The sequence below is a fragment of the Olivibacter sp. 47 genome, from assembly GCF_030372825.1.
GTDB classification, from domain to species: Bacteria; Bacteroidota; Bacteroidia; order Sphingobacteriales; family Sphingobacteriaceae; genus Olivibacter; species Olivibacter oleidegradans.
In genome coordinates, this window is sequence record NZ_JAUCNR010000001.1 from 2562819 (window position 1) to 2620489 (window position 57671).

At 39.1% G+C, this 57671-nt stretch carries 56 protein-coding genes and 1 pseudogene (2 of these 57 cut by a window edge); 37 read left to right on the forward strand and 20 right to left on the reverse strand.

What is annotated here, in order from left to right:
* On the reverse strand, positions 1 to 1693 hold the 5' portion of the coding sequence (locus QT327_RS11040) for a S9 family peptidase (protein ID WP_130857357.1). It extends 1124 nt beyond the left edge of the window; the window shows 1693 of its 2817 coding nt (coding positions 1–1693); its start codon is at positions 1691 to 1693; its stop codon lies off the left edge, out of view.
* A 206-nt stretch (positions 1694 to 1899) separates the two neighbouring features.
* Here QT327_RS11040 and QT327_RS11045 point away from each other — a divergent pair, with 206 nt between their 5' ends.
* Positions 1900 to 2226, forward strand: coding sequence for a HesB/IscA family protein (locus QT327_RS11045; protein WP_013666284.1), 327 nt, complete (start codon positions 1900 to 1902; stop codon positions 2224 to 2226).
* A 16-nt stretch (positions 2227 to 2242) separates the two neighbouring features.
* Here the strand turns inward: QT327_RS11045 and QT327_RS11050 are convergent.
* Positions 2243 to 3438 (reverse strand): annotated as a pseudogene (locus QT327_RS11050) (cysteine desulfurase family protein).
* Positions 3439 to 3727: 289 nt separating this feature from the next.
* Here QT327_RS11050 and QT327_RS11055 point away from each other — a divergent pair.
* The 13 genes from QT327_RS11055 to QT327_RS11115 all read left to right on the forward strand — a co-directional run bounded on the left by QT327_RS11055 (position 3728) and on the right by QT327_RS11115 (position 18552).
* On the forward strand, positions 3728 to 6430 hold the full coding sequence (locus tag QT327_RS11055; protein WP_289552907.1) for an alpha-L-rhamnosidase-related protein: 2703 nt from the start codon (positions 3728 to 3730) through the stop codon (positions 6428 to 6430).
* A 4-nt stretch (positions 6431 to 6434) separates the two neighbouring features.
* Positions 6435 to 8219, forward strand: coding sequence for a chloride channel protein (locus tag QT327_RS11060; protein WP_013666288.1), 1785 nt, complete (start codon positions 6435 to 6437; stop codon positions 8217 to 8219).
* A gap of 98 nt (positions 8220 to 8317) precedes the next feature.
* The gene (locus tag QT327_RS11065; RefSeq protein ID WP_242627319.1) at positions 8318 to 8908 is read left to right on the forward strand and encodes an LEA/WHy family protein; all 591 of its coding nucleotides are present in this window, start codon (positions 8318 to 8320) and stop codon (positions 8906 to 8908) included.
* A gap of 42 nt (positions 8909 to 8950) precedes the next feature.
* A complete protein-coding gene (locus tag QT327_RS11070; RefSeq protein ID WP_289552908.1) occupies positions 8951 to 9466 on the forward strand; it encodes a hypothetical protein in 516 nt (171 codons plus the stop codon).
* Positions 9459 to 9842 (forward strand): helix-turn-helix domain-containing protein, encoded by a 384-nt coding sequence (locus QT327_RS11075; RefSeq protein WP_289552909.1) that lies wholly within the window; start codon positions 9459 to 9461, stop codon positions 9840 to 9842. The genes QT327_RS11070 and QT327_RS11075 overlap by 8 nt, the downstream gene beginning before the upstream one ends.
* Before the next feature lie 496 nt (positions 9843 to 10338).
* Positions 10339 to 10788: a MarR family winged helix-turn-helix transcriptional regulator gene (locus QT327_RS11080; protein ID WP_013666291.1), complete on the forward strand. Its 450-nt coding sequence runs from the start codon at positions 10339 to 10341 to the stop codon at positions 10786 to 10788.
* Positions 10789 to 10835: 47 nt separating this feature from the next.
* Positions 10836 to 12041, forward strand: coding sequence for a serine palmitoyltransferase (gene spt / locus QT327_RS11085; RefSeq protein WP_013666292.1), 1206 nt, complete (start codon positions 10836 to 10838; stop codon positions 12039 to 12041).
* 32 nt (positions 12042 to 12073) lie between these two features.
* A complete protein-coding gene (locus tag QT327_RS11090) occupies positions 12074 to 13192 on the forward strand; it encodes a hypothetical protein (RefSeq protein ID WP_130857362.1) in 1119 nt (372 codons plus the stop codon).
* Between the two features lie 221 nt (positions 13193 to 13413).
* Positions 13414 to 15990 carry a DUF5686 and carboxypeptidase-like regulatory domain-containing protein gene (locus QT327_RS11095; protein ID WP_130857363.1) on the forward strand — a complete coding sequence of 859 codons (2577 nt, stop codon included), beginning with the start codon at positions 13414 to 13416 and terminating at the stop codon, positions 15988 to 15990.
* An 87-nt stretch (positions 15991 to 16077) separates the two neighbouring features.
* The gene (locus QT327_RS11100; protein WP_013666295.1) at positions 16078 to 16710 is read left to right on the forward strand and encodes a sterol desaturase family protein; all 633 of its coding nucleotides are present in this window, start codon (positions 16078 to 16080) and stop codon (positions 16708 to 16710) included.
* A gap of 75 nt (positions 16711 to 16785) precedes the next feature.
* Positions 16786 to 17541 carry a CDP-alcohol phosphatidyltransferase family protein gene (locus tag QT327_RS11105; protein ID WP_341273590.1) on the forward strand — a complete coding sequence of 252 codons (756 nt, stop codon included), beginning with the start codon at positions 16786 to 16788 and terminating at the stop codon, positions 17539 to 17541.
* A complete protein-coding gene (locus tag QT327_RS11110; protein WP_289552912.1) occupies positions 17525 to 17956 on the forward strand; it encodes a GtrA family protein in 432 nt (143 codons plus the stop codon). Before QT327_RS11105 ends, QT327_RS11110 begins: the two co-directional genes overlap by 17 nt.
* A gap of 8 nt (positions 17957 to 17964) precedes the next feature.
* Positions 17965 to 18552 (forward strand): DUF4833 domain-containing protein, encoded by a 588-nt coding sequence (locus tag QT327_RS11115; RefSeq protein WP_130857365.1) that lies wholly within the window; start codon positions 17965 to 17967, stop codon positions 18550 to 18552.
* A gap of 33 nt (positions 18553 to 18585) precedes the next feature.
* On the opposite strand, the gene QT327_RS11120 is transcribed toward QT327_RS11115, so the two are convergent.
* From QT327_RS11120 to QT327_RS11130, 3 genes are all read right to left on the reverse strand, one after another.
* Positions 18586 to 19860 carry a DUF6600 domain-containing protein gene (locus tag QT327_RS11120; RefSeq protein ID WP_130857366.1) on the reverse strand — a complete coding sequence of 425 codons (1275 nt, stop codon included), beginning with the start codon at positions 19858 to 19860 and terminating at the stop codon, positions 18586 to 18588.
* 98 nt (positions 19861 to 19958) lie between these two features.
* On the reverse strand, positions 19959 to 21722 hold the full coding sequence (locus tag QT327_RS11125) for a GMC oxidoreductase (protein WP_289552913.1): 1764 nt from the start codon (positions 21720 to 21722) through the stop codon (positions 19959 to 19961).
* Positions 21723 to 21733: 11 nt separating this feature from the next.
* Positions 21734 to 22276 carry a gluconate 2-dehydrogenase subunit 3 family protein gene (locus QT327_RS11130; RefSeq protein WP_013666301.1) on the reverse strand — a complete coding sequence of 181 codons (543 nt, stop codon included), beginning with the start codon at positions 22274 to 22276 and terminating at the stop codon, positions 21734 to 21736.
* Positions 22277 to 22527: 251 nt separating this feature from the next.
* Here QT327_RS11130 and QT327_RS11135 point away from each other — a divergent pair, with 251 nt between their 5' ends.
* The 13 genes from QT327_RS11135 (at position 22528) to QT327_RS11195 (ending at position 33838) form a co-directional block, all read left to right on the forward strand.
* Positions 22528 to 23112, forward strand: a complete 585-nt coding sequence (locus tag QT327_RS11135; protein ID WP_130857368.1) for a DUF4230 domain-containing protein — start codon at positions 22528 to 22530, stop codon at positions 23110 to 23112.
* 66 nt (positions 23113 to 23178) lie between these two features.
* Positions 23179 to 23652, forward strand: coding sequence for a free L-methionine (R)-S-oxide reductase MsrC (msrC, locus tag QT327_RS11140; RefSeq protein ID WP_289552914.1), 474 nt, complete (start codon positions 23179 to 23181; stop codon positions 23650 to 23652).
* Positions 23653 to 23705: 53 nt separating this feature from the next.
* Positions 23706 to 24521 (forward strand): TspO-related membrane protein, encoded by an 816-nt coding sequence (locus QT327_RS11145; RefSeq protein WP_130857370.1) that lies wholly within the window; start codon positions 23706 to 23708, stop codon positions 24519 to 24521.
* A 75-nt stretch (positions 24522 to 24596) separates the two neighbouring features.
* Positions 24597 to 25499: a histone deacetylase family protein gene (locus tag QT327_RS11150; RefSeq protein ID WP_130857371.1), complete on the forward strand. Its 903-nt coding sequence runs from the start codon at positions 24597 to 24599 to the stop codon at positions 25497 to 25499.
* Between the two features lie 11 nt (positions 25500 to 25510).
* The gene (locus tag QT327_RS11155) at positions 25511 to 26326 is read left to right on the forward strand and encodes an alpha/beta hydrolase (protein ID WP_013666305.1); all 816 of its coding nucleotides are present in this window, start codon (positions 25511 to 25513) and stop codon (positions 26324 to 26326) included.
* 32 nt (positions 26327 to 26358) lie between these two features.
* Positions 26359 to 27414, forward strand: a complete 1056-nt coding sequence (locus tag QT327_RS11160) for a nucleoid-associated protein (protein WP_289552917.1) — start codon at positions 26359 to 26361, stop codon at positions 27412 to 27414.
* A 16-nt stretch (positions 27415 to 27430) separates the two neighbouring features.
* Positions 27431 to 28510: a DUF3810 domain-containing protein gene (locus tag QT327_RS11165; RefSeq protein ID WP_013666307.1), complete on the forward strand. Its 1080-nt coding sequence runs from the start codon at positions 27431 to 27433 to the stop codon at positions 28508 to 28510.
* A 168-nt stretch (positions 28511 to 28678) separates the two neighbouring features.
* Positions 28679 to 28927 carry a type B 50S ribosomal protein L31 gene (locus QT327_RS11170; protein WP_013666308.1) on the forward strand — a complete coding sequence of 83 codons (249 nt, stop codon included), beginning with the start codon at positions 28679 to 28681 and terminating at the stop codon, positions 28925 to 28927.
* Between the two features lie 198 nt (positions 28928 to 29125).
* A complete protein-coding gene (locus tag QT327_RS11175; RefSeq protein WP_289554426.1) occupies positions 29126 to 30223 on the forward strand; it encodes a putative sugar nucleotidyl transferase in 1098 nt (365 codons plus the stop codon).
* A 6-nt stretch (positions 30224 to 30229) separates the two neighbouring features.
* The gene (gene tpiA / locus QT327_RS11180; protein ID WP_013666310.1) at positions 30230 to 30994 is read left to right on the forward strand and encodes a triose-phosphate isomerase; all 765 of its coding nucleotides are present in this window, start codon (positions 30230 to 30232) and stop codon (positions 30992 to 30994) included.
* A gap of 61 nt (positions 30995 to 31055) precedes the next feature.
* Entirely contained in the window at positions 31056 to 31907 is an 852-nt protein-coding gene (gene prmA, locus QT327_RS11185; protein WP_289552918.1) for a 50S ribosomal protein L11 methyltransferase, read from the forward strand.
* 1 nt (position 31908) lies between these two features.
* Positions 31909 to 33312, forward strand: coding sequence for a UDP-N-acetylmuramate--L-alanine ligase (locus QT327_RS11190; protein ID WP_289552919.1), 1404 nt, complete (start codon positions 31909 to 31911; stop codon positions 33310 to 33312).
* A gap of 187 nt (positions 33313 to 33499) precedes the next feature.
* Positions 33500 to 33838 (forward strand): helix-turn-helix domain-containing protein, encoded by a 339-nt coding sequence (locus tag QT327_RS11195; protein WP_013666313.1) that lies wholly within the window; start codon positions 33500 to 33502, stop codon positions 33836 to 33838.
* 16 nt (positions 33839 to 33854) lie between these two features.
* Here the strand turns inward: QT327_RS11195 and QT327_RS11200 are convergent, their stop codons facing one another.
* The 4 genes from QT327_RS11200 to mqnC all read right to left on the reverse strand — a co-directional run bounded on the left by QT327_RS11200 (position 33855) and on the right by mqnC (position 37058).
* Positions 33855 to 34964, reverse strand: a complete 1110-nt coding sequence (locus QT327_RS11200) for a hypothetical protein (protein WP_013666314.1) — start codon at positions 34962 to 34964, stop codon at positions 33855 to 33857.
* An 80-nt stretch (positions 34965 to 35044) separates the two neighbouring features.
* Positions 35045 to 35239: a hypothetical protein gene (locus QT327_RS11205; protein WP_013666315.1), complete on the reverse strand. Its 195-nt coding sequence runs from the start codon at positions 35237 to 35239 to the stop codon at positions 35045 to 35047.
* A gap of 115 nt (positions 35240 to 35354) precedes the next feature.
* Positions 35355 to 35915, reverse strand: coding sequence for an SMC-Scp complex subunit ScpB (gene scpB / locus QT327_RS11210; protein ID WP_013666316.1), 561 nt, complete (start codon positions 35913 to 35915; stop codon positions 35355 to 35357).
* Positions 35916 to 35933: 18 nt separating this feature from the next.
* A complete protein-coding gene (gene mqnC, locus QT327_RS11215; RefSeq protein ID WP_041387426.1) occupies positions 35934 to 37058 on the reverse strand; it encodes a cyclic dehypoxanthinyl futalosine synthase in 1125 nt (374 codons plus the stop codon).
* A gap of 411 nt (positions 37059 to 37469) precedes the next feature.
* Here mqnC and mtaB point away from each other — a divergent pair, with 411 nt between their 5' ends.
* Genes mtaB through QT327_RS11235 form a run of 4 tightly spaced genes read left to right on the forward strand, consistent with a single transcriptional unit; the run spans position 37470 to position 40606 of the window.
* A complete protein-coding gene (gene mtaB / locus QT327_RS11220; RefSeq protein ID WP_130857376.1) occupies positions 37470 to 38789 on the forward strand; it encodes a tRNA (N(6)-L-threonylcarbamoyladenosine(37)-C(2))-methylthiotransferase MtaB in 1320 nt (439 codons plus the stop codon).
* Positions 38790 to 38798: 9 nt separating this feature from the next.
* Positions 38799 to 39401 (forward strand): NlpC/P60 family protein, encoded by a 603-nt coding sequence (locus QT327_RS11225; RefSeq protein WP_289552924.1) that lies wholly within the window; start codon positions 38799 to 38801, stop codon positions 39399 to 39401.
* The gene (locus tag QT327_RS11230) at positions 39402 to 39587 is read left to right on the forward strand and encodes a hypothetical protein (protein WP_289552925.1); all 186 of its coding nucleotides are present in this window, start codon (positions 39402 to 39404) and stop codon (positions 39585 to 39587) included.
* 26 nt (positions 39588 to 39613) lie between these two features.
* Complete coding sequence (locus tag QT327_RS11235) at positions 39614 to 40606, forward strand: 3'-5' exonuclease (RefSeq protein ID WP_013666320.1); 993 nt, start codon at positions 39614 to 39616, stop codon at positions 40604 to 40606.
* Between the two features lie 88 nt (positions 40607 to 40694).
* On the opposite strand, the gene dnaB is transcribed toward QT327_RS11235, so the two are convergent.
* Entirely contained in the window at positions 40695 to 42287 is a 1593-nt protein-coding gene (gene dnaB, locus QT327_RS11240) for a replicative DNA helicase (protein ID WP_289552927.1), read from the reverse strand.
* A gap of 359 nt (positions 42288 to 42646) precedes the next feature.
* Here dnaB and rlmB point away from each other — a divergent pair, with 359 nt between their 5' ends.
* Positions 42647 to 43414 carry a 23S rRNA (guanosine(2251)-2'-O)-methyltransferase RlmB gene (gene rlmB, locus QT327_RS11245; protein WP_130857378.1) on the forward strand — a complete coding sequence of 256 codons (768 nt, stop codon included), beginning with the start codon at positions 42647 to 42649 and terminating at the stop codon, positions 43412 to 43414.
* 3 nt (positions 43415 to 43417) lie between these two features.
* Here the strand turns inward: rlmB and QT327_RS11250 are convergent, their stop codons facing one another.
* The 4 genes from QT327_RS11250 to QT327_RS11265 form a co-directional block, all read right to left on the reverse strand.
* Positions 43418 to 44683: a nucleoside permease gene (locus QT327_RS11250; RefSeq protein ID WP_130857379.1), complete on the reverse strand. Its 1266-nt coding sequence runs from the start codon at positions 44681 to 44683 to the stop codon at positions 43418 to 43420.
* Positions 44684 to 44723: 40 nt separating this feature from the next.
* Positions 44724 to 45329, reverse strand: coding sequence for a bifunctional nuclease family protein (locus QT327_RS11255; protein ID WP_041387430.1), 606 nt, complete (start codon positions 45327 to 45329; stop codon positions 44724 to 44726).
* A gap of 162 nt (positions 45330 to 45491) precedes the next feature.
* Positions 45492 to 46466 carry an electron transfer flavoprotein subunit alpha/FixB family protein gene (locus QT327_RS11260; protein WP_130857380.1) on the reverse strand — a complete coding sequence of 325 codons (975 nt, stop codon included), beginning with the start codon at positions 46464 to 46466 and terminating at the stop codon, positions 45492 to 45494.
* Between the two features lie 64 nt (positions 46467 to 46530).
* Positions 46531 to 47268 (reverse strand): electron transfer flavoprotein subunit beta/FixA family protein, encoded by a 738-nt coding sequence (locus QT327_RS11265; protein WP_289552928.1) that lies wholly within the window; start codon positions 47266 to 47268, stop codon positions 46531 to 46533.
* Positions 47269 to 47429: 161 nt separating this feature from the next.
* Here QT327_RS11265 and QT327_RS11270 point away from each other — a divergent pair, with 161 nt between their 5' ends.
* Complete coding sequence (locus QT327_RS11270; protein WP_130857381.1) at positions 47430 to 47771, forward strand: tetratricopeptide repeat protein; 342 nt, start codon at positions 47430 to 47432, stop codon at positions 47769 to 47771.
* A gap of 86 nt (positions 47772 to 47857) precedes the next feature.
* A complete protein-coding gene (gene mutS / locus QT327_RS11275; RefSeq protein WP_041388326.1) occupies positions 47858 to 50467 on the forward strand; it encodes a DNA mismatch repair protein MutS in 2610 nt (869 codons plus the stop codon).
* On the opposite strand, the gene QT327_RS11280 is transcribed toward mutS, so the two are convergent.
* The 3 genes from QT327_RS11280 to QT327_RS11290 form a co-directional block, all read right to left on the reverse strand.
* Positions 50464 to 51159 carry a class I SAM-dependent methyltransferase gene (locus QT327_RS11280; protein ID WP_013666329.1) on the reverse strand — a complete coding sequence of 232 codons (696 nt, stop codon included), beginning with the start codon at positions 51157 to 51159 and terminating at the stop codon, positions 50464 to 50466. The two genes, mutS and QT327_RS11280, sit on opposite strands and share 4 nt — an antisense overlap.
* A gap of 21 nt (positions 51160 to 51180) precedes the next feature.
* Positions 51181 to 52365, reverse strand: a complete 1185-nt coding sequence (gene pncB / locus QT327_RS11285) for a nicotinate phosphoribosyltransferase (RefSeq protein WP_289552931.1) — start codon at positions 52363 to 52365, stop codon at positions 51181 to 51183.
* 121 nt (positions 52366 to 52486) lie between these two features.
* Positions 52487 to 53239 carry an SGNH/GDSL hydrolase family protein gene (locus QT327_RS11290; protein ID WP_013666331.1) on the reverse strand — a complete coding sequence of 251 codons (753 nt, stop codon included), beginning with the start codon at positions 53237 to 53239 and terminating at the stop codon, positions 52487 to 52489.
* Between the two features lie 270 nt (positions 53240 to 53509).
* On the opposite strand from QT327_RS11290, the gene QT327_RS11295 reads away from it, so the two are divergent.
* From QT327_RS11295 to QT327_RS11305, 3 genes are read left to right on the forward strand one after another with little or no spacing between them, the layout of a single operon-like run.
* Positions 53510 to 54274 carry an MlaE family ABC transporter permease gene (locus QT327_RS11295; protein ID WP_013666332.1) on the forward strand — a complete coding sequence of 255 codons (765 nt, stop codon included), beginning with the start codon at positions 53510 to 53512 and terminating at the stop codon, positions 54272 to 54274.
* 2 nt (positions 54275 to 54276) lie between these two features.
* Entirely contained in the window at positions 54277 to 55050 is a 774-nt protein-coding gene (locus tag QT327_RS11300; protein ID WP_013666333.1) for an ABC transporter ATP-binding protein, read from the forward strand.
* Between the two features lie 3 nt (positions 55051 to 55053).
* Positions 55054 to 56058 carry an MlaD family protein gene (locus tag QT327_RS11305; RefSeq protein WP_013666334.1) on the forward strand — a complete coding sequence of 335 codons (1005 nt, stop codon included), beginning with the start codon at positions 55054 to 55056 and terminating at the stop codon, positions 56056 to 56058.
* A 30-nt stretch (positions 56059 to 56088) separates the two neighbouring features.
* Here the strand turns inward: QT327_RS11305 and QT327_RS11310 are convergent, their stop codons facing one another.
* The 3 genes in view from QT327_RS11310 to mltG are tightly spaced (at most 2 nt apart) and all read right to left on the reverse strand, a layout consistent with a single transcriptional unit that may run on beyond the window.
* Positions 56089 to 57078, reverse strand: coding sequence for a YihY/virulence factor BrkB family protein (locus tag QT327_RS11310; RefSeq protein WP_130857382.1), 990 nt, complete (start codon positions 57076 to 57078; stop codon positions 56089 to 56091).
* The gene (locus QT327_RS11315; RefSeq protein WP_130857383.1) at positions 57075 to 57491 is read right to left on the reverse strand and encodes an acyl-CoA thioesterase; all 417 of its coding nucleotides are present in this window, start codon (positions 57489 to 57491) and stop codon (positions 57075 to 57077) included. The genes QT327_RS11310 and QT327_RS11315 overlap by 4 nt, the downstream gene beginning before the upstream one ends.
* Positions 57492 to 57493: 2 nt before the next feature.
* Positions 57494 to 57671, reverse strand: partial view of an endolytic transglycosylase MltG gene (mltG, locus tag QT327_RS11320; protein ID WP_130857384.1) — the 3' end only. Its footprint extends 881 nt past the window's final position; only the last 178 of its 1059 coding nucleotides appear in the window; the start codon falls outside the window, past its right edge; the stop codon is at positions 57494 to 57496.

Genomic DNA, 57671 nt, shown 5'->3' on the forward strand with positions numbered 1-57671 from the left:
CTTCCTTTGTATTGATGATAATAGATTTATCGTGTTTTCTTGCTCCGGTTTTTGGAACAATATCTTCATATCTAAACGTAGTTTTCGTGCTTCTTCCTGCACCATTTGTCAATAGTCGTCTATCATCTCCCTGCGGATCGAAGCTCCAGATGTCATACTTATCGTAAATCAATACCTCTTTATCTTCTGCTGTCCAGCCGGCGATACCATAAGGTCGGGCAAAAGTAGGTGAGTCATTATCTTCGTCTGCAAAGCTTACCGGTAAATCGGTATTCAATATCTTCAAAAAACGCGTACCCACATCGTATGCGTTCCATTGCTGGGTGGCCATATCGTACCAAACGACATATTTTCCCAGCGGCGATAAATGGGCTTGTCCGTATATATCGGATGCGATTTTTACCTTGCTTCCGTCTACTGTAGAGATTAAATAAAAATCCTGCTTCGTATTGCCCTCCCATTGCGCAGCAATCCTTTTTCCGGCGTTGGTACTTCCAAAGGCATAAATATTGTCGGCGTCATCCGTTAAATCTATATCGGGGATGTCTAAAGACGCAAGGGGTATTACAATATTGTTTCTTTTTGGATAGATTACACTCAAATAGCTTTTAGCTAAATCTTTCTTTAGATTTACCAATTGCTGCGGTTGCAGGTAATCATCTTTCCAGTTCCAAATGTCCACGTTGGCTACTTCAAAATCGACAATTGTGGTATCTTTTACTCGGGGGATTGGCGCAATACCAAAGAAGAGCTTCTCGCCGTTATTGCTAAAGCGTAAATTGCCATCTCCGCTGACATTCCAGTTGGTGGGCATCCCAGCACTATTGATACTGGCAATTACATTGGCAGTATCCCGCTCAGATGTGTAATAATAAAGACTGTATGGTTTCTGAAGCGCTTTTTCAGGACTTTTTTCTGCAGCAAAGGCTAGTTGCGTACCGCTTTGGTCAAAGGTTATTTGCCGATAAGTCCCCCGTCCTTTGCTTATTTGTTTGAGCTTTTTCTCTTTGATCTCGTAAAGAAATAGACCGGCATTATTTACCGGAGCTTCTTTTTTTTCTGATCGAACAAAAACTAAGAAATTAGCAATGTTATCAAAAAAATAATCAGTTACTTGTTCAAAAATTTCTTCCTGCCCGGTAACCATGTTGCGCAAATGCAATATTCCTGCTTCGTCAGCCTTTTTGTCTTTGCTTTTATTGTCTTTCTCTGCGCTATCTGCTTTTAAAGCTTCTTTTTCTTCCAAATACGCTATATATTCAGATGACTCATCCGCTAATTTAAAAGATTTCACATTACCGGTTTTGTAGATGCTTTTGTCAAGAAGGGAGATAATTGCCAACGAATCTTTAGGCATTTCTTTTTCCTTTTTCTTCTTTATTTTAGCTTGTCTCGTTTCGGCAAACGATGGTTTGATCGCTGCAACCGCATATTGCGAATTATTAGTGAATACCCCATTTTCGCCCCTTGGCACATTCAAAATTACTTCTCCTGATGGGGTTGTGATAAAAAGATGAGCATCTCCTTCTTGAGGAGTAACACTATATAAGACATACTGTCCGTCAAGGCTTACTTTTGGTGATTTTATACTTTGCCAGCTATCATAGACACTATGGTCTAACGGTCTTTTCTGGGCGAATGAGCAAAGACAGATAAAGTTTAGGATAATTGTTAAATACACTCTATACACCATGTTGGATTGATTTGTCGGTAAATATCCGAAAAATATAAAATTCCATCGAGAAATCACCATTATTTTACATTGCCGATGATCGTATTAGTTTATTAACAAAGGCTTAGCTGATGTCTAATCCCTGTCATTTTCCGTTCGCCTTGGGCAATCGGTTTTTTATTTTATGGGGGATTCGCGATATTTGATGAAATATTTATTTTAATGATATGATAACTGTTACAGATAAGGCAAAAGATAGGATCAATGAGATTCTTCGTGAGGAAAAGTATGATGCATCATATTTTGTGCGGGTTGCTGTGGAAAGTGGTGGTTGTTCAGGACTTACCTATAAGCTTGATTTTGATAATGAGGAACGCACGGGCGATCAAGCTTTCGAGGATAAGGGCGTTAAAATTGTATTGGATATTAAGTCTTTTCTTTATCTGGCCGGTACAAAGTTGGACTATAGCGATGGGTTAACAGGTAAAGGTTTTAATTTTATTAATCCGAATGCCTCGCGCACCTGTGCTTGTGGTGAGAGCTTTTCAGTCTAATTGATAATATATTTTCTTATATTAAACCTGCTTCATGCATATTCCAAATCGGCGAAGCAGTTCTCAATTTGCTTACAGTGCTTCGTACAGAGTCGATCGTATAATCGATCTGTTGTTTTGTTGTGAATCTTCCCAAGCTGAAACGGAGAGCACTTTCCGCTTCTTCTTTCTTCAGTCCCATGGACAGGAGTACATGAGAAGGTTCTCTACTTCCGCTGGCACAAGCGGCGCCTGCCGACAATGCGAGCTGCGGTAGTTGCGCCATGATTTCGGTGCCTTTTATATAGCGAAAGCAGATATTAGAGACATGGGGCAACCGGTTCAAGCTATCACCATTTATTGATGTTTCCGGTAGTGTAAGCAAGGAAGTTTCCAAGTAATCCCGAAGTTGTTTTAATTTTTCAGATTCCTCTCTTTGGGTGCGGTCTGCCATTTCGGCTGCGGCACCCAATCCAACGATGCCTGGAACATTTAAGGTGCCCGCACGGAGATTGTTCTCCTGCTTTCCGCCCTGGAGAAGAGCCCCTACTTGGATCGGGTTATTTCGCCGCTTAATATACAAAGCCCCGACCCCTTTAGGGCCGTAGATTTTGTGTGCACTTAGTGCCAACATATCTATACCTTGATCCACAACGTTAACCGGCACTTTGCCCACTGCTTGCGTGGCGTCGCAAAAAAATAGAATGTTATGTTTTCTTGCAATGGTACCAATCTGTTCTATCGGGTGAATTACGCCTGTTTCATTGTTGCAAACATTAGGCATATTAAGATCGTATCTCGTCTTATGGCTTGATGCAGCTCATCTATTGAAATGTTACCAAGATGATCGGTTTTCAACTTCGTAATTTCGGCACCTTGATTGCTTAAAAAAGTACAGGTATCTAAAACGGCAGGATGTTCCGTGGAACATGTAATAATATGCTTACCAATGTGTTGATAATAATATAAGATTCCCTTAAGCGCCTGATTAATTGCTTCCGTAGCGCCCGATGTGAAAACGATTTCTTTAGGAGATGCGTGGATCAGCTTTGCAACCTGTTCTCGGGCAATTTCAACCGCTTCGGCAGATCTTCTTCCTAGGCGATGATATATGCTGGAGGCATTCCCGTAGGTTTCACTGAAATAAGGCAGCATTAACTGTAGGACAGAGGGGTCAACCGGTGTGGTTGCGCAATAGTCAAGGTAGATGAAATCCGAGCTTATATTAAACATAAGTAAGGTACTGTAATCGAATATTCTTAAAACTTTTTTTATAAGGACTTGTATTGATAGAAGCTCTTTGATTTGTAGAGCAGATTTTCAATACGAGCGCTTGCTAGTCTCAATAATGCTATTCAACGCTACATTGAAATCAATGCTAAACAAAGTTAACAAATTTTGATGGGTTTGATTGTACATGAATTTTACTTAGGTTTGCAGCAAATTTTTGAGATCTGCTTACCTACGCTGGCATTCTTCGTTAGAGCCATCATCTCTTGGGTAATCAAGCTATTATAATAAAATGAATAGAAGATCTAAGTATCTTACCTTTATTGTTGCCACCGTATCTGCCTTACTATCATGTGGTAAAAATTTCAATAAAAACGAAATTTTCCAATCGGAGGCTTTTGCACTGTATGGAGATCGAGTTGTCCAGGGTTCGTTTGAAGCGAAGGCGATATCTCCGACAGAACTGGTAAGTAACTACAAAAGCCTGTACTACGATACGCTTAGTCCGCGCATAAATTTTAAGTTTAGTATAAACGGAAAAGATAATGAGCTTCCTTCGGGGATTTATCATTCCGTTGTTGTTCTACCTGAAGAAACAGGAGAGAAGATTGTTTCAGTTAAATTTGGTAAACCCTATAAGGATGAAACGAGTATACCTCCACGAACCTACCTTGCTCCGGGGACAAAAGTGAAAATCAAGCTCGACCTAACGGAAATTTTTGCAGCATTTGAAAAAGAGGGATTTTATACAAATTTTAACGGGCTAAAAATTTATGAAGAAGATTTCAACCGCGTTTATGTTGCTGGCAATATCAAACCTCTTCTATGGGATTTTGATAATTTGGTCAATCATCCTGAATTGGAAATGAAAGACCATGACGGAGATCATATCTATGAAATCACTTTGACCTTTAACCACTCTAATAGAAAAAGTAATCAGAATACTTGGAAATTAACTCGAGATATCAGCTCATTTCCGATTTACTCATCGCCTTACCCACTGTTAGATGCGCTCCATAATATGGCGATAGAAGAGCTTCTGGAGAAAGTGCAAGGAGATAGCACTTTGCAACTGAAAAAGAAGGGGAGCACAAATAATTGGAATCATGTTAATTATAGCATCATTCTTTCATTGGCAGCAATTGCACCGGAACTGGCAAAGAAGAATTTAATGCAACAGATTCATGATGGGCAGTTAGCACAAAGTGAGGGAACGGGCGGTGCATACCCTATTTCAACAGACCGAGCTTTGTGGGTAATTGCGGCTTGGGAAGTTTACAAAGTCACCGGTGATATAAGCTGGTTGAAAAATTGCTATCGAATTGCAAAAAATATCGTTGAAGAAGACCGTTTGTTGGTTTTCGACGCCAATAGCGGACTTATGCACGGCGAGTCTAGTTTTTTAAACCAGCGCGAGCAGAGTTATCCGAAATGGATGCAACCGACCGATATTTATGAGTCTATGGCCATAAGCACGAATGCAATACACTACGGCGCTTTAAGTAGTCTTTCTGCTATGGCTAGACAGATGTCGAAAAACAAAGAGGGTAGTAAATATAAAATTTGGGCGGACAGCTTAAAAACCAATATAAATAGGCACCTTTGGATAGATGATAAATCGCGTTATGCACAATACCTGTATGGCAGCGTAAACAAACTCCCTTCGGAACGATCGGATGCATTAGGGAATGCCTTGGCTATTTTATTCAATGTTGCTGATGTTGAACGACAGAAAGTCCTGGTGGAAAATATGCCTATTCTGCCATTTGGGGCAGCTTGCATTTATCCGCAGACAACTTTTATCCCAACTTATCAGAATAATGCTATTTGGCCATTTGTACAAAGTTATGTCGCTATGGCTGCTGCGAAGGTATACAATGAACAATCCGCCTTAGCCAGTTTAGCGGCTATATATAGAGCGGCAGCGATGTATCTTACGAATAAGGCAAACTTCAGAGCTGATAACGGGAATTATGAACCGACTTTAGCCAACGAGGACGGAGCCTTAAGTAGTCTAGCGGGAAATCTGGGATTGATCTATCAAGTCTTCTTCGGATTTCAATTTGAACCCGACGGACTTCGATTACGTCCGTATATACCTAAAAAGCTACGGGGAGAAAGAAAGCTAACAGGATTTAAATATCGGAATGCAAGCTTAGATATTACATTAAGTGGTTACGGTAATGTCATTACGTCTATCAAACTTGATGACGATGAATTAAAAGAAGCCTTTCTTCCAGGAAATATCAAAGGAAAACATAAGCTAACAATTGTATTGGGAGACAATCAAATACCGCAGGGAAAAATTCATACAACACCCAATTACTTTGCAATAGATATGCCTGCCCTTCGTTATGATAACGGTAAGCTAAAATGGCGTATCGTTGAAGATGCTGTCAATTATAAAGTGCTCAAAAACGGAAGAGTACAAACATTAATTGATCAAAACGAGATTAACATCAACCAAAACGAGTTTGCAGAATATCAAATAATCGCAGTCGATTCCGCAGGTGTTGAATCATTTGCAAGCGCTCCCTATACCGTATATTCACCTGAAGCAGCACAAATAATTGAAATAGAAAGTTTTGGAAAAATATCAAAAGAAAAAAAGGTAAAGGGATATTCGGGTAAAGGCTTCATCGATTTGGCGCTCCCTGCAAACGATTCGTTAACCTTTATCGTTAATGTTGCGGATACCGGCCTTTACGCTATTGACTTTCGTTATGCGAATGGAAATGGAGACATAGGAACAGGTGAAGCGTGTGCGCTAGCAAGTCTGGAGAGTGTAAAACAGTCGTTAGGAGGGGTGGTTTTCCCCCAAAGGGGAGGTGGAGAGTGGTCTGATTGGGGTTTTAGCAATAAAGTGATTGCCAGGTTAAATAAAGGAGAACAGCCGCTAAAACTTATTGTGCCAAGCAATGACGCTGCTAATGTTAAAAGAATACATAAAAGAAGTGCATTCATTGACTATATTAGAGTAATAAAAACAAAGTAGTATTTTGGAAGCAAGGAAGGGTATTATTTACAAAATCAACCAATGGCGTATTCAAAAAATTTCCAATCGGAATTTTTTGGTGATTTTAGCGGTCGTTGTCGGCCTAATTGGTGGTTTAGCCGCCTCTGGTTTGAAAGCGCTCACTCACGGAATTGCTGCATTTCTACAGAATGATGTACAGTCGGAATATAAATACTATCTATACCTGTTTTTCCCCCTCATTGGGATATTACTAACCGTTATTTACGTTCGTCGCTTTATTCGTAGAGGAAAATTTGAGCATGGCATTACACCGATCCTGTATGCCATTTCCAGAAAATCGAGTCGGATTGAAAACCATAATGTGTACTCTCAAATCATCACATCTGCTCTTACCGTGGGATTTGGCGGATCGGCAGGATTGGAGGCTCCTATTGCTTATAGTGGTTCGGCCATTGGATCCAATGTTGCACGGTTTTTTGGACTTAATTATCGTGAAGTAACGATGTTGTTGGCCTGCGGTGCTGCAGCAGGTATAGCCGGGGCTTTTAACAGTCCTGTTGCAGGTATGGTGTTCGCAATAGAAATTCTATTGCCTGAGTTTTCAATTCCCGCCTTTATCCCCTTACTTATGGCTGCCGCAACAGCATCGGTAGTATCGAGAGTGTTATATAGTGAGCCATTATTTTACTTGGTATCCGATGAGTGGGTTCTGCCTGCCTTATTTTTTTATGTAGTTTTAGGCGGGCTGGTTGGATTGTTTTCCATTTATTTTACCAAAGTTGATGGTTGGGTTAAAACTTGGTTCTCCGCTGTAAAGAATCCCTATCATAAAGTTTGGTTGGGAGGACTTAGTTTAGGGGTGTTAATATTTGTCTTCCCCGCTTTATATGGAGAAGGATACATCGCCATTCAGCAGCTTTTACTTGGTAAAGCCAATTCATTGCTGGCCAACAGTATCTTTTCTGATTATAAGCATGTGGGCTGGATGGTAATTGTTTATAGTCTTATAACTGTTTTTGCTAAATCTTTCGGTACACTTATTACGCTAAATAGTGGAGGAAATGGCGGAACTTTTGGACCTAGTTTGGTTATGGGAGGACTTCTGGGTTTTGTTTTTGCCCACGGTATCAATCTTACGGGGTTAACTTATCTTACAGAGGCCAATTTTATTGTTGCCGGTATGGCCGCCGCCTTAAGTGGCATTATGCATGCACCGTTGACGGCTATCTTCTTGATCGCTGAAATAACGGGAGGCTATACATTAATGGTACCTCTTATGATTGTATCGGCTATTTCTTATTTTATTAATCGTGCCACAGTTAAGTATTCGATCTATACAAAAAATTTAGCCATACACGGTGATTGGCTTTCTCATGAAGATAAAGATAAAACGGTTTTGAGAATGATGAAACTACGCTATGTCTTGGAAACGAACTTCACTGTATTACATCCCGATGAAAAACCGGTAGATCGGCGGTCAGATATCATTCATACCAAAAGAAATATTTTTCCTGTAGTAGATGAAAATCGGAAATTACTGGGCGTCATATACAGCGAACGCTTATTTAGCATCCTGATGGGAGAGGAGGTAACGGATAAAACGATGAAAGAGCTGGCTCAAGCTCCTCTAGATGTGGTAAGAATGAACGCCAATATGTATGATGTTATGAGGAAAATGGACCGGGAGGATATTTGGATCCTACCTGTCTTGGATGATAATGATCGTTATATGGGATTTGTTTCTAAATCTGCTATTTTTAATAAGTACAGAGCTTTGCTGGTGAGGCAAGGAGCCTATTTAGATTAGCCCTTTAAGTCTTTCTACGATCCCGTTTAACAAATATTAACCTTAATTGTCATCCCAATAACTTACTTTTGCTGTTAGGTGACACAAGAAATTTTATAATGAACAAGTTATTTTTAGCGATACTGCTTCCAATATTCGTTTCATGTGGTATTAATCAACAGGCCAAGCAAATTAAGGCTTTGGAAAAATGTAAATATGAAGTGAAAAGCGTAGATAGTGTCTTTCTGGCAGGTGCAGATATAGTTAAAATGCTTCAGTCGGGAAATATTGATACCCGCAGTATGGGCGGCGTGGCGATGGGTATGTTACGGAAAGAAATACCTTTGAAGGGAATATTGCATTTGAAAATCACTAATCCTACCACTAATTTAGCCGGGATTAATCAGTTTCAATATCAACTCCTTATGAAGGACAAAGAATTAGCTACCGGACTGGTTAATCAACAAATAAAAGTGAAACCCGGTGAATCAGTGGAGGTTCCGGTTTTAATTGATGCCAATGTTTATGGCTTGCTTTCCAACGGATCGGTATTGCAGGAAATATCAGATTTCATTTCAGGGAAAAATGCCAAGCAAGAAAGCGTGTTAACCATAAAATTAAAACCAACTATTGCTATTGGGAATAAAACAATAAATTATCCCGGTTGGATAACGTTCGATAGAAAAGTTACCCGCAGCTTGTTGTTGTAGTTTTTTTCGGAAAAGACGAGATGCCTAACTTACGCTGTATATATGAAAAAGAAATCACCTCAGATCACTTCGCACCATCTTTCTGAAGATGATTCTAGAGAATTTATTGTTTTTCATATCAATAAACGCCTGTTAAGTTCAAAGGAGTTTAAGCCTTATGATATTTTTAATCCTTTTAAGTCTGATTTCTTTGCTGTATTAATGGTCCATGAAGGATCTATAGATATTAATTTGAACTTGCAGCACTTTCGATTGGAAAAAAACAATCTGTTGGCATTTGCTCCCAATATGATCAAACGGTTGATTTCTATTAGTGATGACTGCAAATTTTATGCTATTCTGTATAAATCGTCTTTTTTGGTTAATGCAAATATTAGAGAGTTCCATCAGGATGTATACGACCTATCCGTTTCAGGTATGCCCTTATATAACCTGGCATTACATGAGATCAAAATCCTAAATAACTTAATTGAAGTTATGTTATTGCGCAATCATGCGGAAGATGCGAATATGAACGATGCCGTCGTGAAGCACAGTTTTTTTAACCTTTATGTATGAGTATGCTTTTTTGTACAGGAAATACATAAGAGAGAAGAACCGAAAGGTGTCACGAAAGGAAGACATTATGCTTCGCTTTACCAAGTTGGTAGCCGATAACTTTAAGGAAGAACGAAGTGTTGATTTTTATGCAAAAAAGCTTTTTATAACACCCAAGTACCTATCGGAAGTTACTAAAGATGTTTCGGGCAAAACTGCCAGCGCTATTATCGCGGAAATGGTAATCATGGAAGCGAAGAGCTTATTGAGCATACCCTCTCTAACTGTCATAGAAGTAGCTGATTTTCTGAATTTCAGTGATATGTCTTTTTTCGGAAAATATTTTAAAAGGTACACAGGTGTCAATCCAACAAGCTACAGGAAGACGATCGCTTAATGTAGAATACTCATGTTAATGTCAAATTTGTTGGTAACGCAACGATTATTTTTGTTGATAACTTTTTCCTATCTCTATACTCTTTATCTTAGTCTTTTATATTGCTTTGGTCTGTAATTGGTTGAAAATAAGCGAATAATAGTGTGTATTATATTAACGTTTAAGGAATATTTCGTTGATATAAAATAAATTTTTATGCAGTTTCGAAGATTTTGTTAATTTTATATTAACAAAACAATGTACATAACCTAATCTTACAGCGAAATAAAATACAGAATTTTAGACGTGTTGCTGTATGAAGAATAGCTGTAAAATATTGGTTTAACCTAAAAATAGGCAGGATTTTTAAATAAATTTCATCTTTAAGATTGAGATGAGAGCAGATTTTATACAGAAAAAATGACCAATTTTGGCGACATATGTACCTTTTTTAAATTTAATATTGAATTGATATTTGTGGCGTTATTAGTTGACATACAAACGATTTTTATAATAGATGAATCAGGTGAAAAATAATGATGATTTAGCCATATTCCACCTCGATAACCTGAGTAAGTTGTTGCGAAACAAAGCCAATCAATATTTGTCAGCTCAAGGAATCGAAGTGAGGATAGAACAGCTGCCTGTTTTGTTTAGTATACCGGAGGAGGGGCTTCCGCAGCAGCAAATTGCAGATGAGATCGGGAGAGATAAATCGTCGGTACTTCGGACTATTTCCAATTTAGAAAAGGAAGATTTGGTCCGAGTAACTACAGATGTAGCTGATAAAAGAAAAAATTGCGTCATGCTTACACCCAAGGGGCGTGCTTTGGCAAGACTTATCAAAGACAAAATAGTGAATCTTGAAAAAGTTTTGTTCAATAGCTTGAAGAGCCCGGAGCATGATCGATTTATGCAGGTAATTAAATCGATTGGGAATAACCTGCAAAATATACATATAATATAACTGTGTTAAAAAGTAGATGAACCCTCGGGTTTTAAATTTTCAATTAAATGAGCAGAAATTTTGACAAGCGTATAGCAGATTTTAAAGATGCGGCGGTGATAAAAGAGAAAGGCCTCTATCCTTATTTCAGACCGATCGAGTCTGGACAGGACACGGAAGTCGTCATCAACGGGAAGAAAGTACTCATGTTTGGCTCAAATTCTTATTTGGGATTAACCAACCACCCAAAAATTATTGAAGCTGCTCAAAAGGCTACCGCAAAATATGGCACGGGCTGTGCCGGCTCACGTTTTTTGAACGGAACGCTTGATATTCATGAGGAATTAGAAGCGAAACTTGCTGCTTACGTAGGTAAAGAAGGGGCTGTTTTATTTAGTACTGGATTTCAGGCTAATCTTGGCGCTCTTTCGTGTTTAACCGGAAGAAACGATTATTTGATTTTAGATGATTGTAATCATGCCTCTATTATAGATGGAAGCCGTTTATCATTCTCTAAAGTTATTAAGTATAAACATAATAACATGTCCGATTTACGCAATAAATTAAGCCAATTACCTGAAGAGGCTGTTAAATTAATTGCTGTTGACGGTGTGTTTAGTATGGAGGGCGATTTCGTCAAGCTTCCCGAATTGATTTCCATTGCAAAAGAATTCGATGCAGCAGTAATGGTAGATGATGCACATGGTTTAGGCGTAATCGGTGAAGCGGGCGCCGGAACGGCTTCGCATTTTGGCCTGACAGATGATGTCGATGTCATTATGGGAACTTTCAGTAAGTCGCTAGCGTCATTAGGTGGTTTTTTAGCAAGTGATGCGAACACGATAGAGTATTTGAAGCATCGAGCACGGTCCTTAATGTTTAGTGCTAGTATGACACCAGCGTCAGCAGCCAGTGTTTTAGCAGCTCTTGAAATCATTCAATCCGAACCCGAACATATTGAGAACCTTTGGAAAAATACCGAATATGCCAAAAGACAATTGTTGGAAAACGGGTTTGACTTGGGGAAAACAGAAAGTCCCATTCTACCGGTTTACATTCGTGACAATGATGCTACATTCTTAATAACGAAAAAATTGCAGGAAGCAGGTGTTTTTGTTAATCCTGTAGTATCTCCTGCCGTGGCTTCACAAGACTCTTTGATTCGATTTTCCTTGATGGCTTCACATACCTTCAACCAAATCGATGAGGCAGTTAGCAAGTTAACAAAGGCATATCGTGAGACTTTAACCAGCGAGTTCGTTAAAATAGCATAAAACCAAAAAGATAGGTATAGCATTTATTTTACATGAAGGTAGTTAACGTTTCGTCCAAGAGTCAATTAAAATCCTTTATAGATTTTCCTCACGATTTATACAAGAATGACAAGAACTATGTGCCGGAACTGTTTATCGCCCAGCGTGACATGCTCACGCCGGGGAAACACCCATTTCATGATCATTCATTTATCCAATTGTTCTTGGCTTACGAAGGTGAGCGAATTGTAGGGCGGATTGCTGCCATTTATAATACAAATCATAACGCCTTTACACAAGCGAATGATGGCTTCTTTGGTTTTTTTGATGCCATAGATGATCAGGTTGTTGTAGACACCCTGTTATCACACAGTATCGCTTGGCTTAAAGAAAAGGGAGCTAACCGGTTAATTGGGCCGATAAACTTATCAACCAACGACTCTTGTGGACTTTTGGTGCAAGGGTTTGATCGACCACCGGTGGCTATGATGCCTTATAATAAGTCATACTACGAAAAGTTATTACTGGCATCTGGCTTGAAAAAGTTTACGGACTTATTAGCTTATCTTGTTATTCGGAATAATTTGAACGACCGATCTGTGCGATTGCTGGGTGCGTTGGAAAACCGATTGAAAAGAAGCGATATAAAGATCAGACAGATTGACAAGAAAAATCTGAAGCGAGAAATTCCTAAGATTAAAGCGCTTTATAATAGTGCTTGGGATAAGAACCTCGGCTTTGTGCCTATGACTGATGAAGAGTTCAACTTTTTAGCAAAAGATTTGTCATTAATTCTAGACCCCAAATATTGCATTATTGCGGAGCAGGGAGATAAAATGGTAGGATTTGCGCTAGGCATTCCGGATATCAACCAAATATTGATTAAGATAAAACGTGGCCGGCTTTTTCCCACAGGAATTTTTAAATTATTATTTGGGCTGAAAAAGGTAACAGGTGTACGTGTATTATTACTGGGTGTTATCGACGGCTATCGCAAAATGGGTATTGAAGCTTGCCTATACGGAACATTAATCAAGAACGCCGAAGGTACGAAAGTTGAGTACGCCGAATGTTCCTGGATGTTGGAAGACAATTACCTAATGAATCATGCTATTGAGCAAATAAACGGTCAACAATACAAGCGATATCGCTTATTTGAAAAAGTAATTTAGCGTTGATTCTTTTATCATCTTTGATGGTAATTTATCTTTCTGCATAAGCTTGTTCTGATTTACAGAGATGTAGAAATAGTATTTTATTTTCTTGTTAAATAAGTGAATCTCTGTTGTGAAGGCTCCAATTTTTGACTTTTTGACCACAATAGTCTTAAATGAAATCCTTTATTTTGCAGTGTAAATTAGGTGTTACACATCTAAACTAATTGAATTAAGAAGTGAAAGTAAATATCGCAAAGATCCACAAAAAATATACCCGTTTTTGTTTATTGTTTTTTTTCGTGTTACTTGGCTGGCAGGTTCATGCGCAAACGACTATCGTACGCGGTGTGATAACTGATGCTGCAACAAAAGAAACACTTCCTTATGTAAGTATTTTAATACCTGGAACCACGATTGGAACTTCAGCTGACGATGAAGGCCATTTTAGTATCAAGATAGACGGTAATTATTCGAAACTTAGATTTGCGTATATAGGATACGTTACGGTAGAGAAAGATATTAAACCAGGAGAGGACCAAGTCGTAAATGTCCAGATGAAAGTGGATGCCAGAATGCTAAATGAAGTGGTTGTTACCGGCAAGAAAGGTAGGTATAGAAATAAAAATAATCCGGCAGTTGAACTGATAAGACAGGTAATCGCTCATAAGAAGGAGAATCAAATGGAAAATTATGATTTCGTTCAATTTGAGGAATACAGCAAACTATCAATGGCATTAAGTAATCTGTCTGATAAATTTAAAGAAAAACGTATATTTAGAAATTATCAATTTTTATTCGCAGAGCAAGATTCTAACGCCATTGGGGGGAAAAACGTGCTTCCTGCTTATATGGAAGAGAAATTGTCAAACATTTATTTCCGTAAAAATCCTTATAAGAAAAAGCGGTATATTCTTGCCGATAAGAAAGCAGAGTTCGACCCACATTTTATTGATAATGATGGGGTAAGTAATTATCTGCATCGATTGTACGAGGATATCAATATTTACGATAACGATATTTCTATCACAACCAATTTGTTTTTGAGTCCTATCGCAAATAATTCCCCTACTTTTTATAAGTTCTTTATCAGCGATACTGTAAAAACGGAAAAGCCATGGTTAGTCGAGTTGAGTTTCGTGCCCCGCAATAAAGCAGATATGTTGTTTGAAGGGAAATTATTTATCACGTTAGATGGTAATTATGCCGTACAGAATGCCTACCTGACGGTAAATAAAGATATCAATCTAAACTTTATGCGGGATTTACAGGCAAAACTTGAATATAGCAAAAATCCTGACGGTCGGTATCATTTAAGTAAAAGCACACTTACAATGGAATTCGCTTTGGGAGATAAAGGAGGTGGTATATTAGGGGAGCGAACTGTATCTTTTCAAAAATATTTAATCGGGCAGTCACAACCGGATAGTATTTACAAAGGCCCGGATGAAGAAATTGCCTATAATCCGGAGGTGAAAACTACAGAAGAGTATTGGAAAGGCGTACGCCATATGCCTCTTGAATTACGTGAAGTCGGTATATACAAGAATGTGGATACCCTTCAAACGATTAAGTCGTTTCGGCGTATTATGGATTGGGGAACCGTGCTATTAGCAGGGTATAAGTCATTTGGTAAGTTTGAAATGGGACCGGCAAGCACCTTTTATAGCTTTAATCCGGTGGAAGGGTTCCGTTTACGCTTGGGCGGTCGGACTACCACGGATCTTAGTAAAAGGATGTTCTTTGAAACTTACGGCGCTTACGGTTTCCGGGATAAAAAATGGAAATATTTTTTGAGTGCCACTTACTCACTTAATAACAAGTCGGTATATTCCTTTCCATTACATTATTTCAAAGCGAGCTATCAACACGATACCAAAATTCCGGGACAGGAGTTGCAATTTGTCCAGGAAGACAATTTCTTACTCTCATTCAAACGGGGTGATAATAATAGATGGCTTTATAATGATATTGCAAAGTTCGAATATGTACATGAGCTGCCAAGCAGATTTTCCTATAAAGTCGGCTTTACACATTGGCGTCAACGCCCCGCGGGCGTGTTGATTTATCAGCGCGAAGATGCTAATGGCAATCTAGTTAATGTGAATGAACTGACATCATCGGAAGTAAATGTCGAGCTTCGTTATGCTCCAAACGAACAATTCTATCAAGGTAAGGTTTATCGTATCCCTATATTCAATAAATATCCAATATTCACACTGCGATATAATATGGGCTTAAAGAACGTTTTCAATAGTACTAATGACTATCATAACTTTAGTGCCAATATCTTTAAACGAGTTTATTTATCGCAATTTGGTTATTCTGATGTCACATTGGAAGGTGGATATATTTTTGGTGAGAACATTCCTTTTCCGCTCTTAGCTATTCATCGGGCGAATCAGACGTATGCGTACCAATTGAATTCTTATAACTTAATGAATTTCCTTGAGTTTGTGAGTGATCATTATGCGGCTGTTAATGTACAGTATTATCTTAATGGTTTTATTTTCAATAAGATTCCGTTACTTAAGCGCTTGAAGTGGCGCGAGGTAGTCAGCTTTAAAGGGTTGTGGGGCGGTTTAAGAAATGAAAACAATCCGAACTATAACAATTCAGTGTATAAATTTTCAATGGATGAAAACGGCTTACCTATTACGTATACCTTAGGAAGTAAACCTTATATTGAAGGAAGTGTCGGCATCGCTAATATCTTTAAATTGGTTCGAGTCGATTTAATTAGAAGATTTACATATTTGGAAAACCCAAATGTTTCCGAATGGGGTATACGAGCGCGGGTTAAATTTGATTTTTAATCGTTTTACGACGCTTTTTTGTTTATTTTTGTCTATTCTTGTCGGCTCTTACACGAACCGATAAGTTATATTATCAAGCGAATTATCATGGCAAAGAATTATGTTTCTAACTCGCAGGAATCAGTAAGGATGTTTAAGAGCAACTTGCTTGAACCGCTAACAAAGGTGCATTTTACGGTGCCTTTGATATTATTTGTGCCGGTTATTGTTTATTTCTCTTGGAAAGCATTTGCGACTTATAATGTATCTATTGGATTTTACTTAGGATATTTTGCTATCGGCCTATTTGTTTGGACATTTACAGAGTATGTAATGCACCGCTTCGTTTTTCATTTGCCCCCTAAGGGAAAAATCATGGAACGGCTGCATTTCATCTTTCATGGTGTGCATCATGACTATCCGATGGATAAATTAAGATTGGTAATGCCACCATCCGTTAGTATTCCGCTTGCTTTGGCCCTATATTACTTGTTTACGTTGTTCTTTAGTAATATTCAGATGGCTGCGTTTTTTCCCGGGTTTATTGTCGGATATCTTTTTTATGATATTGGTCACTATGCCATGCATCATTATAATTTCAAAAGCGGCATTATGAAACGAATAAAACAGCACCACATGCTGCACCATTACCAGGATGCCGACAAAGGATATGGCGTAAGTTCTCCGTTATGGGATTTCATTTTCGGTTCTAATTTTGAAAAAAGAAAAAAGGCGAAATAGCTAAGCGACTTCCTGCAACTGTTAAAAACAGCCGTTCATGAATGCTTTTGAGCATTGTGTGATTGATATGAACTTATGAAAGGAAATAAAACGACTGATGACATGCTTGGAAAAAAGCATGATCAGGTGCAAGAAGAAAATCGAAAAAAAGCGAGTCTTTTTAAAGATAGAAAGCGTACTAACCTTCTAAGAAGTGTTGAGCAACGTGCGATCTCTTATTTAGTTACGAAGATCCCGAATTTTATAACACCTAATATACTGACTGGTATTGGGTTCCTTGGAGGGGTAATGGTTTTGGGAGGTTTTGTACTTGCAAGTTACCTCGATCGTTCTTATCTTTTATTAGGAGTTCTCGGTTTGTTCGTCAATTGGTTTGGAGATTCACTCGATGGCCGAATTGCTTATTATCGTAACATTCCGAGAAAATGGTATGGATTCTCGTTGGATATTATAATGGATTGGATCAATACCGTTATTATGGGGCTTGGTTTTATTATTTATTTAGGAGAAGGCTATGAGCTTTTATCCTATTTTTTCGTAGCCTTATATGGGTGGGCGATGATTATAACACAACTGCGCTATAAAATTACGGATAAATATACCATCGATGCAGGTACCGTTGGGCCCACGGAAATTAGAGGAATTATTAGCCTAATCTTTCTTTTGGAAGTGTTGTATGCAGGAGCTGTTAACGTGTTTTCGGCTCTCGTGGTTGTCATTTTATTTATTGTTAACCTCGTTGATACCAGAAAATTACTGCGTTTGGGTGATACCCGTGATATAGCAGAACGGGCGGTAAAAAGCACTTCCCCTAATGTTAAGGAAAAGTAGTCTCTGTACCTTTGCTAAGGCTCAGTTTTCGGCTTTTTTAGGTGGTTTGGTCGATTATGGAGCGATGATTTTATGTACGGAATTATTGTACATACATTATACTATTTCGATTGTTATTGGTGGGATAATAGGCGCTCTTGTTAATTTTACAGTCAACCGAAACTGGACATTTAGTGGAAAAGAAACAAGGGCAAGAAATGAGGGAATACTTATCCAACTGTTAAAGTTTGCTTCGATGGTAGGTGGAAGTATTCTGTTGAAATCATCCGGCACCTTTTTGGTTACCGAGATTGGGCAAATTGATTATAGGATGAGCCGGGGGTTAGTAGATATCTTAGTGTCGATTGGTTTTAACTACACATTGCAGCGTTATTGGATTTTTAAAAAAATGCCTCCTAATAACCAGATCAGATAAATGTCTTTATGAATATAAATATAGTTAAATCATTGTTTTATGCACTTCTTTTGGGTGTTGGGCTGGCAACATACTCGCCCAATACTTATGCTTCTACGGCAGCATATGAAGATACGCATGCTTATATCGATTCATTTCCTATACCTAAGGATGTGGAACATTTGCTGTTTTATATACAGCGGGACCCCAACACAAATACCATTTGTTATGCGTTAAATGTGGATAAAGGTGGTCGACTCGATTTAGGTAGCCCGATTCATGCTTTTTGGATCCGTTATCCGGAAGGGGGCATACGAAAGGAATTAAATTTTATTCAGCGAAAATTTGCTTACGGTATTAATACGAAAAAATTGAACGATGGTAGTTATGACGTTCGTTCCGTTGCATATAGCAAGTTACCACTGAAATTAAAGAAGGACGCAAAAGGAAGCTATCGTGTCTACGCAAATATTGATGGTAAGGAATCCGTACTTGAGAGAATATTTATCCGAATCGGTGATGGCGGAACTTTTTGGAAGCCTGACGTTAAATATATTGAGCTAAAAGGTATTGAGGTTAAAACCGGCAAACGTATACTTGAACGATTTAAACCCTAAATAGGAAGGCCCGGTATTCGGGCCTTCTGTTTTTTATCCTCTGATATTTCTTGAAATTCTTTCCGGGCGATCTTGGCCTCTAGAAGGCCTTTCACTCCTTGAGGGAGCGTTCGATCGCGGTTGTTCACTCCTCTGGATCCGTGGTTGCTCATTTCTTGGCATTCTGGAAGGACCACTTGGTCGTGTGTGCTGTTGTCTTTCAGAACGCCTTACACCTGGTGCATTGTCTCCGTTAGATCGGGCACTGCCGGCACTGCTTCTCACTCTTCCAGGTCGTTCTATGTTATTTGGCGCCTCTTGTATGCGCGAGCGATTTTCCCTTATCCGAGTTTCGCTACTAGGATTTCTTGACGGCCCAACGCTCGAACGATTTGGTCTTTCGGTCTTCTCATTTCCGTTAATATATGGACTTCTCTCTATACGACCCGATGCCCGATTTGCTATATTTCCGTTTCGACTAGATGGCCTAGTCGTTGATCCGCCCCTAAAGTTATCGGTCTTTCTATCATTCGATCTATTTGCACTCGACCGAATGTTGTCAGCGGAAGTTATCCTAGCTGGTCTTGCCTGATTGCTTCTACTTACATTTGGTCGATAGATTTCCAGCGACCGACCTGTTATTCTTCCTGACCCTGGTCTACTTGCGTTACTTATACGATGTACCGGTACAGAAGATCGCGTGATGCGTTGAATATCACTTCTTCTTGGACCGGAATAATATCGGTGATTATTATATACATAGGTATTGTTAATGATCGTTGTTCTGTTATAAACGTTTACAACGGTTCTTCTCGGGGCGTAATAGCGGTGTATGGAAGTACTTAAGATATAGCGTTGCGGAACAAAAATCCAGTATGAAGAGGGAATGTTAATGTTTATACCGATGCTTACACCGGGGCCTAAGGGAGCCCAGCCATAGTAACCACCTCCTGATCGCCAACTTACCCATGCGGGCCCCCATTCATAACCAGGTACCCAGCACCATCCAAATCGTCTATTATAGTTCCATCTTCCATAGTGAAATGGTGCCCAGCCCCAATCATAATTAGATACCCAGGTATTACCATAATCCGTCATTACCCATCTGCCGTTGGTTGCATAAGGTTGGAAATCGGGATCGACATTCGGTACCCATATATATCCGTAGTCAGGATCATCGATCCATTCTCCATAGGGCGAAAGTTCGTCGTAAAACTGCTGGAATGATACAGTTATTCCAGGTTGTGCATTTACTTTTTTACCAAAGCCAACAATAAATATAAAGCTAAGGGAAAAAAGTAATATGCGTATATTATTCAGTGTTTTCATCGTCTGCTTTTTTAACCTTACGAAATTATTTTCTTTAGTACTATGACAGAAAGTTTTCAGGAAGGTTTAAAAGTAGCCAATGGAGGAGAGATGATCTGTTAGGGCAGAAGCGCTGCAATATAAGGCGACGTGCCCCAACAAATTTTTTTACAGGTTATTTTTTTCATTTCATTAACAGCAAAATCAACCGCTCTAGCTGAGAAAGCCATGTAGGTAAGCGATGGGTTCTGAGTAGATGTGGAAGTCATGCACGCTCCATCTGTAACAAAAACATTTTTGCAATGGTGAAGCTGATTCCATTTATTGAGCAAAGAAGTCTTGGGGTCTCTTCCCATCCGTACTCCACCCATTTCATGGATATCTAAGCCAGGCGCTTGTCCGGCTGTATTTGCTTGTATATTGGTGAAACCGGCGGTAGTAAACATTTCGGTCATTTGCTCAATGTAATCCGCTTTCATTTTTGCATCATTTTCATCATAATCAACAGCTATTTTAAGCAGCGGAATGCCCCACGCGTCCTTTTTATCACTGTCTAAAGCTACATAATTTGATTCTTTCGGAATGGTTTCAGCCATCATATGAGACCCAACACGCCAAGGGCCCGGTTTAGCGTTTAATAGTTGTTCCTTAAGATCTACTCCTAAACCCGACATATCGCGGTTAGGTGACCGGTAAGCGGAAAATCCTGCTGCATATCCTCTAATAAAATCCGTTTCCTGCTTATGAACATTCCTAAATCTAGGAATATAGCCACCACCGGCTGGATTTCTCCCATCTGTTTTATATTCTTTCATTCCATCGTATTCGGCACTGATCCTTGCGCTGTAGTTATGAAAGGCTACATATTTTCCCAATAGGCCACTGTCATTACCTAAACCATTTGGAAAGCGGTTTGACGTCGAATTTAGGAGAATAAGGTTTGTATTTAGGGCGGCTGCATTCACAAAAATGATCTTTGCAAAATAATCTATTTCCTCTTTTGTGTTCGCATCGATAACTTTGACCCCTATTGCTTTACCTTTCTCTTCATCATAAATGATGGAATGGGCGACTGAGAATGGCCGTAATGTTAGGTTCCCAGTTTTTTGTGCCCATGGAAGCGTGGAAGCATTACTGCTAAAATAACCGCCGAACGGACATCCACGTTGGCAAAGAACCCGGTTTTGGCATTGTACCCGACCTTGTTCTATATGGATGGGGTTGGGTTTAGACAAGTGCGCACAACGTGCACTGATAACATGTCGGCCGCGATATTTCTTTTGTAAGACACCCTTAAAATAATCCTCAACGGCATTTAGTGGATAGGCAGGAAGAAATTCACCATCCGGTAGCTCTTTTAGACCATCTCGATTTCCGGAAATGCCGGCAAATTTTTCGACATAGCTATACCATGGCGCTAGATCTTTGTATCGGATTGGCCAGTCTACTGCGAAACCGTCTCTAGCAGGGCCTTCAAAATCATAGTCGGACCACCGTTGCGTTTGTCGTGCCCACAAAAGAGATTTTCCGCCCACCTGATAGCCTCGAATCCAATCAAAAGGTTTTTCCTGTACATATGGGTGCTCGTTATCTTTTACGAAAAAATGCATAGCATCCTCTCGAAAAGCATAACATCTATTTACGATAGGTGCCGCTTCTTGGATTGCTAAAGGAACCTCGCCCCGGTGTTCAAATTCATAAGGATACATGTTGGTGGTGGGGTAATCTACCACATGTTTGACATCTTTTCCACGTTCTAACACCAGCGTTTTTAACCCTTTTTCCGTTAATTCTTTGGCTGACCAGCCCCCGCTGATTCCGGAGCCGATAACAATAGCATCAAATGTACGTTCCTTTATGCTATCAATATTTATGTTTGACATTTGTACTTCCTTTAGCTTAATTTATCAGTTGATTCTTCTACTTTGGCATACCCATTATATCTCCCGGGAATCAGTTCATATTGCTTCAGATCTTTCATTACATATTGAGAGTTTAAGAAACCCTGAATTGTTCGTTTTTTTGTAATATCGTAAAAACGTTGTTCATCGGTTTCCTTTTCACTACTTGCTATGTATTGTAATAACTGTGTGCGTTGTTGAGCTGATAATACTGTAAATTCTTTTGAAAATTTTTCTTTTGCCAGGATATCTATGCGATCAAGTCCTTTGACAAAGCTATCTCGATCCACTTTATTGTGGCAATCATCCACCATCTTTAACACAAAGAGATGTAAATTCAGCTCTTTGGATCCGAAAGTTTCTGTTTTAGGAAGTATTGTTTCTGTAATCTCAGCTAACAGATCCTCTTGCTTAGCATTGATATCCAAGTTGTTCAACTGAATGGATGCTTTTCCAGCCTCTCCCGAACAGGACGGTAAAATAGCAATACCTCCTGCTATGATAAAAAGGCTTTTGATTGCTGCTCTTCTTTTCATCCGATTTATAGTGTAGTCTTGTTTAGCTTTCTGAAGTTATATAGAATTCAATATTAGTGATAAATATGCTAAGAAAGAAATTGCGCTTGTAGATTTATTCATTTTTCTTTTTTACTAAAACGGTTTTACAGAGCTAGATAAGTTATAAACCGTATGGCGGCGGGATAATGCAATCCTATAGTCACAAGAGATATGATTGCTAATGCGTTATTAAACCTTTTAGGTTAACAATTGTTCAAGCATTAAAAAGTATGTTGAGGAAAACAATTTCTACTATCGTTATTTTGTTGCTAATTGCGGTACTTTTAGTATCGGGGTGGTTTATCTATTACAAATTTGATCTGGGACCTTCAAAAGTACAGGTGGCGGACGATGTAATGGTTGAGCGCATTACCGATATTGGCAAATTAGAGCTGGTTAAATATTCAATGAAGGATGTCCTTGAACGAAAAGAATTACGTTATTTTTTTCCCGATCAGCGTGTGCTTTTCATAGCGGTAGGAGAGGTGGCCGGTTGTATAGACTTGAGAAAAGTAAAGAAAGAAGATATTATTAGAAATGGCTCGGATTCGGTAACTATCTATTTGCCTGAACCCGAGATCTGTTATGTGCGTTTGGATCATAAGCGATCCAAAGTTTATGATATCTCGGGAGCGTGGTTACCGGGTGATACGCAGAATCTAGTTGAAGGTATTTATCAATTGGCGGAGCAGCGCTTGCTGAAAAATGCGCAGGAGATGAATGTTTTAGGTAAGACGAAAGAAAATGCTTCTATTATTTTTAAACCAATGATTGAGAATATAACGGGGGCTAAGATAAATATTGCTTTTAGATAGCAGTCCTCTCTAGGGAAAGCAGCATAAAATAAATAATTTCGTGCCGAAAAGAAAGCAAAAACAAACATGGCAGAAGATTTAGTTATAGCGAAAGGCACAAAAGAGAGTCAATATCAATCTTTGTTACCACAGGTAGAGGCCTTGCTAGAAGGCGAACAAGATTTAATAGCCAATTTGGCAAATATGGCCGCGGCACTTAAAGCACAATTCAATTTTTTTTGGGTCGGCTTTTACCTAATTAAAAATAATGAATTAGTGTTGGGACCATTTCAAGGGCCGGTAGCGTGCACACGTATACAAATGGGTAAGGGTGTTTGCGGCACAGCTTGGAAAGAGAACCGTGTATTGATTATACCTGACGTAGATCAGTTTCCCGGCCATATCGCCTGTAGTTCCTATTCAAAATCAGAAATTGTATTGCCTGTAAGGCGACAGGGTGGGGATGTTATCGGTGTGCTTGATATTGATAGTGAACGATTGGCTGATTTTGATGAAATAGACGAGAGATACCTGATACAATTACTTGCCCTTTTACCGTAAGCCATTTGAACTTTCTACGGGTCTGTTTGTTAGCGTATAAAAGACTCTTTGTTATGCGTTACATTAGGCAGTTGGCGATTATTAATTTCATTAGTTATTGCTTCGCATTTCTAATATCCATGTTAGGCCAAACACGAGACATCGGTGGATACACGATGGGCGAAATGTCTGCTAAATATGAATCCGGAATAACACCGGCCGCGTTCACTTTCTCTATTTGGTCTGTCATTTATACCGCTCTGTTCCTCATGTTGATCGTTCATTTGATAAAAGCTTTTTCGGAACAGCAACAATTTGTAACGAATCAAGAGGTTTTCCAAATTGGCTTTTCTTTTAGCATCAATCAACTGGCTATTGCAACCTGGGTATATACTTGGTTAAACGATATACCAGGGTTATCACTTGTATTATTACTGGTTCAGCTTTTTACTTTATACTATATGGCCAAACGCCTTCAATTGCTGATTCCCCAAAAGGGAAAACTTTCACTTTTTATTACCCAATTACCCTTGAGTATCTATTTTGGCTGGATAACGATTGCTTGTTTAGCCAATTTTGCGGCATGGTTGGTTTCTTTAGGATGGCTAGCAAATCCGGCAGTAGATCTTTACGTAAGTTATGCTCTATTGCTGACAGCAGCTGTATTAGGAACGGTTACTGTCTATTTTAAGCACAACATATTTTACGGGCTGATTATTATATGGGGCATATACGGGATTTTAATGAAACGATTTGAAGAGGCAGATCCTTATTTTCATTCGTTAATTTATGTAGGCGCGTTCGGGATTATTCTTATACTATTGGCTATTATACGAAGCATTCTAAATTATTCCAACACACAGAAGCGTACTTTTTTAAGCAGAAAGTAAGATTCTGATCCAATTATTTTGTAGTTCACCGATTTTACTATTTTAGTGCTTTTTAAGTTTGTCAATTAAATTAAAGTGCTGAAGATTGCATTTGATCCACTGTATGTTCATCCTGTGCCTGTCGGACATCGTTTTCCGATGTTGAAATATGAATTAATACCTGAACAGCTTGTATATGAGGGGACCGTACTTCCAAACGCTTTTTTTAGGCCTCATGAGGTAGACGAACATTATATTACGTTGGCCCATCAAATCACTTATTGGGAGAAACTTAAAAACCTCAATCTCTCCACAAAAGAGATAAGGCGAACAGGTTTTTCTTTAAGTAAGCTGCTGGTATATAGGGAAATCAGTATTGTTCAGGGGACTATTGAGTGTTGCGACCATGCGTTACAAGATGGAATTGCGTTCAATATAGCCGGTGGTACTCATCATGCCGGAAGCAATTGGGGAGAAGGCTTTTGCTTATTGAACGATCAGGCTATTGGAGCTCATTATCTTTTATCGCAAAAGAAGGCGAAAAAAATATTGATAATAGATTTGGACGTGCATCAAGGAAATGGAACGGCTGATATATTTAAAAGTGAGCAACGCGTTTTTACTTTTTCAATGCATTGTCAACGTAATTTTCCGTTTAGAAAAGAGCATTCCGATTTGGATATCGGTTTACCGGAGGGTGTGGGAGATGAAGAGTACTTAGGGATTCTTGAAAAGAACTTAGAAGCCTTATTTAATCAGGTGAAGCCTGAGTTCGTATTTTATTTGGCAGGGGTGGACGTTCTGGAGACAGACAAATTAGGTTGGCTATCGCTAAGTAAACCGGGATGCAAGACAAGAGATGAAATCGTTTTTGAATATTGTAGGCGTTTCGGAGTACCTGTACAGGTCAGTATGGGAGGTGGATACTCCACACATATTAAAGATATTGTTGACGCTCATTGCAATACCTTTAAAGCGGCTATCGATAAATTATATTAAAATTATCACATATGCATAGAATATTCTTATCCTTAAGTTTTTGTTTTCTTGTCTTCACAGCCTATGCTGCGAAAGTTGATACGGTTCTTACTACAAGTGAATCAATGAAGAAAACGATCAAAGCAGTTGTTATAACACCACGAGTATATAATGGAGAAAAGGCGCTGCCCGTTGTCTACTTGCTTCATGGATACAGTGGCAATTACGCTGACTGGGTGACAAAAGTACCGGCTATTCAAGAACTAGCGGATAATTATCAATACATCATTGTTTGCCCGGATGGTGGTTTCAGCAGCTGGTACCTAGATAGTCCAATTGACCCGCAATTCAAGTATGAAACTTATATCGTGAAGGAATTAATACCCTTTATCGATCAGAAGTATAAGACGGTAAGATCTCGTAATGGCAGAGCAATTACAGGGCTAAGCATGGGCGGGCACGGGGCGCTTTATTTAGCATTCAGACACCAAGATTTATTTGGTGCGGCAGGAAGTATGTCAGGTGGCGTTGACATTCGGCCGTTTCCTGCTAATTGGGATTTATCAAAACGATTAGGGGCTCTGTCGGAACATCCCGAATCGTGGGAAGAACATACCGTTACTAATTTACTACATCTGCTAATGCCTGATAAGTTGGCTATTATTATCGACTGTGGAACGGCTGATTTTTTTTATACCGTTAATGAACAGCTTCATAAGAAAATGATGGATAGAAATATAGAACACGACTATATAACGAGACCTGGTGCCCATAATTGGGAATATTGGTCGAACAGCATAGCTTATCAGCTGTTATTTATGCATCGTTTCTTCTTGAAAAAAGAATAATACTATTTTTGTCCTCGTCTTATCAAAAAACTATGTTATCATTCTTTGAAGCTTCTTTAACGCAACTATCTATCCATCGTGTAGGAAATAAGGCCTTAGATGAGCATTACATTCTTTCGGAACAACCGTTAACTCTTCAGGACGAGCTATTGCAGAAACTGTTAATGCAATATTTTCTAACGCCTTTCGAGAAAGTGAATGAAGTGTATCGATTGAGCCATAATAGCGGTGAACGGGAGCTGAATGAACTTTATCATTTTGTGCACCTATTCTTTGAAGGGGAGCTCGACTTTCATTCAATGAGCCAGCAGGTTACCAAGCATCTGTACGAGTCTTCCAGCCATCCGAAAATAAAAGCAGGAGAGGTCTATGTCGTGCAGTTCGAAGACGTACAGCTGGAAGGAGAGAGACTTCGAGGTGTTGGCATCTTTAAATCGGAGACGAAAGAAACCTATTTAAAAGTGTATCCGGAGCATGGCGCTTTTAAAGTAGATTACGAAGAAGAAGCCATCAACATACACAAATTGGATAAAGGTTGTTTAATTGTTGATACAGAAAAAGAAGAAGGTTACAAAGTGTTGGCGGTAGACCAAACGAATCGACAAAATGAGGCGGTCTATTGGAAAGATGACTTCATGCAAGTAACTGTCAGAAATGACAGTTTTCATCAGACAGGTAATCTAATGCAAGTTTGTAAAGCTTTTGTAAACGAGAAATTAGAAGAAGCCTTTGAAATGGAAAAGGCAGACAAGATTGATCTGTTAAACCGTTCGGCCGCGTATTTTAAAGAAAAGGAAGTCTTTCAGCTAGATGAGTTTACAGAAGAAGTACTAGGTAATCCGGCAGCTATCACAATGTTCAGAGATTATAAAGCAAACTTTGAAGAGATGCACGACCTAACAATAGGAGACGGTTTCGAAATTTCCGGTCAAGCAGTTAAAAAGGAATCGAAGATTTTCAAATCTATCTTAAAGTTAGATAAAAATTTTCATGTCTATATCCACGGCAAACGGGAATATATTGAGAAAGGTTTTGATGAAGAAAGAGGCAAGCATTTTTATAAGCTCTACTTTGACCAAGAGAGCTAATTAGCGCGTTTTAAGAATGGGGGAAAAAGTCGTTCAGCAAATTCGGCGAAGTACAGTGCTCGTTGCCGTGCTGGTTCTTTTTTGGTGGCTATCAACGTATAATAGCCTCGTAGAGCGATTCTACAGTGGGAAGCTGTTCCCGGTATTTGCTATTGTCGGACAATCTATAACGGCATGGATTCCTTTTAGCTTAGGCGATTGCTTGTACCTTCTCGGCATTTTGGTCTTTCTCGTCTTTTTGATCACAATAGTTGTCAACCTTTTTCGAAAAAATTATTCGACAGCTCTTGTACGTGCTTTAAAGGCTCTAAACATGGTTTTTGTTTTAATGGTCTGCTTTTATCTTTTCTGGGGAATGAATTATTTCAGATTACCGCTTGAAAAAAGGATGGGACTGCAAATGGAAATCGGAGAATCTTGTGAGCTTTTAGAAGTTACTGCTTTATGTATCGAAAGGGCCAATTCTTTTAGGAAACAATTGAAAGAAACCGATCTGCAAATATCAAACGAAGCAATTTTTCTAAAAGCTCAAAATCTTATAGCAAGCAATAGTACGCTCCAACCCTACATTTTTAGTTATCTGCCAACAATTAAAAGTCCCATTACAAATCTTCAAGTAAATTATACCGGTGTGGCGGGATATTTCAATCCTTTTACTCAGGAAGCACAAGTAAACACCTCAATGCCGATCTTTTCAAAACCCTTTACAGCCTGCCATGAGCTTGGTCATCAGGCCGGTATTGGCTTTGAAGACGAAGCTAATTTAATCGGATTTATATTGTGTACTGAAAGCAAGGATCTGCTATTTCAATACGCAGCCTATTATAATGCCGTCTTTATGTTGCTTAACCAGCTCGCCTTTCAGGATAGAGATGCATATTTCAATATGTTGAAATTGATTGATCCCGCTGTATTGAATGATGCAAAGGAAGAAGAAGCTTACTGGCGGCGGTTCGATGGTGTTTTAACCCATGCCAGTTCCAAGTTTTATAATGAATATCTGCAGCTAAACAATCAGCCTGAGGGCTTAAAACGATACAGTAGGATGACCAAACTGCTCATTGCGTGGAAAAGAAAAATAGCGGCTGATTTTTAGTAATGTGGAAAAATTAGTCGATATATTTTGTTTGATTTGTTTTAATAACTATCTTTGCAGCCTTAAACGAAATTAACAATTAAAAATATATACATCGTTAACCCTTGATATTATTTACCACGACTGTAAAATGACAAAGGGGCAAGATGTTAGTAAACGGTTATCATAATGAAGAAAGATTTGCATCCATCAAACTACAGACTAGTGGTGTTTAAGGACATGTCAAACGACTATGCCTTTATAACTAAGTCTTGTATCGACACGAAAGAGACTATCCAATGGGAAGATGGTCAGGAATATCCTTTGGTAAAACTAGAAATCTCCCACACTTCGCACCCATTTTATACTGGTAAGATGAAATTGGTCGATACTGCAGGACGTATTGATAAGTTCCGTAACCGTTACAATAAAAAGTAAAATCGGTTTAATAATAAAACAGAGTCTCGGTATTTTATCGGGACTTTTTTTATTTTTAGCCCTATACTAGCGGAGCACCAAACCACTAATTTTTGAATTTATGCACATTGTTTTATATGATAATCCTGAACAACGCGTTAATCTCTATCCTTAAGCTTAACCAGACCTATAGGTGATTTCCGAGTCGGAACGTTAACTATTGCTGAAAAATGGACGAGGTGGATGAACGTATCGGTTTCGTATCTCAGCGCCGACTATCTGCAACTGAAATATCCTTTATCAATAACAGTGGGAGATGTCTTGATCATTAATGGAGGTATTTGCCCCGATGCAACGTTATGTGCCGCACTTGATGGGCTTAAAGTAGGTGAAAAGTTAATTGAAAACAAACAATTTATAGCCGCGAAAACAGATATAAGAGCTTTAGCTGAAGCTTGCGTCAATGACTTTGCTGCTTATAAACCGGTTGTTTATAGGCAGGCTTATACTGCTATCCGTTATCCGGAGGATATCTTTTTACAAAATGGAGCGGAAATAATAAAAGATTTTAACCTATTAACCAAGGGAAGAACTTCTGCAAATATAAGTTCAACAGTTAAGTTGCTGGGTGACGCCATTTTCCTGGAGGAAGGTGCATCGGCTGAATGTTGTACCATAAACACGCTGAAAGGACCCGTCTATATCGGGAGAAATAGTGAGATATGGGAAGGGGCTTTGATTCGTGGACCTTTTTCTTTAGGAGAAAATTCGCAGGTTAAATTAGGTACCAAGATATACAGCAATGTAACTGTTGGCCCGGGTTGCCGTGTTGGGGGAGAATTAAATACGTGTTTGATTTGGGGAAATTCATCCAAAGGACATGAAGGATACTTTGGCAGTGGTGTTATGGGCGAGTGGTGTAATTGGGGCGCAGATACCAATAATTCAAACTTAAAAAATAACTATAAGAACGTAAAACTATATCATTACGGAACGGATGCTTACCGCAACACGGGTTTGCAGTTTTGTGGATTGATAATGGCGGATCATGCAAAGTGCGCTATTAATACAGCTTTCAATACCGGAACAGTAGTTGGCGTTGCTGCAAGTATTTTTGGAGGCGAAGTGCCACCTACCTTTGTGCCCGATTTCTCTTGGGGCGTGGGAGAAAATGCAGGTGTTTATGAATTAGAGAAAATGTTTGAGACCGCAGAGTTGGTTTTTGCTAGGCGTAATTGTAAATTTGACCCTATTGAAGCATCCATCTTACGTAAGGTTTTTGAGATAACAATAAAACAAAGAAATAACAAAATTTAATCAATCATGCGAAAAAAAATTGTTGCCGGTAATTGGAAGATGAACATGGATTACCAAGAAGGAATAAGCCTGTTTTCAGAAGTGGCTAACATGGTAAAAGATGAGGTTATTGGTAATCAGCAAATAATTGTTTGCAGTCCTTTTATCCATTTACATAGTATTGCTTCTTTAGCAAAAGAGAGTGAAAATGTGTCTGTGGGTGCTCAGAATATACATCAGGAAGATGCAGGTGCATACACAGGGGAAATATCAGCAAAGCAAGTACGCTCGACGGGCGCGGAGTATGTAATATTAGGGCATTCTGAAAGAAGGGCTTATTTCGGCGAATCTGACGAGTTACTGGCACAGAAAGTAAATATAGCACTTACACATGGCCTGATCCCGATTTTTTGTATAGGCGAAACAAGAGAAGAGCGCGAATCCGGTGATTTTTTTGATGTTATCAAAACGCAATTAGAGAAAGGTGTTTTCCATCTGTCGGCAAGCGACTTTTCTAAAATAATCCTAGCTTATGAGCCGGTTTGGGCAATTGGTACCGGATTGACTGCAAGCCCGGAGCAAGCACAGGAAGTACACGCTTTCATTAGAAAGCAGATTGAAGCAAAATATGGTGCAGCTGTAGCGGATGAAACCAGTGTGCTATACGGGGGAAGCTGTAATCCCAAAAATGCTCCGGATTTATTTTCACAACCTGACATCGATGGTGGCTTAATTGGCGGTGCCTCATTAAAATCAAGAGACTTTACTGATATAGTAAAGGTTTTTAACTAATTCTATCATTTCAAAGAGGTTTCCGATTGATCAAATGTGGAGACCTTTTTTTTTCGATAATATGGACTATAGTGAACTTACTTTTGTTTGTGTGGGAGGTGAAGAGTGGCAACAGGACCTGTTTATTAATGACCTAGCCGCTCTTGGATTTGATACATTTGAGGATACGCTCTCAGGATTTAAAGCGTATATCGCTAGTGCTTCATTGGACCTGGCTGCTATTGAGCATTTACTACTTACCTTGCCGGAAAACTTTCAAGTATCTTATAGCGTTCAGGAGATTAGTCCGAAAAATTGGAATGCAGTTTGGGAAAGCAACTTTGAGCCAATCACGGTTGATAAGCGCTGTTATGTTCGTGCTACCTTTCACGCACCTAAACCCGATTTTGAATATGAGATTATTATAGATCCGAAGATGGCTTTTGGTACAGGGCATCACCAAACGACATCACTCATGATGGAGTATTTATTGGATAGCCATGTAGCAGGAAAGCGTGTACTTGATATGGGATGTGGTACCGGTATACTCGCGATTTTGGCTGCCAAAATAGGTGCAGAGGAGGTGGTGGCAATTGATTACGATCCCGTTTGCTATGAAAGTGTAAAAGAAAATATTGAGCTAAACCAGGTCCCCGCTATAAAGATATACTGTGGATCAAAGGAAGTAATTCCGCAAGAACCATATGATTTGATTCTTGCCAATATCAATAGAAATATATTGCTCGATCAGTTGCCGACCTATTCTGCGGTTTTAAAACCCCATGGTCAGCTTCTTCTTAGTGGTTTTTACGAAGGAGACGATCTACGACAACTGGAAGAAGCTGCTATTAAACTGAATCTGAAATTTTTGGAGAAAAAAGTGAAAGATCATTGGGTTGTCGCAAAATTTGAACAAAACCATAAAAGAAAATAACATGCGTGTCCATTTTATAGCTATTGGCGGAAGTGTTATGCATAATTTGGCCATAGCATTAGCAAATAAAGGCTATCTGGTGAGTGGTTCCGACGACTTCATATACGAGCCCTCAAGAACTAATCTGACAAAGAATGGGTTAATGCCTGAACAATTAGGCTGGCATCCTGAAAGGATTACGGAAGACATTAATGCTGTAGTGTTGGGTATGCACGCTAAAGCAGATAACCCGGAGCTTGTCAGGGCTCAGGAATTAGGTTTACAAATTTATTCCTACCCTGCATACATTTACGAACAGGCTAAAGACAAGACACGGGTCGTTGTAGGAGGTAGCCACGGAAAAACTACGATCACCTCGATGATTATGCACGTTCTCAAGGAGTTAGGAAGATCGTTTGATTATGTCGTTGGGGCTAAACTGGAGGGCTTCGAAACGATGGTTAAGATCACAAAGGATGCGCCGTTAATCATTATTGAGGGAGACGAATACTTGGCATCAGCTATTGATAGACGACCTAAGTTCTTACTTTATCACGCAAATATAGCTCTGATAAGTGGTATAGCTTGGGACCACATTAATGTATTCCCAACTTATCAGGAATATGTCGAACAATTTAAGCTCTTTATCGAAAGCATAGAAGAAAAGGGTACGCTCGTATATAATAAAGATGATAAGGAAGTGCAGAATCTGGTTTCTAATAACAATTCTAATATCAATAAACATGGGTATAAGCTGCCTGAGTTTACCATTAATAAGGGAGTAAGTTATCTTAAAACTTCCAAAGGGGAGATCGCTTTACAAATATTTGGAAAGCATAATCTTTCTAATTTGGCAGGCGCTTTTACTGTTTGTGAGTGGTTAGGAATCAGTAGAGAAGATTTTTATCAGGCGATTGGTAGTTTTAAGGGTGCAGCAAGGAGACTGGAGTATGTTGCGGATTATGCCGGAAGCGTTGTTTACAAAGACTTTGCACATTCGCCTTCAAAAGTTAGAGCGTCCATAGATGCAGTAAAAGAGCAATATCCGAATAGTAAGTTAGTAGCGATTATCGAGCTACATACGTTTAGTAGCTTAAATGAGGAGTTTTTACAAGAATATTTTGATACAATGAAACAGGCCGATGAAGCCATCGTATTTATTGATCAAAATTCTTTCAGACAAAAAAATATTAAACCAATCGAAGCGTTAACTATAAAGAAAGCCTTTAATAGAGACGATATAATATATTTTAACGATGCACAGAGTCTAGAAGCGTATATCAGCCAATTGGATCCTCAAGGTAAAAATGTGCTATTCATGAGTTCAGGGAATTTTGGCGGTATAAATCTAGTTAACTTATCAGATAAGTTTTTTAATTTTAAAATTATATATATATTTGATATAGTAAGTGCTACAATTGGTTAATACCTACTTCTTCTTGTATACTCTTTGTCTATGGGTCAAGCTAACACACGTGAAAATAATAGTCGAATGAAATGTCTACATGATTAATGAAAATTAAAAAGATGGTGATAATAACTCATTTTGATCATGTGCGGAACTCTACCTACCGGGACAGTCATGAGGCCATTAAAAAACAAATTTTTTACGAATGAAATCTTTAGGAAAAAAAATAAGGTTATTAAGACATCAAAATGGGTGGAGCCAAGAGGATGTTGCTAAAAGATTAGACATATCTATTCCTGCTTTTTCTAAAATTGAAACCGGTATAACCGATATTAATCTTTCAAGGCTTCAACAAATTGCCAAACTTTTTGACATGACAGTGGTGCAGCTTTTGAATTTCAATGATGCTGATGAGCAAAAGAAATATAACTCTGACTTAGAAGCAGCCAATAAGAAGTTGCAGGAAAGAAATAACGAAGTAATCGAATTACAAAAGAAGGTAATCGAACTTTACGAGGAATTAAGAAAGCTTTATGCTAAGTGATGGAAACGTGCTTATGTTAAAACACATATCGTAATGTAGCGTGTTTCTTTCCAAATTGGGCTCCGGTAGCTTTATGGATAGCCAGCATTTCCTTGTTGAAATCGCCAACCCATGAAAGTTCCAGTTCTTTATACTTCTTGAGAGGAAGGACATATTCCTTCAGCTTTATGAAAAGAGCGGATTCAAGTCCATGCTTTTGATAATTTTTTTTCGTTCCCATCACAATTGCTCTCATCCTGTTTACTTTACGTCTGTTCAATAAAAATCGAATGCCGTTTAGCCAATTCATTTTACCTTTGAAGTCTTTAATCAATTGGTTGGCATCCGGTAATATCAAAATAAATGAGACAGGTTCATTATTGATGTAGGCAAACCAAATTAAACGTTCGTCTAGAATCAGTTTCATTTTCTTGAACGATTCGAGGATCGTTTCCATTTTAATAGGCTGAAAATTTTCGAAGTTTTCCCAGGCATCATTGTAAATTTCCATGAAGTCTTTTGCGAAAACTTGTAGGTTGTTTTTCTCGAAATGTTTAAAGGTATAACCCGGTTTTTCCATCACCCAATTAGCAATCCGAGTAAAACGTTCAGGAAATGGCTTATTAACTTCTAAATAGTTTGTAATCTGTTCATATATGGTTTTGAAGCCATAACTGAGAAAAAGGTTTAGATAATAGGGCTTATGATAATTCATGCCATAGGAAGGCTGGGTAAATCCTTCTACTAATAAGCCCCAAAAGTTATCATTCTCGCCAAAATTAATCGGACCATCCATGCCCCTCATCCCTCTGTCTGCTAGCCACTTCTTTGCAGTATCAAATAATTTACCAGCTGCATCTTGGTTATCAATACATTCGAAAAAGCCGATACCGCCTATGGGACATTCTGATTTATAGGCCTTCTCATGGTTGATGAAAGCCGCAATTCTTCCAATGGGTTGATTATCTTTAAGCAATAACCATCGCGCACATTCTCCGTGCTTATGAAAATTGTTCTTTTGAGGATCGAAAATTTGGCGTATGTCGTTATCTAATGGACAAATCCAGTTGCTATCATCTTTATATATTTTTTTAGGAACATCTAGAAACTGCTTTTCCTGCCTTTTGTCGTTTACTTGGATTATCATTCTTTCCCCAAAACATTAATAAAAAAGCACTCAGCATAAATACTAAGTGCTTTATATTTTATAATACGGTGATTACAAGACTAATAGTCGTCATCATCGTCAAAATTGTCGAAATTGTCAAAGTTATCCAAATCATTAAAATCGAAGTCATCTTCATCTTCATCGTCAAAACGTCTTGTTGGTTTTGAATCATTAGGTTTGATACCTGATTTACCCGCTTTTTTTGCTGGATTATTTGATCCAATTTTTTTGTCTGTCTTTTTTGGCGTTTTCATTTCCAATTCTACTAGTTACGCTTGTTTTATATTGTTTGGTTTTGTGCTGATAAAATTACAAAGATTTTAAAACAGTCAAGTAATTTATTGAAAAAATAATACAAAAAAATGGAAGCTATTCCGTTGATTCTCCTATACTTTGTTCTTCAGTTAAGATGTCTTTCAATTTCGGTAAATCCGCCGTTGAATTGATCCCAAAATAGTCCATAAATAGTTTGCTTGTCGAATATAAGAGCGGCTTCCCAATAGCTTCAGATTTTCCACTGATCTGTATCAGGTCTTTTTCCAATAGTTTCTGTATGGAATAGTCGCAGCTCACTCCCCTTATTTGTTCTATTTCAAGCTTGGTTATAGGCTGCCGATAAGCTATTATAGCCAGCGTTTCAAGCGCAGCTTGACTCAATTTCTTTTTAGATCGATGGATCTGAAGTTGATTGACAATTTTATTGTACTCTTTCTTCGTTAAAAATTGATAGCCGTTATTAATATGATACAGTTGAATGGCAAATGCGCTGTCAGCGTATTTTGATTCAATAAGCTTAATTGCATTTTCTACGTCCTCGTTTGATAGCTCCAAGTCTAAGGCATCTCGAATAATTTGCTTAATGTCAAAAAATTCCACGCTCTGTTCAGAAGCAAAAATTAATGCCTCAATATGCTGTACGATGTTCTCCATGAAACGTTAACCTATTAATTAATAGTCGATGATTTGTTCTTGAATACCTGATGGGATTTCCCTGAAGTCATACTTTTGTGTACGCAATTGCGGTTCGAAGCCAGCTTCTTTGATCGCATCTTGTATCGAGCGCGACGTGAATCGATGCGGAGCGCCGGCAGCTGAAACGACATTCTCTTCGATCATAATAGATCCAAAATCATTAGCTCCGGCATGTAAACAGAGCTGCGCCACGCGTTTGCCAACGGTCAGCCAGGAGGCTTGAACGTTTTTTATGTTGGGAAGCATAATCCTGCTCAGTGCAATCATACGGATGTATTCTTCACCACTTACATTATTGGTGATTCCTCTTACTTTCTTTAATAGCGTGCCGTCGTCCTGGAAAGGCCATGGAATGAAGGCAATAAAGCCATAGGCTCCTTCCGGTTTTTCGCTTTGGACTTCTCTGATCCATACAAGGTGTTCAAAACGCTCCTCGACGGTCTCAATATGTCCAAACATCATAGTGGCTGAAGTTGGGAGATTAATTTGATGGGCGGCCCGCATTACATCTAACCACTCTTTTCCGCCACATTTGCCTTTTGAAATCAGACGTCTAACACGATCATTTAATATTTCTGCTCCGGCTCCCGGGAGCGAGTCTAAACCGGCTTCTTTTAAGGCGCGGAGAACTTCGATATGACTCATATTCTCTAATTTAGCAATATGAGCGATTTCCGGAGGCCCAAGCGAGTGCAGTTTTATGGTCGGGTATAGTTCTTTTAGCTGCTTAAACAAATTGGTGTAGAAATTCAAGCCAAGATCGGGATGGTGCCCGCCCTGTAACAGCAGCTGATCTCCACCGTATCGTATCGTTTCCTCGATTTTTCGCTTGTAGGTATCTATATCCGTAATATAGCTTTCTTCGTGCCCGGGTCGCCTGAAAAAATTACAAAATTTGCAGTTAGCAATACAAACATTGGTTGTATTTACGTTTCTGTCAATTTGCCACGTAACCTTTCCGTGAGGTACTTGTATTTTTCGAAGCTCGTTGGCTACATAACTTAGTTCAGCAGTTGAGGCGTACTGATGCAAATATATACCTTCTTCTTTCGATAAGAATTCAAAATTAAGCGCCCTTCGAAGTATTTGTGTAGTATCCATTGAAAATGCCTGATTATACATTGCAACGTTACTTCCTGTAGAGATGCATTGTAGACCTTGCAAACTTAGCTATTTTTGCGAGGATATCCAATCAAGTCACGAGGTTTACGGTGCGTTGTTTGCAAGCTATAGGACGGCCTGTACGGTTGTCTTGAAGAACGATAGCACTACTTGTAAATAGCTGTTCATATTTGTCATAACTGTATCGAAACTAGTTGCATTTATATAAAAACTGAGACAGTTCCTATAATAAGCCTAAAGAAAAACGTATTTTTGCCGCTGACAATTTAAAACCTTGTTTAAGGTGCACAACAAAGTTGTTTAATGTAAGATTGAATTGATATGGACCTTACTTTCATGGCGCATTTGACGGAGCATTCATCTTGCATTTTGAACGCAAAAACTAATTAAATGGATAAGAGAGTAGCATTTTATACCCTTGGCTGCAAACTTAACTTCTCTGAAACTTCTTCTATCGGACGGATTTTTCAGGATGCAGGTTATCAAACTGTGCCTTTTAACGAAAGAGCGGATGTTTATGTTATCAATACCTGTTCGGTGACGGATAATGCTGATAAAAAGTGCAGAAAAGTGGTAAAAGAGGCTTTGAAATATTCTCCTCAGGCTTATATTACTATTGTGGGTTGCTATGCGCAATTAAAGCCCCGGGAAATAGCCGAAATTCCCGGAGTTGATATGGTGCTTGGCGCAGCAGAAAAGTTCAATATCATTGAGCATATTAACGACTTAACCAAACAGAAAAAGGCAATTATACATAATGCACCTATTGAGGAAACCAATGTGTTTGTTCCGGCTTTTTCGTTTGGTGATAGAACAAGAACTTTTCTTAAAGTACAAGACGGTTGCGATTATTCTTGCACATTTTGTACCATACCACTTGCACGCGGAGCCAGTAGAAGTGGAACCATTGAATCGTTGGTTAAACAAGCCAAAGATATTGCTGCATCGGGTGTAAAGGAAATTGTATTGACAGGAGTTAATATCGGTGACTTCGGTATTAGGCAAGGCCAGCGGGAAGATCGTTTTTTGGATTTGGTGAAAGCGTTGGATGCGGTCGATGGGATTGACCGTTTTCGGATTTCGTCCATTGAACCCAACTTACTGAGTAATGAAATCATCGATTTTGTAGCCTCGTCCAAGCGATTCGTGCCCCATTTTCATATGCCCTTACAATCAGGATCTAATAAGATCTTAGGGCTGATGCGTAGACGATATAAACGAGAACTCTATGCTGAAAGGGTAAAAAGAATTAAAAGTTTAATGCCGGATTGTTGTATAGGAGTAGACGTCATTGTTGGATTTCCCGGCGAAACACGGGAAGATTTTTTACAAACCTATGAATTTCTTAATGATCTAGACATTTCCTATCTACATGTCTTTACCTACTCAGAAAGGGAAAATACGATAGCTTCACAAATGGAAGGGGCAGTGCCGGGGAGTGCCAGATCGGACAGAAGCAAAATGTTACATATCCTTTCTGAAAAGAAAAGACGGGCATTTTATGTTAGTCAGTTAGGCAATGAGATGGAAGTGCTTTTCGAAAGTGACGTAAAAGAAGGATATATGCACGGCTTTTCGAAGAATTATGTTAAAGTACGGGCTAAATACGACCCTTTACTCGTAAACGAAATAAAAACCGTTCGGCTGCTGAATATAAGCAATGAAGGAGAAGTAGATGTGGAAGAAGTAGAATCTTTTGTTGAACATTAACAACAATACATGCGGCTTCCGATTCAAAATATCACCTTTATTTTGCTAGCGATTATACTGATGGGAATGTTGACAAGCTGTTTGAGCAGACGGCGAGCTACATCGTCCGTTCTAAAACGTGAAAACTATCATCGAAAGAAGGGAGATATTTTAACAGATGTTTCAGGAACTTCCGGATTTTATGTTAGCTCAGGGAACCTGCTTACTGACTATGCCGGTTTATTGGGGGTTGAAACCAGTGAACTGAAAAATGAAAAGCTTTATCGCTTTATAAACGATTGGATTGGTACTCCTTACGCTTATGGAGGAACAACAAAAAACGGTATAGATTGTTCGGGATTTGCGGCGATGCTGATAAGTGAGATTTATGGTAAAAGTCTTCCGCGAAGTTCGGAGGATCAAGCAAATGCCGTTAAAAGAAAATATGAAAGGCAGCTGAAAGAAGGAGACTTGGTTTTCTTTAGTTTTGGAGGTTCGAGCATCAATCATGTAGGAGTCTATTTGCATAATGGCAGATTCGTTCATGCTTCAACCTCAAAGGGAGTTATTATAAGCAATTTAAAGGACGGTTGGTATTACAAATCTTTCAAAAGAGCAGGAGCGGTCAAATAAATGAAAGAGAAAGACGAAGAGAATTTTGGTTTTTGGACGCAATATAAGCAGTTTGCAAAAAACGAATTACTGCTATATGCGATCATGGTTATAGGAATTGTATTAGGCATCATTTTTTTGGATAAATGGATGTTCTTGCTAATAGATATACCAGGCATGATACCTTTCTACCAACCAATAAAGTAAATTAGGAATTCATAAAAAAAGAAGAAATGATCTTAAACCTAAAACGCCCATTGGCATTTTTTGATTTAGAAACAACAGGCGTAAACGTTGCTTCGGATAGAATTGTAGAAATTTCAATCCTTAAAGCGATGCCAGACGGAAGTGAACAGGTAAAAACCATGCGTATAAATCCGGAGATGCCCATTCCATTAAGCTCTTCACTTTTACACGGAGTATACGACGAGGACATCAAAGACGCTCCAACCTTCAAGCAAGTTGCACAAGAAATTGCTGATTTCTTGGAGGATACGGATTTGGCCGGTTATAACTCCAATAAGTTTGATATCCCTGTTCTGATGGAAGAGTTTCTAAGAGCGGGAATTAATTTTGACATTGAAAACAGAAAATTCGTCGATGTTCAGAATATCTTTCATCAAATGGAGCAGCGTACATTGAAAGCAGCTTATAAGTTTTATTGTGATAGAACTTTGGAAAATGCCCATAGTGCTGAAGCTGATGTTCGTGCTACCTATGAAGTGTTGTTAGCCCAAGTGCAGCGTTATGACGGCGTTGAATGGGAAGACAAAAGCGGCAATAAATCGATACCTGTAAAGAACGATGTAGACGCGCTTCACCGATTTACCAATTTAAATAGACCGGTTGATTTTGCGGGCCGTATCATTTACGATGAGAATGGCGTTGAGGTTTTCAGTTTTGGTAAGCATAAAGGCAAAAGCGTAGTGGAAGTGTTCAAGATAGAGCCAAGCTATTATTCCTGGATGATGCAAGGTGACTTTCCGTTATATACCAAGCGCTGTATAGAAAAAATATGGACCGATTTCCGCAATATACAACATAATAGAGGCGCTAACGTTAAACCTTCAAATGCCTCAGATGTAGCGATACAGCCGAAAACAAAGCCCTATGGGGGAAATAAACCCTATAGCGGTAATCAACATTTAGATAAGGCTAAAGAGAAGAAAAGTGGCCCTATCACAGAAGATATGCTGAAGAGTTTACAAGATAAGTTTAGGAAATAGTTAAACTGAAAAATAGTTAGGTAAGGAAGTAGTTAAGTTGGAAATAGCAACCGACTACTTAACAACTAAACTACTACTTATTTGACAACTAGAAGGGAGCTTCGTCATCCATGTCGTTCATTCTGGAGGGACGCGTAATGATTCCGCCCATATTCCCAAATTCTGACGATGGCATCATACCGGCAGAAAAAGGATTATCATCAGTCATAGTTCCTGAGTCCGCAAATGACCCGCCACCGAAATCTTCCTCTAGATCTTGGAATTTAACATATTTACCGACAAACTTCAGCGGTACAATGGTCGTTTCACCATGTCTGTTTTTAGCAATAATGACTTCCCCTACACCGGCAGTTGGTCGGCCCTCTTCATCTTCCGTCATGCCATAATACTCCGGTCGGTATAAAAACAGTACCATATCGGCGTCCTGTTCGATAGACCCAGACTCCCGTAAATCAGATAGCATAGGCCTTTTTGAGGCTCCCGGACGACTTTCAACTGCACGACTCAATTGGGAAAGGGCCAGTACCGGAATATTAAGCTCTTTCGCCACCGATTTTAGCGCACGTGATATACTACCGATTTCTTGCTCACGATTTCCACCGCCTTTCCCTTCAGCTTTTCCATGCATTAATTGCAAATAATCCACAATCACCATCTGTATATCGTATTGTGCTTTTAAACGCCTGCATTTGGCTCGAAATTCAAATACATTCAGTGCCGGCGTGTCATCAATCAGTAAAGGGGCCTCTGTTAATTTTCCGATCCGTGAGTGGAGCTGAGTCCATTCATGATCTGCTAAGGTTCCTTTTTTGAGTTTTTCCTGTTCTATTTCGGTTTCACCGGAAATAAGGCGATTGACCAACTGTACAGAGGACATCTCCAATGAAAAAACGGCGACAGGTTTATCATGCAGCACAGCCGCATTGCGTGCACAGGTTAGAACAAATGCCGTTTTACCCATAGCTGGACGGGCAGCTATAATAATCAAATCGGATGGCTGCCAACCCGAAGTAATACGATCTAATGCTGTAAAGCCTGAGGGAACTCCAGTAAGCGAATCCGTTCTGTCGCGTAACTGTTCTAAGTTATTAACCGCTTCCCGCATGATATCGTCCATCTTGCGGGTATCTCGCCTTAAATTGTTTTGAGCTATATCAAACAAACTTTTTTCTGCGGTGTCGAGCAAATCAAAAATATCCGCAGTATCTTCATAAGCATTGTTTATAATTTCGGTTGAAATTTTAATCAATTCTCGTTGTATATACTTCTGAGATATAATACGAGCATGAAATTCAATGTTAGCGGCAGAGACAACTCTGTCCGTCAGCTGTGTTATATAGTAAGCTCCCCCGACCATTTCCAGTGCACCCATTTTTCGGAGTTCAGCGGTAACCGTCAATAAGTCAATTGGTGAAGATTTTTGAAATAAGTTGACGATGGCTTCGAAGATTTTCTGGTGCGCATCTTTATAGAAAGTGTCTACTTTCAGAATATCAATAACTGTTGATAGCGCATCTTTTTCAACCATAAGTGCTCCTAAAACAGCTTCCTCTAAATCCACTGCCTGAGGAGGTAGCTTACCAAGGCCACTAACCATATTCCCTAGTCGATTTTTGCGCTCGGCAAAAGTTCCTTTCTTAGCGGTATTTCTTGATGAATAATTTTCGTTTTCGGAGTTCATAGCACAAATGTACTTAATTTATAATCCCTTCTGAGCTTGAGTTTCTCACAATAGTGAATAACGAAAAATGTTAAGCATTGAATCTGTTCTCGTTAGCCTGTTAGATATTCACAAATGATGTGAATAAAATGTTAATCATTGCGTAAAGTATTTTAAAATCAATTGCTTAAAACTAATGTGAATAACTTTTTATATGTTAGTTTAGATGTGCTTAACAATTTTAGGAAAGAAAGAAACAAGAGATTTCTCATGAATCTACGGTATGAAAATTGCGGCTAAAATGAATTAAATATATCATAAAAATGAAAAAAGGATATTGAGAATATATTTGGTAACTTGCACGCCTAATTTACATAAGCATGCGTCAATTTTCAAAACCCATAAAAAGGGAAAGCAATCAAATGGTTTTTGGTATTAGAGCGGTAATTGAAGCTATTGATAGTGGAAAGGAAATCGAATCTTTATTTATACAGCGAGGATTGACCGGCGAGTTATTTAAAGAGTTGAAAGATGTTTTACGTAATAGAAATATCAGTTATCAGCAAGTTCCGATAGAGAAGCTCGATCGTATAACCCGGAAAAATCACCAGGGGGTCATCGCCGTTATCTCGCCGATTACCTATCAAAAAATAGAAGACGTTATTCCAACTATATACGAAGAAGGGAAGGTGCCATTGATATTAATATTGGATGGTATTACCGATGTCCGTAACTTTGGCGCGATAGCACGTACTGCTGCTTGTGCCGGGGTGGATGCGCTGGTAGTTCCGACTAAGGGATCGGCTGAGATTAATCCGGACGCTATTAAAACATCCGCAGGAGCTCTATATAAAATCGCCGTTTGCCGTCACGAAAGCTTAACGCAAGTAATAAAGTTCCTTCAAGAGAGCGGTTTACAAGTTGTAGCATGTACTGAAAAAACGGGAGACACTATTTATAAACCCGATTTTAAGTCACCAACAGCAATTGTAATGGGAGCAGAAGATACGGGTATATCTGACAGTATCATACGGAATGCCGACTATTTAGCCAAGATTCCCATGTTTGGCGACATTGCATCCTTAAATGTGTCTGTAAGTGCGGGTGTAATTATTTATGAAGCAATTCGGCAACGGGTTAACCAATAAGGATTAACCTGTCATTTCTTTCATTTCTTCCAGGGCCGAGGGGTCATGTTTGTGCTTAAAGAGGAATGAAAATAAGAACGCGATCACAAGCGCGTAAGCAGCGAAACAAATCCAGATCTCTTGCCACATCATCTGTCCACCCATTTCGGTAAAATAATGTTCAATCACGTAGCCACTGATTGAACTTCCGAGGATAGCGCCAAAACCGTTCGTCATCATCATGAACAAACCTTGAGCAGATGAACGGATATTAGCTCCCGTACTTGTTTCGACGAAAAGAGATCCCGATATATTGAAAAAATCAAAAGCCATTCCATACACTATGCAGGACAGAATGATCATCCAAAGTCCGCTTATCGGATCAGCATAGGCCAATAAACCAAAACGCAATACCCAAGCCAACATACTGATCAGCATAACCTGCTTGATACCAAAACGTCGTAGAAAGAAGGGAATGGCTAGAATGAAGATTGTTTCGGAAATTTGAGAAATGGATAATATGATAGTGGAATGTCTTACTACAAAAGAATCAGTATAGATTGGATTTTTACCAAAATCGGATAGATAAGCGTCTCCGTACATATTTGTCAGCTGTAATGCTCCGCCTAGAAACATGGAAAAGGTGAAAAAAAGCGCCATTTTTGGATTACGAAACAGCTTAAAGGCATTTAATCCCAAGCGCCCACTAAGAGACGCATTTTCAGATTTCGATTTTAATGGAGGGCAAGGAGGGAGGGTGAAAGAATAAATTCCCAACGTAATTGCAGCGATGGCGGAAATATAGAACTGCCCCCCTAAGGCCTTGTTGCCGGTAAGATCCGTCATCCACATAGCTGCAATAAAACCAATGGTACCCCATACACGAATAGGAGGAAAGTCCTTAATTACATTGTACTTATGTTTTTTTAACAGAATGTATGCAATTGAATTAGATAGGGCTATTGTTGGCATATAAAATAACATGGCCATCAAAATCACCCAAAAGAATGTTTGAGGATCTTGTACATGAGGTAGGTACAGAAACGTGCACCCGAATAGAATGTGCAAAATGCCATAAAGAAACTCTACATTAATCCATTTGTCGGCGATGATGCCGGTTAACGCCGGCATAAATAAAGAAGAGATTCCTAGTGTAGAAAAAATAGCCCCAAATTCACTGCCGGACCATTGTTTATGCTGAAACCAATATACGCCAACTGTAATCATCCAAGCTCCCCATACAAAGAACTGTAGAAAGCTCATGAGCGTCAATCTAAGTTTTATAGACATATTTATGTAAAGCTCAGCTTATGTTGCATTTCTTTTCGAATTATGACGACTTTCTTCGAGATATTTCATCACGTATTTTAGCCGCTTTTTCATAAGCTTCTTCTTGAAGTGCTTGTTGAAGTGCTGCTTTTAGTTCATCGTCGGTGTAGGATGCATAGGCAGTTTTCGAGCTTTCTGCCACAGTAGATTGTTCCTCTCTAGGGGTTTCCAGGTTTTCTAAAAACACAAAATCATTTCCCTCAATAACGATTCCTGCGGATGCAAGAATAAACTCATAAGTATAGATTGGGCAATCAAATCGTATGGCCAGAGCGATAGCGTCGGAGGTCCTGGCATCTATTTCGATATCTTTTTTTCCATTATTGCAAACTAACTTTGCATAAAAAATTCCGTCAACTAGATTGTAAATAATGACTTCATGAATGGAAATTCCGAATGTAGAAGCAAAAGTTTTGAACAAATCATGCGTAAGAGGTCTGCTGGGAGTAAGTTTCTCGATTTCAATGGCAATCGCTTGCGCCTCAAACCCTCCGATAATTATAGGAAGTCTTCTGCGGCCATTAACTTCACCTAATACTAAAGCATAAGCCCCGGATTGTGTCTGGCTGTAAGATAATCCTACTATTTCTAACTTGATCTTATTCATTTCTCGCAGGCAAATATGCAAAAAGCATTTCATAGCGGCGCTATTTTTTTATAATAGCGCTTTATGAATATAAATTTTTTTCTTTATAATAAAATTCAGTCTCCTCATGTCCAAAAGAGTACGATACCTCCTTATCAAAAGAAGTAGCTAATATCGAAAATTTCAGCCATTTTTATATGATCTGACTGCTGCTGTAATTTTTGGAACGATCTCAAAGGCATCTCCTACGATACCGTAATCTGCCACTTTAAAGAAAGGAGCTTCCGGATCTTTGTTGATAACTACTATTGTTTTTGAAGAACTTATCCCTGCTAGATGCTGAATGGCGCCTGAAATTCCGATAGCGATATACAGATTGGGACTTACCGCAATGCCGGTTTGGCCGACATGTTCGGCATGGGGACGCCAGCCTGCATCCGATACGGGTTTCGAACAAGCAGTTGCAGCCCCGAGCGCTTCGGCCAATTCTTCTATGATACCCCAATTTTCCGGCCCTTTTAATCCTCTGCCTCCTGATACCACAATTTCTGCTTCGGGTAAAGAAACCTTGTCGGTGGCACGAATAATTTCTTTTACAACAGTGGCAAAATCATCGGGAGAAGGCTGGTTTTCAAATGCAACAATTTCTGCGTCCACAGGGCTCTCCCTTAATTCAAAGGCGTTTGCATTTAAGGCAATAACTTTAACAGCTGAATTCAATTCGGTGACCGCGAATGCCTTGCCTGAAAATGCAGTTTTTTTAACACGTAATATACTGCCTTCAATCGTTGGTAACTCCACCACACCATTTGCTAAACCAGCAACGAGTTTTGCTGCCAGCCGCGGGGCCAATCCCTTGCCACTGAACGAATTGGATAGCACAACAATGGACGAATTTTCTTGCCTCGCGGCTGCTTCTATAATGGATGCATAAGCTTGATTTACGAAAGATTTAAGTTTATCTGAATTAGCAGTTAATATTCTATTTGCGCCGTATTTGCTTAGTCCTTTAAGGTTTTCATCCTTTACATCGCCAATAGAAAGTGCAACTAAGGGCTGATTAATGGTGTTCGCGATGGCTTTAGCATAAGAAACCACTTCATGTGCGGATTTCTTAAAGACACCTTCTATATTCTCTACAAATACTAATACCGACATCTTTTTTCGATTTAAATTATTGTATATGGTTTTACCTCAAAGTATGGGTCTTTTTAATGCCATACTAGATTACACGTGCTTTTGTATGTAATAGTTCAATTAATTTTTCAGGTTCGGCCGCATCTATTAGCGTAACTGCTCCCCTTGGAGCAGGACTTTCATATTGCACTATTTTGGTTAGTGTTTCCACTTCAATGGCTTCAATAACCTCCAACGGTTTTGTGCGAGCAGACATGATGCCTCGCATATTCGGTATGCGCGGTTCTGCCACGCCTTCTGCAGTCCCGACAACCAAGGGTAGGGGACTGGAAATAATTTCCTTACCGCCCTCGATCTCACGTTCTACCAATGCCGTTTTCTCATGAATATCAATTTTTTTTGCGATAGAAATGGACGGAATGTTAAGAAACTCTCCTAAAAAACCAGCTACCTGTACTCCGTTGTAGTCAATAGATTCACGACCTGTCAAAATCAAATCAAATTGCTTTCCATTTGCATAGTTTGCAATCTGTTTGGCTACAAACCAGGCATCGCGTGGTGCGGCATTAACTCGCACAGCATCGTCTGCTCCTGTGGCTAGTGCTTTTCTAATGGTTGGCTCAGTGCTTACCTCGCCTATGTTTATTACCGTAACAGTCCCTTTACCTCCTTCTGCTAATTCGATCGCTTTGGCGAGCGCTATTTCGTCATAGGGATTGATGATAAATTGAATACCTGTATTGTTGAAAGAAGTTTTATCTTCAGAAAATGTGATTTTTGACGTAGTGTCCGGAACATGACTGATACACACGAGTATTTTCATAATTGCTGCATTTAAATAATAAATTGATTCCCCGCTTGAACCAATGATAGAGGAAGTTATCTTCTGTCTTTGTGAAAAGAACCGTACTTTTTTATCTTTGGCTTCTAAAGTTATAAAGATAGGAAAAATCACATAATAATTAAATTTTAACCGCTGAATCTATGAGCAATGACCGTTTGGAGCAACTTTTTAAATTTCTAGAGGCAAGTCCTGATGAACCTTTTATTTTATATGCAATTGCTACAGAGTACGTTAAAAGGGAGAATTCGACTAAAGCCTTACGTTATTTTCAGGAACTTGTAGATAAGCGGCCGGATTATGTCGGTACTTATTACCATTTTGGTAAACTATATGAGTCATTGGGAAGGGAAAATGATGCGATAGCCACCTATCAAAGAGGTATGGACGTAGCGAAGCAAGCGAATGATATGCATGCTTTCTCCGAACTTCAAGCGGTTTATAATAACATCCTAGGAATAGAGCCGGACGAAGAGGACTGGTAAATAAGTAACAAAACAAATATAGCGGCGAAGTGCGGCCGCTAATTCCCAATTTTATTTTATTTTTACGCCCCTAAAGAAAGTTGATTTTGGCAAAGACAGCAAAGAAAGAAACTCCATTAATGCAGCAATACAATAGTATCAAAGCAAAATATCCCGGTGCTTTGTTATTATTTAGAGTCGGTGACTTTTATGAAACCTTTGGTTCCGATGCCGTTAAAGCAGCGGAAATATTGGGCATCGTTTTAACTAAGCGTGGTAATGGCAGTGCTTCTGAAACCGAATTGGCCGGATTTCCTCATCACTCATTAGAAACTTATCTGCCGAAACTGGTGAGGGCGGGACAGCGAGTTGCAATCTGCGATCAACTGGAAGATCCTAAATCTGTAAAAACGATTGTAAAAAGGGGAGTGACAGAATTGGTAACTCCGGGTGTATCTTACAATGATAATATCATTCAACAAAAGGCTAATAATTATTTAGCTTCCTTGTATCTTGATAAGAATGCAATAGGTGTTTCCTTTTTAGACATTTCAACAGGTGAGTTTTTAGTTGCGCAAGGAAGTGGTGACTATATTGATAAATTGTTGCAAGGGTTTAAGCCAAGTGAAATTATCCTGCCGAAACGTTCTTATAGCGATTTTGTAGATCAGTTCAGCGATCGATTTTACACTTATACATTAGATGAATGGCCCTATAGCGGCGATTATGCGAAAGAAACGCTTCTGAAGCACTTCGAAGTTAATTCCCTAAAGGGATTTGGAATTGACCGTATGCATCTTGCTATTGTAGCTGCGGGGGTTGCTTTGCACTATTTGAACGAAGCGGAACATCGGAACTTACAGCATATCTCTAACATTGCACGGATTGAGGAAGATCGTTACATGTGGTTGGATCGATTTACCGTCCGTAATTTAGAATTGATCGGTTCAGCTAATGAAAATGCCATTACATTAGCCGACGTATTGGACAGTACTTCATCTCCAATGGGCGCCCGGTTGTTGAAACGTTGGATGGTTATGCCTTTAAAAGACAAACGACCAATTACGGAGCGATTAGAGGTTGTGGAGTACCTTTTAAAACGAGCCGATCTACGGGAACAACTGACGCAAGAGATTAAACAGATCGGTGATTTGGAGCGATTGATAAGTAAAATCGGACTGCAAAAAGCAAATCCGAGGGAACTGGTTCAGTTAAAAAGAGCTTTGCAAGCTATCGGACGACTTAAAGAGCTGACGGCTACTGCGGACGCTCAGGCCTTAAATGTGATTGCAGAGCAATTAAACCCCTGTAAAATAATTTGCGATCGGATAGAAAAGGAGTTGAAATCGGAGCCTCCTGTGTTATTGATTAAAGGGAATGTAATTGCTGATGGAGTGGATGCAGAGCTTGATCGCTTACGTAAGGTTGCATTCGGAGGAAAAGATTATTTACTTGAAATTCAGAAGCGCGAGTCGGAAATTACCGGTATCCCGTCTTTAAAGATTTCTTTTAATAATGTGTTTGGGTACTATCTTGAGGTGACCAATGCCCATAAAGACAAGGTACCCGCTGATTGGGTAAGAAAGCAAACCCTGGTGAATGCAGAACGTTATATTACCAATGAGTTAAAAGAATATGAAGAACAGATTCTTGGAGCGGAAGATAAGATACAAGTCATAGAAAATCGTTTATATAACGAACTTCTCGCTTCGCTGCTTGACTATATAAAGCCCGTTCAACTGAATGCCAATTTAATTTCTCAACTGGACGTACTGTTGAACTTTGCAACAATTGCTCATAAGAACCATTATGTGAAGCCTATCATCAACGATGGTAAACTCATTGATATCAAGGGCGGGCGTCATCCGGTGATCGAAAAAAATTTGCCGATTGGTGAAGAATATATTACCAATGACGTGTTTTTAGATAGTGACAGTCAACAAATCATTATCATAACAGGACCCAACATGGCGGGTAAATCTGCTCTATTACGACAAACAGGCTTAATTGTACTAATGGCACAGATGGGATGTTTCGTTCCGGCAAAACATGCCGAAATTGGTTTGGTAGATAAGATTTTTACTCGGGTTGGAGCCTCTGATAATCTGTCATCAGGTGAATCCACATTTATGGTCGAAATGAATGAAACGGCCAGCATTCTTAATAATTTATCCGATAGAAGCCTTATTTTACTAGATGAGATTGGCCGTGGAACAAGTACTTATGATGGGATATCAATCGCTTGGGCCATTGCCGAATACTTGCATAACCACCCTTCTGCCAAGGCAAAAACTTTGTTTGCGACGCACTATCATGAGCTGAATGAACTGACAAATACTTTTAATCGGATAAAGAACTTCAACGTTTCGGTAAAAGAAGTAAATAATAAAATTATTTTTCTTCGTAAACTCGTTCCCGGTGGTAGCGAACATAGTTTCGGAATCCATGTTGCTAAGATGGCGGGCATGCCTGCCAAGCTTGTTGTGAGGGCTAACGAAATACTAAAAAGGCTTGAACAGGAACGAACAGGTGGCGAACATATTAAGGATAGCATGAAGAAGATACAGAAGCAGGCTTACCAGCTGCAAATGTTTTCAATTGACGACCCGATTTTAGTCAAAATCCGTGATATGTTAAATAACTTGGATGTCAATGCATTAACTCCTGTTGAGGCCTTAATGAAACTCGATGAAATTCAGCGTCTATTGAAAAATTAATCGCGGAGCGACAATCGGACAAGATATTGGTCGTTTTCATCTTCGTATAGTATTTGAACCACCCAGCCATCTTGCCGGGCAATTTTGATGAGCGTATCTTGGTCGATATACAACCATCCAAATGAAGCGCCTCTTTGGCCTTTATATTCATATTGAAATTTCACCTCTCCATAATAAGCCCCAGCGGCTGGGATATGGCCCTCGTACAAGTAAGCAATGTCAGATGAGTCGAATAATAATTGGCCGCCTTTCTTTAAAATCTGTTTACAATGAATAAGAAGTTGTTTTAAGCCATGTATGGTTTCCACCAGACCGATGCCATTCATGAGAAAAAGTATCGTATCGAATTTTTTCTTTCTATAATGGAAAATATTAGCGTTCACCACTTGTTTTACTCCCCGATCCTTCATGATTTCGCATGCAGTCTTCGAAATCTCCAAGGCGGTGACCTCAAAACCTCTATTTTGTAAGTAGAGACAATGGCTGCCGGCTCCGGCTCCTACATCTAATACAACACCATCGCACAATGAAAGTGCGATGAATTCCAGCTCAGGAAACTCCTCTTCTTCTCTAAAGAATAGATCTACCGGCATTTCCTCATCTTCACCGTAATTATTATGTAATATCAATGGTGCAGTTTTTCCTGTTTTATAAAAGTCAAACAGGGCAGCTCCGTAAACATCTTGATTCATTATAATAAACTTAGGACCTAGTTAGTCATTGATGCCAAGGATAGTTTTGCTCAATTCAATCATATCTGGGTCTCCCGTATATTTGCCTTTTACGTCGGAAAGCTTTACTACCGGTGTCCAGTATGCTTCTTCCGGGTACGCTTCGGTCATTTTAACAACAATATTCATGGGCGTTAGCCCTACATCATTTGTGAAATTTGTACCTATACCAAAAGATATTCCGATTTTTCCCTGGCAATGTTTAGCAATTCGTTCGACCTTTTCATAGTTAAGTCCATCAGAAAAAATGATGGTTTTGGATATGGGATTTATCCCTTTACTTTTATAGTGTGCGATAGTTTTGTCGGCAAAATCAAGGGGATCGCCACTATCATGTCTTACACCATCAAAAAGCTTAGTGAACATTTTATCAAACTGAGAAAAAAATACATCGGTGGTATAAGTATCTGAAAGCGCTATTCCTAAATCACCTCTATACACATTAACCCAATGCTCTAACCCTAAGCCATTAGCCATCTTAAAGCCATATTTAGCTGCATGGAACATAAACCACTCATGTGCATGCGTACCTATTGGTTTGGTTTGGTTAAGCATAGCCATATGCACATTGCTGGTTCCGATGAAGCTGGTATTACCGTATTGTTTTAAAGTTTGTACAACTAAACGATGTGTATGATAAGCATGACGCCTACGCGTGCCGAATTCGGCAATGGTTACCCCCAACTTATTGTATTGTTCAATCTTATTTTTTGCTGTTGTAATAATTTGCTCATCTTGATCGCCTTGAAGGTAGTTAAGTTTATAGTAGAGCTCGGATATCAGCGACATGATAGGCACTTCCCATAAGATGGTTCGATACCAATACCCGGTAATTTTAACTAACAGATTGGGACCTTCCTGCGATATTATTACTTCATCAGGGTCATAACGATAGCCTTGTAAAAAGTCGAGGTAGGTGGGGTCGAGGTAAGGACAGGTATCTCTTAGGTATTTTTTCTCCTCGCGAGTTAAGTGTAGACCTGCCATGCTGTTAACGGAGGCTCTAAGTGCATCTGCAAAGCCGGAAGGGAAGTGGTGATTTCCACGATTGATGAATTCGTACTTTGCCTTAGCTTTTGGAAATAATTTAAACACGGCATGTTGCATAGTGAATTTGTAAAAATCATTATCCAACACAGAGTTTAACGTGATGTGAGAAGGTGTCATTTTATATGCTAAGCCATACGGCCAATGGTTTAAATCAAACGAGTTTATCTAAAATCGGGAATAGTCATTAATCGGTAAAATTAGGTAAATCCGTTGATCAATGGCTATTCATCCAAAGTAACTAGAGGCCGACTGCTTTAAGCCATGCTTGAGCCATTAGAGCCGCACCTGCCAAGCTGGGATGTACACCGTCGCCCGTCCAGTAATTTGCTGGAGCCTGTTTGATCGCTTCATCAAATACTTGTTGATAGGGAATAAAAACAGCATTGAATTCATTGGCGATTTCCTTTGCCGCCATTCTATATTCATTGAATTTAGGATACCATTCATCTGTTACTGCCCGAACATCCTTTACAGCAAAAGGTTCGCCTATGATCAGTTGCACTTCAGGTAATTCTTTTTTTGTTCGCACTAATAAACTTTTTAAATCTTTTTTGTAGGTGTCAATTGTTCCTTGATAGGGATTTTCTTTAGCAAGGGTGTGCCAATAATCGTTTACTCCTATTAAAATACTCAATACGTTCGGTTTTAACCTTAAGCAATCATCGTCCCATCGATCTGCTAATTGATAAACTTTGTTGCCACTAATGCCTTTATTAAAAATCTGAAGATTAAGCGAAGCTCTTTTTAACAATAGCTGTGAGGCAGCAACAAAGGAATAGCCGTTTCCAAGCGTTGCAGGATCATTGGCTTGCTCCTTCTTTTTGTCTCTACCGGCATCTGTTATGGAATCTCCTTGAAACAAAATGACATCATTTACGTTTAAGTTAATCGATGTTCCCTTTATACCGGCAGCAGCGACGATTTTAGGAAAGCTTAGTGCTACGGAGGTGCCAAGAGCCAAATTTTGAATAAATTTCCTTCTATTGGTCATAGATTTAAATTTAGTTAAGTAATGGTTAAAAAGTAAAAAAAATGTAACAGTTGAATTCAAAAGATATCAAACGAATGTTTAAAAGTAAGTCTTTTAGAATTAACACGAAGGAACAAAGATTAAAAAATTCACGAAAATATCATAAAAGGAAAAAAGACAAAAGAGGATTAACTTTTATGTTACTAAATCAGGAATTTATTCAATAAAAAACTACTTTTGCAAAAAAAGGCACTTGGCATCCTTTGTGCCCATAGCTGATAAATAGAACTAATGATTTCTAAGAAAATAGACCAAAAGCTTATTCAGCTGGGTAATGTACATCACTTTATCATGCGATTCTTCAAAGAGTTAGTTATGCCACCTTATGAATTTAAGGAGATCATAAATCAATGTTATGAAGTTGGTGTAAAATCTTTACCACTGATCTCTTTGACTGGTTTTATTACCGGTATTGTATTTACAAATCAATCGAGACCATCTTTAGAAGACTTCGGTGCGACGGCCATGCTACCGTCACTGATCGCTATTGCCATTGTACGTGCATTGGCGCCTTTGGTAACGGCCTTAATCGCTGCAGGGAAAGTAGGATCTAACATTGGCGCAGAGCTGGGGTCCATGAAGGTGACAGAACAAATCGATGCGATGGAAGTTTCGGGAACTAATCCATTTAAATTCCTAGTCGTGAGTAGGGTGCTGGCTACCACTATTATGATTCCTATTTTAAGCTGCTATACAGGGTTTGTTGGTCTTATGGGATCCTTTCTGAATGTCTATCAGCATGAATCCGTTAGCTTTATAAGCTTCTTCGATCAAGTGTTTGAAACGGTAACTTTCCTGGATATTTTTCAGGCAATTATAAAAGCTGCTTTTTTTGGTTTTACTATTGGCATTGTCGGTTGTTACCAAGGGTATAACTCTTCCAAGGGAACAGAAGGTGTAGGGAAAGCAGCCAACGCAGCGGTAGTCGCTTCCATGTTTCTCATTTTTATTGAGGAGCAATTAGTTGTAATGATTGTTCAAAGTATACGTGGATAAGAATGGAAAAGCAGCTATCTCATATTAATTACCAGAATCCCGTAATCAATATCTCAGGACTTCGTAAATCGTTCGGAGATCTACATGTGTTGCGAGGTGTAGACTTACAGTTGTTTGAAGGGGAGAATCTGGTGGTTTTAGGGCGGTCAGGTACCGGCAAATCAGTATTGATAAAAATTGTATCGGGCTTGCTTTCGGCAGATGAAGGAACAGTCAATGTTTTAGGACAAGAAGTAGGAGATCTCGATGAAAAAGAACTAATGGCTTTGCGGTTACGAATCGGTTTTTCTTTTCAAAACAGCGCGCTGTACGATAGCATGACCGTGCGTGAGAACCTTGAATTTCCTCTTGTTAGAAATAAACGTTCGTTAACGAGAGCGGAGATTGATAGAGAGGTACGTGAAGTGCTGGACTCCGTTGGTTTATTGCAGGCGTTGAATCAAATGCCGTCCGAATTATCAGGCGGGCAGCGCAAGCGAATAGGTATAGCTCGGACCTTAATCTTGCGACCGGATATTATGTTGTATGATGAACCGACAGCTGGTTTAGATCCGATAACCTGTACAGAGATCAATAATCTGATCAACGAAGTACAACAGATATATAAAACATCGTCCATTATTATTACACACGATCTTACCTGTGCAAAAGAGGTTGGTGATCGTATTGTTATGTTATTGGACGGAAAGTTTGAACGACAAGGCCGATTCAATGATATTTTTGATTCGGATGACGCACGTGTCAAAGCATTTTATGATTATAATTTTATTGCATAGTATATGGCTAATAATTCAGATAGTAAAAAGTCGGTTATTGTAGGTTTGTTTACCTTATTAGGGATTATATTTTTTGTTACGGCAATCTTCGTTCTTGGCGGAAATCAAAAGCGTTTTACAAAAACTATTGGGCTTAGAACAATATTAACTAACGCCGGAGGATTAAAAGCAGGGAACAACGTCTATTTCTCCGGTGTCAAAATCGGAACCATCAAGAATATCAAGTTAATTGAGAACTCGCATGTAGAGATTGATTTCAATATCGAGCAAAAATCACAGGATTATATCCGTAAAGACGCAGAAGTTCGTGTAAGTTCTGAAGGTTTTATCGGGAATAAGATTATTGTTATACAAGGGGGGAGTCCGAACGTTGCGGTAGTTGAAGAAGGTGATCTACTGCAATCGGTAAAAAGTATTGACACAGAAGAAATGATGGCTACTTTACAGGTGAACAATCAAAATCTGGTTGCCATTACCAGCGATGTAAAGAAGTTAAGCGAAAAAATAGCTAACGGGGAAGGAACAATTGGTGCTATCCTCACGGATTCAACCATGGCTCTTCAGGTAAGGGCGATCATGGCGAGTCTGACACAGACCGCTGCGAATACAGCTAAAGTATCTAGTGCTTTAAATGCTTTTACTACCAAATTGAATACGGAAGGTTCTTTAGCTAATGAGATTTTAACGGATACCAGTGTTTACCAAAGCCTACGCAGCTCAGCCGCGCAGTTACAAGGAGTTACGCAGAGTGCAGCAGCTTTGACCGCAAATCTTACCAAGGCAAGCGAAAAGATGAACAGTAAAGATAACACGTTAGGAGCGCTTTTAAATGATCAGGAAATGGCGGTTACCATGAAGCAGACCATGTGTAATTTGGAGGAAAGTACTGATAAGTTAAATCAAAACATGGAAGCACTTCAACATAATTTCTTGTTCAGAGGCTTCTTCAAAAAGCAAGCAAAGGAAAGAGAAAAAGAGGCAAAGGCCGCGCTGGAGAAAACGAATTAATCTACGGTATAGTTTACGCCGTTACGTGCGTTATTTAAATTTGTTTTCACCTTTTACCTCGGTTTTAAAGCTGTTAAATCGAGGTTTTACTATTTTTATACTCTGCTTGGACAACGCGATACTCGCATTGAGTTCAAAACCGATTAGCAAGATAAGCGAATTTAGGTATAACCAGATCATGATGACGATCAGCGTCCCTATTGAACCGTAGAGTTTATTATACGTGTTAAAGTTATTGATGTAGAAGGCAAAGCCCCAAAATGTAAGAGCGGCTAAGACAGTAGCTAAAGTAGCTCCGGGGCTAAAAAAGCTCCACTTTCTTGAGGAAGAGGGGCCATATTTGTAAAGAATACTGAGTGTGAAAAAGTAGATGCCCAATAATATAATCCAGCGTGTAATTCCGATAAGCCAAGTCCAAAAACCACCGGTAATTTCAATGGTGTTTTTTAAATGGTTGATAATAAAGGATGCCAGCGTAACGATACCCATCCCTATAGTCAATGCCATAATAATCATAATGGCCAATGCGAGTGCAACCAGTCGCTGTTTTACGAAGCTCCTACTTTCCAATACCAAGGAAGACTTATTGAAAGCTCGCATCAAGCTATGAATACCATTAGTGGCAAAAATCATAGCCATAAGGAAACCAAATGAGAGCAATCCGCTATTTTGATTAGTAACGATATCCAGTAAAGTAGATTCAATTGTTTTGTATGCATTTTCAGGTAAAATCATCTGCATAAATTCTAATAATTGCTCCTGAAAATCGTCGATGAATACCTTGATATAAGGAATAAGTGTAAACAGAAAAATGATACCCGGAAAAATGGCCAGCATAAAAGAGTAGGCCAGGGAGGAAGCTTTGTTTAGAAGTGATTCCCTGGCAATTTCCTGAAAAAAGAAAAGGCCTACTGTATAAAGAGGTAATTTGCCAAAACCAGGGAGCACGACGACCTTCGTCCACTCAATAAAAAGATAGTAGGGCTTTAGGTTTAGCAATTTTCGGTGTAACCAACTCATTTACCCTCCTCGAAATGTGGCGCTAATCGATTCTGAAAGTCTTGCGGAGGCAGGCACGGTTTATTCTTATCCATATCAATAAACACAAGTGTCGTGGCTCCTGTGTTGATTAACTCCATGCTTTCATTAAAAAGCTCATAGTCGAATTTAATCCGTAAAGACGGTTTACTTCGAATAGACACTTTTATAGTTAGCAATTCGTCGTATGTTGCCGGTTTAATATATTTACATGTTAAATCTAAAACAGGCATCATAACCCTTCTCGCTTCCATTTCTTTGTAGGAAGTGCCTAAGCTACGAAGCATTTCTACCCGCGCTACTTCATAGTATTCGGCATAATTGCCATAGTAGACGTAGCCCATTTGATCGGTTTCACCATATCTCACTCTTACTTGGGTTTCGAAGGTTAACATGTTTATCTTTTGATGTTTCGTTCGTTTAAAGCTTGTTGAAATTTCCTTGCATTAATCAAATGCTCGGCCTGATTAGTTGAAAAATTGTGATAACCCGAAAAATCTTCTTTTGCACACATGTAAATGTAATTGTGCTTTTGATAATTAAGAACTGCATCAATTGAGGCAATACTTGGCATC

Bases quoted from the DNA above. Each gene is read 5' to 3' on its own strand.
- QT327_RS11260 (WP_130857380.1), bottom strand. From the start codon at position 46,466: ATGTCGGTATTAGTATTTGTAGAGAATATAGAAGGTGTCTTTAAGAAA.
- scpB (WP_013666316.1), bottom strand. From the start codon at position 35,915: ATGGAGAACATCGTACAGCATATTGAGGCATTAATTTTTGCTTCTGAA.
- tpiA (WP_013666310.1), top strand. From the start codon at position 30,230: ATGCGAAAAAAAATTGTTGCCGGTAATTGGAAGATGAACATGGATTAC.
- QT327_RS11225 (WP_289552924.1), top strand. From the start codon at position 38,799: ATGCGGCTTCCGATTCAAAATATCACCTTTATTTTGCTAGCGATTATA.
- QT327_RS11065 (WP_242627319.1), top strand. From the start codon at position 8,318: ATGAACAAGTTATTTTTAGCGATACTGCTTCCAATATTCGTTTCATGT.
- QT327_RS11200 (WP_013666314.1), bottom strand. From the start codon at position 34,964: ATGATAATCCAAGTAAACGACAAAAGGCAGGAAAAGCAGTTTCTAGAT.
- QT327_RS11230 (WP_289552925.1), top strand. From the start codon at position 39,402: ATGAAAGAGAAAGACGAAGAGAATTTTGGTTTTTGGACGCAATATAAG.
- QT327_RS11115 (WP_130857365.1), top strand. From the start codon at position 17,965: ATGAATATAAATATAGTTAAATCATTGTTTTATGCACTTCTTTTGGGT.
- pncB (WP_289552931.1), bottom strand. From the start codon at position 52,365: ATGACACCTTCTCACATCACGTTAAACTCTGTGTTGGATAATGATTTT.
- QT327_RS11110 (WP_289552912.1), top strand. From the start codon at position 17,525: ATGTTAAGGAAAAGTAGTCTCTGTACCTTTGCTAAGGCTCAGTTTTCG.
- QT327_RS11160 (WP_289552917.1), top strand. From the start codon at position 26,359: ATGTTATCATTCTTTGAAGCTTCTTTAACGCAACTATCTATCCATCGT.
- QT327_RS11145 (WP_130857370.1), top strand. From the start codon at position 23,706: ATGCGTTACATTAGGCAGTTGGCGATTATTAATTTCATTAGTTATTGC.
- QT327_RS11070 (WP_289552908.1), top strand. From the start codon at position 8,951: ATGAAAAAGAAATCACCTCAGATCACTTCGCACCATCTTTCTGAAGAT.
- QT327_RS11270 (WP_130857381.1), top strand. From the start codon at position 47,430: ATGAGCAATGACCGTTTGGAGCAACTTTTTAAATTTCTAGAGGCAAGT.
- QT327_RS11295 (WP_013666332.1), top strand. From the start codon at position 53,510: ATGATTTCTAAGAAAATAGACCAAAAGCTTATTCAGCTGGGTAATGTA.
- QT327_RS11045 (WP_013666284.1), top strand. From the start codon at position 1,900: ATGATAACTGTTACAGATAAGGCAAAAGATAGGATCAATGAGATTCTT.
- QT327_RS11255 (WP_041387430.1), bottom strand. From the start codon at position 45,329: ATGAATAAGATCAAGTTAGAAATAGTAGGATTATCTTACAGCCAGACA.
- rlmB (WP_130857378.1), top strand. From the start codon at position 42,647: ATGCGTCAATTTTCAAAACCCATAAAAAGGGAAAGCAATCAAATGGTT.
- dnaB (WP_289552927.1), bottom strand. From the start codon at position 42,287: ATGAACTCCGAAAACGAAAATTATTCATCAAGAAATACCGCTAAGAAA.
- QT327_RS11080 (WP_013666291.1), top strand. From the start codon at position 10,339: ATGAATCAGGTGAAAAATAATGATGATTTAGCCATATTCCACCTCGAT.
- QT327_RS11105 (WP_341273590.1), top strand. From the start codon at position 16,786: ATGAAAGGAAATAAAACGACTGATGACATGCTTGGAAAAAAGCATGAT.
- spt (WP_013666292.1), top strand. From the start codon at position 10,836: ATGAGCAGAAATTTTGACAAGCGTATAGCAGATTTTAAAGATGCGGCG.
- QT327_RS11090 (WP_130857362.1), top strand. From the start codon at position 12,074: ATGAAGGTAGTTAACGTTTCGTCCAAGAGTCAATTAAAATCCTTTATA.
- QT327_RS11165 (WP_013666307.1), top strand. From the start codon at position 27,431: ATGGGGGAAAAAGTCGTTCAGCAAATTCGGCGAAGTACAGTGCTCGTT.
- QT327_RS11195 (WP_013666313.1), top strand. From the start codon at position 33,500: ATGAAATCTTTAGGAAAAAAAATAAGGTTATTAAGACATCAAAATGGG.
- QT327_RS11155 (WP_013666305.1), top strand. From the start codon at position 25,511: ATGCATAGAATATTCTTATCCTTAAGTTTTTGTTTTCTTGTCTTCACA.
- QT327_RS11290 (WP_013666331.1), bottom strand. From the start codon at position 53,239: ATGACCAATAGAAGGAAATTTATTCAAAATTTGGCTCTTGGCACCTCC.
- QT327_RS11250 (WP_130857379.1), bottom strand. From the start codon at position 44,683: ATGTCTATAAAACTTAGATTGACGCTCATGAGCTTTCTACAGTTCTTT.
- QT327_RS11170 (WP_013666308.1), top strand. From the start codon at position 28,679: ATGAAGAAAGATTTGCATCCATCAAACTACAGACTAGTGGTGTTTAAG.
- msrC (WP_289552914.1), top strand. From the start codon at position 23,179: ATGGCAGAAGATTTAGTTATAGCGAAAGGCACAAAAGAGAGTCAATAT.
- QT327_RS11130 (WP_013666301.1), bottom strand. From the start codon at position 22,276: ATGAAAAGAAGAGCAGCAATCAAAAGCCTTTTTATCATAGCAGGAGGT.
- mqnC (WP_041387426.1), bottom strand. From the start codon at position 37,058: ATGGATACTACACAAATACTTCGAAGGGCGCTTAATTTTGAATTCTTA.
- QT327_RS11135 (WP_130857368.1), top strand. From the start codon at position 22,528: ATGTTGAGGAAAACAATTTCTACTATCGTTATTTTGTTGCTAATTGCG.
- QT327_RS11315 (WP_130857383.1), bottom strand. From the start codon at position 57,491: ATGTTAACCTTCGAAACCCAAGTAAGAGTGAGATATGGTGAAACCGAT.
- QT327_RS11235 (WP_013666320.1), top strand. From the start codon at position 39,614: ATGATCTTAAACCTAAAACGCCCATTGGCATTTTTTGATTTAGAAACA.
- QT327_RS11265 (WP_289552928.1), bottom strand. From the start codon at position 47,268: ATGAAAATACTCGTGTGTATCAGTCATGTTCCGGACACTACGTCAAAA.
- prmA (WP_289552918.1), top strand. From the start codon at position 31,056: ATGGACTATAGTGAACTTACTTTTGTTTGTGTGGGAGGTGAAGAGTGG.
- mtaB (WP_130857376.1), top strand. From the start codon at position 37,470: ATGGATAAGAGAGTAGCATTTTATACCCTTGGCTGCAAACTTAACTTC.
- QT327_RS11100 (WP_013666295.1), top strand. From the start codon at position 16,078: ATGGCAAAGAATTATGTTTCTAACTCGCAGGAATCAGTAAGGATGTTT.
- QT327_RS11305 (WP_013666334.1), top strand. From the start codon at position 55,054: ATGGCTAATAATTCAGATAGTAAAAAGTCGGTTATTGTAGGTTTGTTT.
- QT327_RS11120 (WP_130857366.1), bottom strand. From the start codon at position 19,860: ATGAAAACACTGAATAATATACGCATATTACTTTTTTCCCTTAGCTTT.
- QT327_RS11205 (WP_013666315.1), bottom strand. From the start codon at position 35,239: ATGAAAACGCCAAAAAAGACAGACAAAAAAATTGGATCAAATAATCCA.
- QT327_RS11075 (WP_289552909.1), top strand. From the start codon at position 9,459: ATGTATGAGTATGCTTTTTTGTACAGGAAATACATAAGAGAGAAGAAC.
- QT327_RS11055 (WP_289552907.1), top strand. From the start codon at position 3,728: ATGAATAGAAGATCTAAGTATCTTACCTTTATTGTTGCCACCGTATCT.
- QT327_RS11190 (WP_289552919.1), top strand. From the start codon at position 31,909: ATGCGTGTCCATTTTATAGCTATTGGCGGAAGTGTTATGCATAATTTG.
- QT327_RS11280 (WP_013666329.1), bottom strand. From the start codon at position 51,159: ATGAATCAAGATGTTTACGGAGCTGCCCTGTTTGACTTTTATAAAACA.
- QT327_RS11125 (WP_289552913.1), bottom strand. From the start codon at position 21,722: ATGTCAAACATAAATATTGATAGCATAAAGGAACGTACATTTGATGCT.
- QT327_RS11300 (WP_013666333.1), top strand. From the start codon at position 54,277: ATGGAAAAGCAGCTATCTCATATTAATTACCAGAATCCCGTAATCAAT.
- QT327_RS11310 (WP_130857382.1), bottom strand. From the start codon at position 57,078: ATGAGTTGGTTACACCGAAAATTGCTAAACCTAAAGCCCTACTATCTT.